30 protein-coding genes are annotated in these 48,201 nt (G+C 62.2%); 16 read left to right on the top strand and 14 right to left on the bottom strand.

The features are described from left to right. The 7 genes from QP802_RS10050 to QP802_RS10020 form a co-directional block, all read left to right on the top strand. The coding region (locus tag QP802_RS10050; protein WP_407933415.1) for a hypothetical protein at window positions 1-2,451 on the top strand (2,451 nt) is incomplete at its 5' end. Window positions 2,452-2,890: 439 nt separating this feature from the next. Next, a complete protein-coding gene (locus QP802_RS10045) occupies window positions 2,891-8,005 on the top strand; it encodes a Rib/alpha-like domain-containing protein (RefSeq protein WP_284818654.1) in 5,115 nt (1,704 codons plus the stop codon). Window positions 8,006-8,440: 435 nt separating this feature from the next. Then, complete coding sequence (locus tag QP802_RS10040) at window positions 8,441-9,892, top strand: Abi family protein (protein WP_070478228.1); 1,452 nt, start codon at window positions 8,441-8,443, stop codon at window positions 9,890-9,892. 601 nt (window positions 9,893-10,493) lie between these two features. Beyond that, complete coding sequence (gene pta / locus QP802_RS10035) at window positions 10,494-11,837, top strand: phosphate acetyltransferase (RefSeq protein ID WP_284818651.1); 1,344 nt, start codon at window positions 10,494-10,496, stop codon at window positions 11,835-11,837. After that, the gene (locus QP802_RS10030; protein WP_284818649.1) at window positions 11,838-13,040 is read left to right on the top strand and encodes an acetate kinase; all 1,203 of its coding nucleotides are present in this window, start codon (window positions 11,838-11,840) and stop codon (window positions 13,038-13,040) included. It begins immediately after the preceding gene. A gap of 182 nt (window positions 13,041-13,222) precedes the next feature. Continuing rightward, complete coding sequence (locus QP802_RS10025) at window positions 13,223-16,513, top strand: YPDG domain-containing protein (protein ID WP_284818647.1); 3,291 nt, start codon at window positions 13,223-13,225, stop codon at window positions 16,511-16,513. Between the two features lie 13 nt (window positions 16,514-16,526). Then, entirely contained in the window at window positions 16,527-18,965 is a 2,439-nt protein-coding gene (locus QP802_RS10020) for a hypothetical protein (RefSeq protein WP_284818645.1), read from the top strand. A 548-nt stretch (window positions 18,966-19,513) separates the two neighbouring features. Here QP802_RS10020 and QP802_RS10015 read toward each other — a convergent pair. Genes QP802_RS10015 through QP802_RS10005 form a run of 3 tightly spaced genes read right to left on the bottom strand, consistent with a single transcriptional unit; the run spans window position 19,514 to window position 24,127 of the window. Then, window positions 19,514-21,778, bottom strand: a complete 2,265-nt coding sequence (locus QP802_RS10015; protein WP_284818643.1) for a serine/threonine protein kinase — start codon at window positions 21,776-21,778, stop codon at window positions 19,514-19,516. Next, on the bottom strand, window positions 21,765-22,769 hold the full coding sequence (locus QP802_RS10010) for a glutamate ABC transporter substrate-binding protein (protein WP_284818641.1): 1,005 nt from the start codon (window positions 22,767-22,769) through the stop codon (window positions 21,765-21,767). Before QP802_RS10010 ends, QP802_RS10015 begins: the two co-directional genes overlap by 14 nt. Further along, the gene (locus tag QP802_RS10005) at window positions 22,766-24,127 is read right to left on the bottom strand and encodes a hypothetical protein (protein ID WP_284818639.1); all 1,362 of its coding nucleotides are present in this window, start codon (window positions 24,125-24,127) and stop codon (window positions 22,766-22,768) included. The genes QP802_RS10010 and QP802_RS10005 overlap by 4 nt, the downstream gene beginning before the upstream one ends. A gap of 59 nt (window positions 24,128-24,186) precedes the next feature. Between QP802_RS10005 and QP802_RS10000 the strand changes: the two genes are divergently transcribed. From QP802_RS10000 to QP802_RS09990, 3 genes are read left to right on the top strand one after another with little or no spacing between them, the layout of a single operon-like run. Further along, window positions 24,187-24,666, top strand: a complete 480-nt coding sequence (locus QP802_RS10000; RefSeq protein ID WP_284818638.1) for an NUDIX domain-containing protein — start codon at window positions 24,187-24,189, stop codon at window positions 24,664-24,666. Beyond that, the gene (locus QP802_RS09995; protein WP_284818637.1) at window positions 24,659-25,603 is read left to right on the top strand and encodes an ABC transporter ATP-binding protein; all 945 of its coding nucleotides are present in this window, start codon (window positions 24,659-24,661) and stop codon (window positions 25,601-25,603) included. Before QP802_RS10000 ends, QP802_RS09995 begins: the two co-directional genes overlap by 8 nt. 2 nt (window positions 25,604-25,605) lie before the next feature. Further along, window positions 25,606-26,334, top strand: coding sequence for an ABC transporter permease (locus QP802_RS09990; protein WP_070361845.1), 729 nt, complete (start codon window positions 25,606-25,608; stop codon window positions 26,332-26,334). A 101-nt stretch (window positions 26,335-26,435) separates the two neighbouring features. Here the strand turns inward: QP802_RS09990 and QP802_RS09985 are convergent, their stop codons facing one another. Continuing rightward, window positions 26,436-27,242: an endonuclease domain-containing protein gene (locus tag QP802_RS09985; protein ID WP_284818635.1), complete on the bottom strand. Its 807-nt coding sequence runs from the start codon at window positions 27,240-27,242 to the stop codon at window positions 26,436-26,438. A gap of 298 nt (window positions 27,243-27,540) precedes the next feature. Between QP802_RS09985 and QP802_RS09980 the strand changes: the two genes are divergently transcribed. Continuing rightward, complete coding sequence (locus tag QP802_RS09980) at window positions 27,541-30,939, top strand: Rib/alpha-like domain-containing protein (protein ID WP_284818634.1); 3,399 nt, start codon at window positions 27,541-27,543, stop codon at window positions 30,937-30,939. 4 nt (window positions 30,940-30,943) lie between these two features. After that, window positions 30,944-33,403 (top strand): zinc metalloprotease, encoded by a 2,460-nt coding sequence (locus tag QP802_RS09975; RefSeq protein ID WP_284818632.1) that lies wholly within the window; start codon window positions 30,944-30,946, stop codon window positions 33,401-33,403. Between the two features lie 197 nt (window positions 33,404-33,600). Here QP802_RS09975 and cls read toward each other — a convergent pair whose 3' ends face one another. Genes cls through QP802_RS09955 form a run of 4 tightly spaced genes read right to left on the bottom strand, consistent with a single transcriptional unit; the run spans window position 33,601 to window position 37,004 of the window. Then, window positions 33,601-35,085, bottom strand: a complete 1,485-nt coding sequence (gene cls / locus QP802_RS09970; RefSeq protein WP_284818630.1) for a cardiolipin synthase — start codon at window positions 35,083-35,085, stop codon at window positions 33,601-33,603. 2 nt (window positions 35,086-35,087) lie between these two features. Further along, window positions 35,088-35,879 carry an exodeoxyribonuclease III gene (locus QP802_RS09965; RefSeq protein ID WP_284818628.1) on the bottom strand — a complete coding sequence of 264 codons (792 nt, stop codon included), beginning with the start codon at window positions 35,877-35,879 and terminating at the stop codon, window positions 35,088-35,090. A gap of 9 nt (window positions 35,880-35,888) precedes the next feature. Then, a complete protein-coding gene (locus QP802_RS09960; protein WP_284818626.1) occupies window positions 35,889-36,416 on the bottom strand; it encodes a GNAT family N-acetyltransferase, cg3035/Rv0428c family in 528 nt (175 codons plus the stop codon). A gap of 15 nt (window positions 36,417-36,431) precedes the next feature. Next, window positions 36,432-37,004, bottom strand: a complete 573-nt coding sequence (locus QP802_RS09955) for a peptide deformylase (protein ID WP_071567098.1) — start codon at window positions 37,002-37,004, stop codon at window positions 36,432-36,434. Window positions 37,005-37,020: 16 nt separating this feature from the next. Here QP802_RS09955 and QP802_RS09950 point away from each other — a divergent pair, with 16 nt between their 5' ends. From QP802_RS09950 to QP802_RS09935, 4 genes are all read left to right on the top strand, one after another. After that, window positions 37,021-37,236, top strand: coding sequence for a DUF3263 domain-containing protein (locus tag QP802_RS09950; RefSeq protein WP_070361851.1), 216 nt, complete (start codon window positions 37,021-37,023; stop codon window positions 37,234-37,236). Between the two features lie 279 nt (window positions 37,237-37,515). Beyond that, window positions 37,516-38,262, top strand: coding sequence for a LytR C-terminal domain-containing protein (locus tag QP802_RS09945; RefSeq protein WP_284818623.1), 747 nt, complete (start codon window positions 37,516-37,518; stop codon window positions 38,260-38,262). Between the two features lie 42 nt (window positions 38,263-38,304). After that, window positions 38,305-39,438: a glutamate--cysteine ligase gene (locus tag QP802_RS09940; protein ID WP_284818622.1), complete on the top strand. Its 1,134-nt coding sequence runs from the start codon at window positions 38,305-38,307 to the stop codon at window positions 39,436-39,438. 442 nt (window positions 39,439-39,880) lie between these two features. After that, window positions 39,881-40,333 (top strand): Panacea domain-containing protein, encoded by a 453-nt coding sequence (locus QP802_RS09935; protein WP_284818620.1) that lies wholly within the window; start codon window positions 39,881-39,883, stop codon window positions 40,331-40,333. Between the two features lie 646 nt (window positions 40,334-40,979). Here QP802_RS09935 and QP802_RS09930 read toward each other — a convergent pair. From QP802_RS09930 to QP802_RS09905, 6 genes are read right to left on the bottom strand one after another with little or no spacing between them, the layout of a single operon-like run. Further along, window positions 40,980-41,402, bottom strand: coding sequence for a monovalent cation/H(+) antiporter subunit G (locus tag QP802_RS09930; protein WP_284818618.1), 423 nt, complete (start codon window positions 41,400-41,402; stop codon window positions 40,980-40,982). 13 nt (window positions 41,403-41,415) lie between these two features. Next, the gene (locus tag QP802_RS09925) at window positions 41,416-41,691 is read right to left on the bottom strand and encodes a monovalent cation/H+ antiporter complex subunit F (RefSeq protein ID WP_070361856.1); all 276 of its coding nucleotides are present in this window, start codon (window positions 41,689-41,691) and stop codon (window positions 41,416-41,418) included. A gap of 3 nt (window positions 41,692-41,694) precedes the next feature. Then, a complete protein-coding gene (locus QP802_RS09920) occupies window positions 41,695-42,216 on the bottom strand; it encodes a Na+/H+ antiporter subunit E (protein WP_070361857.1) in 522 nt (173 codons plus the stop codon). Next, window positions 42,213-43,997, bottom strand: coding sequence for a Na+/H+ antiporter subunit D (locus QP802_RS09915; RefSeq protein WP_284818616.1), 1,785 nt, complete (start codon window positions 43,995-43,997; stop codon window positions 42,213-42,215). The genes QP802_RS09920 and QP802_RS09915 overlap by 4 nt, the downstream gene beginning before the upstream one ends. Further along, the gene (locus QP802_RS09910; RefSeq protein ID WP_256001346.1) at window positions 43,987-44,481 is read right to left on the bottom strand and encodes a Na(+)/H(+) antiporter subunit C; all 495 of its coding nucleotides are present in this window, start codon (window positions 44,479-44,481) and stop codon (window positions 43,987-43,989) included. Before QP802_RS09910 ends, QP802_RS09915 begins: the two co-directional genes overlap by 11 nt. Next, complete coding sequence (locus QP802_RS09905) at window positions 44,481-47,510, bottom strand: Na+/H+ antiporter subunit A (RefSeq protein WP_284818655.1); 3,030 nt, start codon at window positions 47,508-47,510, stop codon at window positions 44,481-44,483. Before QP802_RS09905 ends, QP802_RS09910 begins: the two co-directional genes overlap by 1 nt. Between the last annotated feature and the right edge of the window lie 691 nt (window positions 47,511-48,201).

Here is a 48,201-nt window from a genome sequence, read left to right as displayed (position 1 = left end):
GACGGTGGCAAGAAGGACATTGAGGTTGAGGTCAACGGCCACAAGAAGGGTGTTGACGACAACGGCTCCGACAAGACCACGGTTGATGAGTCTGGTAAGAAGCCTGTTGATCCGACTAATGACAAGCAGGACACTGGTGTAAAGGTCAACAATCCGGATGATGACACCAAGATCTCTGCTAAGGATGAGGACGGCAAGGACGTCCCGGTCGAGATTGATGAGAACGGTAACGTTCACGTCACCCCGGGTGAGGATGTCGATGGTCCGATTACGGTGACTGTTGAGGATCCGGATCTCGACGGTGGCAAGAAGGACATTGAGGTTGAGGTCAACGGCCACAAGAAGGGTGTTGACGACAACGGCTCCGACAAGACTCCAGGCACGCCTTCAGTGAACAAGACGCCTGAGACTGTCATCGAGGGCAAGCCGATCAAGCCATTCGAAACCGCGGAGGATGTTCCGGAGGGCGGCAAGGTTGAGGTTGAAAACCTGCCTGGTGGTCTGAAGGTCAAGCCAGAGACTGGTGAGGTCACTGGTACCCCGGATAAGATCAATGACTGGGGCAAGGATGAGGAAGAGCGTAACGTAACTGTTACGGTCACCATCACCGATAAGGACGGCAACAAGGTTGCTGAGGACACCAAGGACATCAAGGTCCAGCGTGACACCGATGGTGACGGTATCCCGGATGTCAACGATGATGACGATGACAACGATGGTGTCTCTGATGAGGATGAGAAGAAGGCGGGTACGGATCCGAAGGATCCGAACTCGAAGCCTGAAACTCCGTCTGTAGTTCCGAACAGCAACTCGACTGTGCCGGCTGATGGTAAGTCCCACGAGGTTGGCAAGGTTAAGAACCCGAAGGGCGACGAAGAAAGCAAGCTCGTTGACAAGGGCGGCAACGAGATTCCAGGCTCGAAGGTTGTCATCGACGAGGACGGCAACGTTAAGGTGACGGTGCCGAAGGGTACTGATCCGCAGGATGCCAAGGTCATCGTTACCGGCAAGGATGGCAACAAGGTTGGCGAGATCGATGTCAAGATCGTTGACCCGGAGTCGGATGCTGCGAAGTTCATCCCGAATTATGGTGACCGTAAGAACGTCGAGGCCGGCAAGGTTGAAGAGTCGAACCCATTTGAGGGCAAGACTGATGTTCCTGTGAAGGAAGCGAAGGACAAGCCGTCTGCGGGTTCTGAGGACTGGACGTTCGAGACTGATGGATCGAATGGTGTTGTTACTGCGACGGCGCCGAGCTACGGCAAGGTCGGCGAGAAGATTGAGTCCGAGTTGCCGCAGATCAAGAACAACTGGGACAACTTCAAGGAGATCTTTACTCCGTACGTTCGTCCGTCTGTGACGGTGGACTTCATCTACAAGGATGGTTCTGAGAACTCCGGCGTCGCCAAGTTCGAGTTGGTTGGTAAGGACGGTAAGTCCTTGCTGGATCCGAATGGTGACTTCGACGGTGACGGTATCTCGAACAAGGACGAGATCGAAAAGGGATCGGATCCGGCCAACGGTGACGATGTTCCTGACACCACTGCGCCGACGGTCGACCCCGTGAAGCCTGGCGATAAGAAGATCACTGGCAAGGATGACCGTAAGAACTCGGAGATCACTGTGACCTTCCCGGATGGCACCGAGAAGAAGGTGACCACCGACAAGGACGGCAACTGGTCTGTTGATGTTCCGGAGGGTACGGACCTGAACCACGGTGACAAGATTAAGGTCACCGATGAGGCTGGAAACGAGACTGACGTCACGGTGGAGGATAAGACTCCGCCAACCGTGAACCCGATCAAGCCTGGTGACAAGACCATCTCCGGTAAGGGCGATCGCCCGAACGAGACGATTAAGGTTACGCTGCCAAACGGCAAGGTCATCGAGACTACGACCGATAAGGATGGTAACTGGAAGGTTAACGTTCCGTCTGACGTCGAGTTGAAGCCTGGTGAAACAATCACTGTTGAGGATGGTACTGGCAACAAGGTGACCGCAAAGGTTGGTATCGACACCGGTAAGTGTGTTGCCTCTGCTGTGGGCTTCGGTCTGCCGCTGATCGCGTTGCTGCCGCTGGGTCTGGCTTCCCAGATTCAGATTCCGGTTCTCAGTGATGTCGCTGCTCAGGTTGATGCTCAGCTGAAGACGGTCAACACCCGTATTCAGCAGCAGGCTGGCGTCTTCAATCCGGAGATGGCGCGTCAGGCTGAGCAGATCAACGCACAGCTGCGTACCGTTGGTGCTGACCTGGGCATGGTCGCTGCAGGTATCGTGCTGATCGCTGCTGGCATCTTGGCTGGCACGGTTATCTACGACAACTGCAACCCGAATGGTCCAAAGTCCTCTGTGAAGGATCTGGAGTTGAAGGGTTCTTCCGGTAAGACGACGAAGTTGTCCTCCAAGACGGACAACAAGACTCCGGCAAAGCAAGAGAAGAAGCAGCAGTAAGAAATACACTCTGAACAGTCACCCCCTTGCGGGGGAGGCTGGGGGCTAAGCGCTTACTGATCGCTTCCTAAGAAGAGAAAAGCTGCCACCCGTCATATATGGCGGGTGGCAGCTTTTTGTATTGGCACTGACAACGGTCGCTGTTAGTTCTGGGAATCTTCGTCTTCGCAGGTGACGTACATATGTCTGCTAATTATCTATACAAACAATTACATGTGCACTATAGGACAACCGTCATAGCGCTGTATACCTGATGGATTCTTAGATTTTAAAACATATTAGTGTCGTAAAGTCCCGCAATGGAATAGCCCTAAAGGTCTATTAGAAGCGCAGACCATTCATTGTTATTCTTTGATACCTGTAAATCACGTAGCGCCTGTGTTTGAGCCTAAAGATCGGTGAAAACGCGGCGGTGCGACTACATGTTTCAAATCAACGAATGAAAGGAATTGTTGTGCGAAGCTCCTACAAAGTTCGTCGTGGTACCTCGATCGCTGCGGCAGCACTTTCGTTTGCGCTCGTTGCGCCGCTGGCGCAGCCGGTTGCGTTTGCCCAGGAGACCGCTGCGGCAGTTGCCGGCGCGGACGCTACTGTTGACGACGCCGTCAAGGATAAGAAGGTTCCGAACGCCATTTACACCAAGGGTGGCTGGCGCGATTATGGTGGCTACCACGGCTACGCGTACATCAATAAGGACGGCCGACATGACGATCTTTCGGCGAACAATGAGCCGCTGAAGGGCAATGTTATCTACCTGCAGTACGTCACCGGCAAAAACGAAGTTTCCCCGGTGTTCTACACCCTGACCGACTCCGAGGGTCGTTTCTCTTTCGACTTGACTCGTAAAGTGACTGATCGGGTTGGTGCCCCTGCGTTCAATCTGGCTGGCGCCAGCAAGTTCAAAGTCCGTGTGTGGGGCGAAAACCCAGACGAGAATAAGTACTCTGTCGTCGCCGCTGGCGATATGAACTCCGGCCGATACACCACACGTTTGAACCGAGTCCAGGAATCGTGGAACTTCACCGCCGGCCCGGCTGGCTCCCGCATTACCAACGGGCGCTTCGTGCTTGAGGAGAAGCCGGCACAGGTTGATTGGCTGGCGAAGCCGGACTCCGAGTGGACCCGCGCACTTGATGGCCAGACCGGTGAGCCGACCGTTGATGGTCAGTTCCCAGACTACGGAAAGTACGGCGCTTTCAGGAGCGCTGGTGCTGCACCAAACTGGTCGATGGTGTGGTGGGAGAACGGCGAGGACGCCGGTTCGCTGCCGGGATACTACAAGTACCAGCCGAAACAGGGTGACCGCGCTGCTGGTGGCGTAGAAGTTGTTGCCTCGTACCTCAATGATGAGGTCGCGCGTGAGATTGACGCGTGGAAAGAAGCGAACAAGGGTTACACCGCTGAGCAGGAGCGTGCAAACCAGGAGCGCATCATCAAGGCGTACCAGGAGGAGCACGGTGTAGGTTCCCATATTGCTGAGACTGTCGTTACGGAGACTAAGGCCGACGGTACGATTTACCTGCCGTTTAAGGGCACGTATGGTCAGTCGCGTACGCAGGAGAATCAGACGTGGCAGATTTCCAACAAGCTTGAAGAAGGCGACTTCGGTACCGTTGCAAAGGACTTCATGCCAGATAACGGTGCATCGCGCCGCGCTGCGTTCGGTGATGGTTTAATTAACCAGACGAAAAAGCGTCACATCAACACGGACTACATGTACGTGTACCCGAAGATCGAAGGCCGTGACGTCAAGAATTCGGCGTTCCCGATGAACATGTTCCAGGATTTCAGCAAATTTGGTTCTGTGTGGGCTGGACAAGCCATGGATGGTCTGCAGTTCCCGCTGATGTCCGCACAGCCGATCTTTGATATTCCGGAGTACAATTCGTACGACAATAAGGGTCGAGCTGGCTCCAAGGTGACCACGAAAGCTGCGGGTCTGATGCCGAATGCAGATTACGCAATTCGTTGGTACGCAACTGATCCCGCTGGTAACCAGACAGAGTTGGAAGGCAAAGAGTGCATCGTCAAGAGTGACGAGAAGGGCGTACTGCCTTCCTGTGACTTCCAGGCACCTGAGGACCTGAAGGAAACCACCGTCTACACAGCGGCTGTGGTAACTGCTGATCCTGCTTCGAAGAAGATGTCTGACCGCTGGGAGATCGCGGACTCGTTCACTGCTGTTGTCCCTGAGCAACTGCCGCTTGGCTCCGCGGGCGAAGAGTACCCAGACAACAACGTCGCGGACCTGTTCGAGAAGCTCCCTGACAACCTTGCTGAGAACTCGAAACCAAAGTACTCCGCCGATAAGCTGCCAGAGGGCCTTGAGATCGACCCCGAGACCGGCAAGATCACTGGCACCCCAACCAAGCCTGGCACCACCGAAGTGACCGTGACCCGCGAGGTCGAGGTCATGGTGGACAAGTACGTTGGTGTGACCGATGAAAACGGTGATCCAGTTTGGGAAAACCCTGATGAGGAAGATCCCGCGCAGCGCATCCAGAAGACGGAGAAGTCCACTGTTGCAGAGAAGCAGTACGAAGAGGTCGTCACAAAGATTACGGTGACGGACACTCCGCTCCAGGACGGCATCGTCGGCGAGCCATACGAGCAGGAAGTGAAGCCTGAGGGCTTCGACAAGCTGCCACAGGGCTTCGAGATCGAGGAAGGCTCCCTCAAGGTTGAGGGACTGCCAGATGGCCTGACGTTTGAAAACGGAAAGATCACCGGCACCCCAACGACCCCGGTTGAGGCTTCTGAGGAGAAGCCGAACGTGACTGTGACGTACACGTTGGTGGATCAGAACGGTGAAAAGCACGAGCAGACCGATATCGTCCCGCTGGCTGTGAAGTCCCAGGCTGACGCCTACGATCCGAAGGGGCAGGATCAAACGGTTGAGCCGGGAGAGAAGCCGAAGCCTGAAGACTCGATCGCTAACAAGGAAGACCTTCCTGACGGCACCGAGTACGAGTGGAAGGAAGAGCCAAACACCGACGAGCCTGGTGACAAGCAGGGCACGGTCGTCGTGACCTACCCGGATGGCTCGAAGGATGAAGTCGACGTCACCGTCCATGTGGCTCAGGATCCGACGTCTGTCGACGACTCCGGCAAGAAGGCTGTCGACCCGACCGACGACAAGCAGGACACCGGCGTCAAGATCGTCAACCCTGACGAGGAAACCAAGGTTTCTGCGAAGGACGAAGATAGCAAGGACATCCCTGCCGAGATCGACGAGAACGGTAACGTCCATGTCACCCCAGGTGAGGACGTTGATGGTCCGATCACGGTAGTCATCGAGGACCCGGATCTGCCTGGCGGCAAGGTCGAGGTCGAGGTTCCGGTCAACGGCCACGAGAAGGGCAAGGACGACAACGGTTCGGACACGAAGCCGGAAGCGCCGAAGACCACGGTTGACGAGTCTGGTAAGCAGCCTGTCGATCCTTCCGATGAGAAGCAGGACACTGGCGTCAAGGTCAACAACAAGGACGGCGACACCAAGGTCATTGCTAAGGATGAGGACGGCAAGGACATTCCGGCCGAGATTGATGAGAACGGCAATGTTCACGTCACCCCTGGCACCGACGTTGATGGACCGATCACGCTGACCATCGAGGACCCGGATCTGCCTGGCGGCAAGGTCGAGGTTGAGGTTGAGGTTAAGGGCCACGAGAAGGACTGTGATGACAACGGTTCGGACACGAAGCCGGAAGCCCCGAAGACCACAGTCGACGAAACTGGCGCAAAGCCTGTCGATCCGACCGATGAGAAGCAGGACACTGGCGTCAAGGTCAACAACAAGGACAAGGACACCAATGTCACTGCTAAGGATGAGGACGGCAAGGACATCCCGGTCGAGATCGATGAGAACGGTAACGTTCACGTCACCCCTGGCACCGACGTTGATGGTCCGATCACGGTGACGGTCACCGACCCTGACCTGCCTGGTGGCGAGACTGAGATCGAGGTCAAGGTCAACGGTCATGAGAAGGGTCGCGATGACAACAACTCTGACTTCAAGGTTGATGATTCCGGCAAGAAGCCGGTCGACCCGACCAACGAGAAGCAGGACACTGGTGTCAAGGTTCAGAATCCTGACAAGGACACCAAGATCTCCGCGAAGGACGAGGATGGCAAGGACGTCCCGGTCGAAATCGACAAGGACGGTAACGTTGTCGTCACGCCTGGTGAGGACGTTGATGGCCCGATTACGGTGACAATCGAGGACCCACGTCTTCCTGAAGGCAAGTCTCAGGTTGAGATTGACGTCAATGGCCACGAGAAGGGTCGCGACGACAACGGCAAGGCAGAGACCAACGTCAACGCTGACGGCAAGAAGCCCGTCGTGCCGAACGGAAAGGAGCAGGACACCGGCGTCATCATTAACAACAAGGATGGCGACACCAAGGAGTCTGCAACCGACAAGAACGGCAAGGACGTGCCGGTCCGCGTCGGCGACGACGGCAAGGTCTACGTCACACCTGGTAAGGATGTCGAAGGACCGATTAAGCTGGTCGTCGAGGATCCGGACCTGCCTGGTGGCAAGGCTGAGATCGAGATCGAGGTCGACAAGGCCCAGAACCCAGGTGGCGAGGAAAACAAGCCGGGAACCGGTGACCAAACCGACCCATCCGAGGGTGACAAGCTCGGTGACAACGTTGTGGCGTCCTACCCGAAGACCGACGTCAGGCCGGGTGCCACGGGTACTGCCAAGGTTCAGCTGAACAAGAAGGACGGCGAGAAGGTCGGAGAGGCCGTCGATACGCCGAAGGGCACGACGGCGACGATCACCAAGCGCAACGGCGGTGAGCTGCACGGTGCGAAGTGGGACATCAACACTGAAGCTTCCGCGAATGTCACTGGTCAGGCACCGTCGACGGAGGACCTCATGAAGGCCTTCAAGACGGCTGACGCTAAGGGCTGGGACGACTTCACGAAGAAGTTTGCACCGCTTGCAAACCCATCGGTGGATGTCACCGTGAAGAACAGCACCGGCGAGCACACTGGTGTGAAGGCGTCCTTCACCCTGGTTGGCCAGGACGGCAAGTCCATCCTGGATGCGGACGGTGACTTCGATGGCGACGGCGTGAACAACGGCGATGAGCTGAAGAAGGGCCTCAACCCATTCGACGGCAACGATGGCAAGATCAACGCTGGTCGCTGTGCCGCATCCGCTGTGGGCTTCGGTCTGCCGCTGATCGCGCTGCTGCCACTGGGTCTGGCTTCCCAGATTCAGATCCCTGGCCTGAGCGATTTCGCCGCACAGGCAAGCGCTCAGCTGCAGGCTGCGAACACCCGCATCCAGCAGCAGGCTGGCATCTTCAACCCGGAGATGGCCAAGCAGGTTGAGCAGATCAATGCGCAGCTGCGTACCGTTGGTGCGGATCTGGGCATGGTCGTCGGCGGTATCGCACTGATCGCGGCTGGTATCCTGGCCGGCACGATCATTTACGACAACTGCAAGCCTGGCGGTCCTTCCTCCTCGGTCAAGGACCTGGAGCTGAAGGGTTCTTCCGGCAAGACCGTGCAGTTGTCCTCCAAGGAAGAGCAGAAGTAAGGGGCACGTTTAGCTCACAGTGACCCCTCGTGGGTGACCCGAGCTAAACGATTACTGACCGGTCTCTGAGAAGCGAAAAGCTGCTGTCCGCCGTTTGTGGCGGGCGGCAGCTTTCTGCATTTTTACGGGCGGGGTAGCGGCTCGTCGCGCGCCCGCGCCTCAAATTGCTCGAAGCGTGGGATTAGAAGCGTGCGATGCAGGTCGCGCATTCTCACCGCCCCGGGGCGATTTTCGGCGACCAGCATCGCACTCCTTTAACACCTCGACACGAATGAAAGCAGCACGAAAGCCACGCACAAACAGTGCATGTACTTCGCCTACCCCGCTGGGGTGACAGCACGCAAGATCAATGCTACAATGGCCAGCATCACGACTAGCCGTCATTTCCGATAAGGAAAGGCGGCTGGTTCTCTTTCTGGCCCTTATAATGCGACTATGCCAAAAAGCAAGTACAATAAACCGTTTCTCGAAATCGAGGATCAAATTTCGTTACTCGAAGAGCGTGGTATGTCGTTTAAGGACAAACAGGACGCCTTTGGGCGACTGCAATCGATTGGGTACTACCGATTGTCGGGATATTGGTATCCGTTTCGGTTACCTCCAAAGAAAGAGGGTGATCCTAGGTCGTCGAATTTTAAACCTGGCACCTCATTTGAAAAAGTTTTAGAAATTTACGAGTTCGATAGCTATCTACGCATGGCAATTCTTTCCGCTATCTCCATCATAGAAGTAGCCATTCGTGCGAGAATCGGATACGCGCTAGGGCAGCTCGGCGCATTTTCGCATTTGGATTCGTCAAAGCTTGAGCCGGAATGGTTTAAAGAGGAATGCCAGACGACTCAGCATCATGGTTGGCAGAACACGTGTATGTGGGAGGAAAGCCGTCATCATAAATGGGTGAGGAAGCTGGAGAAAATCGAAGAAATCTCCAATGAAGCATTCATTGCGCATTTCCACAAGAAATACGGAAAGCCCCTTCCCATTTGGGTTGTAACGGAAATAATGACTTTTGAACAGCTGAACCTATTATTTTCCGGGATGAGGCAAAATGAGCGTCAGCAGATAGCGGTAGAATTTGATCTGCTTCAACATGATGGATCCGGTGATGCGCATGCATTCTCAAGCTGGATAGAGCATATACGACAGACTCGGAACTACTGTGCGCATCATGCTCGGTTATGGAATAGAAACCATACTGCACCCTTCTCCGTCCCAAGTAACATCAAAGAACTGCAGCATCTAACCGCAAGTACTGACACTGGCTATGCAAAGGGTGATCTCACTCGACCTCTAACAAGGATTTACGGGTCGTTGTCCCTCATCATTTTCCTGCTAGCTCGCGTACATCCGGAAAACACCTTCTGTGACTCGATTGTTCCTAAGATTGAGGGGTTCTTTCGAAAAGACCCAGATCGAATTTATGATATGGGGTTTCCCGAGGGGTGGGAGAACCAAGCCATCTGGCAGCCTGACTACCAGCGTGATGCTGACCTTGTTGAACAAGCGAATCTTCTTAGGGGTACTCCGCTTCTCTATGCAGCTGATGCTGGGCCGCTCCTGCCTGCAAGGTCAGAAGACAAATTTACGGGAGGAAGAAGCTCGTTGAACTACTACAGAAAGAACGGAGCCCTTTTATCAGTTCCAGGGGTAAAAGCCCACCGTTACCCCGCTTTTCAATTTAACCGAGTCGCTGGGGACCTTTTCCCTGCAGTGATTGAAGCTAACAGGATTCTGTTGAATGGAAGTCAGGGTACGGAAGAGGAAAGGTGGAGCGCTTTGAAATGGTGGAACACAGCTGTCGAGAATGAGCTTAAAGGCAAAAGCCCTCAACAGGCTCTCATACAGGGGGAGCTCACTCCCGAGATTGTAAGAAGTATTCTTCGGTAGCCTTGCCATTTCGCTCAAAAGTCTTTTTGCATGGTTAAGGAGTGACCTCTGAGGCGGTTAGCTTCGAATTGAAAATGCTTCCTGGCGACTGTGCGATAGTTTCACTAGTCAGCGTAGTAGCTTCCGGACGCGTGGCCGACCCCTAAAACCCCTAAAACTGCTCAAAGCGTGCGATTAGAAGCGTGCGATGCAGGTCGCACATTCTCACCGGCCAGGGGCGATTTTCGGCGACCAGCGTCGCACTCCTTGAACACCTCGACACGAATGAAAGCCATGGAGCGCCACCCTGCCAACCCGAAAAGTTCCCTTGCTCAGCTGTGAACGGGGAACAATCTTCGTAGACAGGCGTCCCGACCTGGGGAAACATAAGCGTTGGTCGACCGAACCCGGCCCAAAACCGAAAATGGTTCCCGGGCGCGGGAACTTTTTTGAAAGGCGAGCCAGCGACCCGGCGAGCCGGCGACCCGGCCACCGCCACAACTGAGACCCAGCGCCAGAAATCAAAGAAATGTGAACTAGGCCCCATTTGTCTGCCCGCGTGTCGTGATGGGTCTGTAGAATGATACGCATTTATGTCCGCCACGATTCTAAAGGCTGGGTTATGGCTCAACATCTACTGCTTACCTGCACTAACACGAACCTCGGCAGTGCTGATGCTGACGCGCTCGCGGCACAGCACGGCCTCCAAACCATCCACGTCACGGGGGAGACGCTCGCCGAGGCGTACGCCACCTGCGCCGACCAAGAACAGGGCACCTTGTTCGTGGGCCAGGGGGAGTGCTCCTTTGATGCGGAGCTCGCCGCAGCGCTCGGGGCTGCGGTCATCGTGCTTATCGACGCCCCGCAGCGCGCACCCCTCGCGCAACGGATAGTGGAACGCCACGGTGCGACGCTGCTCGCAACGGTCACGGACGTGCAGGACGCGGCCGACCTCACCATCCCGGAGGTCGCGCCGGTGATGTCGCCGCTGGTCTTCGGATCGCACCTGTTGGGCCAGGCCCGCGAGGTCGGCGCGCACATTGTCCTGCCGGAGGGCGAGGAGCCCCGTGTGCTGGAGGCGGCGCATCGGTTGTTGGAGAGGGGCGTCGCGAAGCTGACGTTGCTGGGGGATGTGGACGTGATTGCCGCGAAGGCGCAGGAGCTTGAGCTGGACGTGTCGGCGGCGACGCTGCTGGATCACCGCACCTCCGACCTGGCTGAAGAGTTCGCGCAGACCTTCGCCGAGCTGCGCAAATCCAAGGGCGTGACCCTGGAGCAGGCCCGCGAGACTATGCAGGACGTCTCCTACTTCGCCACGATGCTGGTGCACACCGGGCGCGCGGACGGGATGGTCTCCGGCGCGGTGCACACCACGGCGGAGACGATTAAGCCGGCGTTCCAGATCATCAAGACGCGCCCGGAGGCTTCGGTGGTGTCCTCGATCTTCCTGATGGTGATGCAGGGCCGCCTCTGGGCGTTTGGCGACTGCGCCGTGAATCCGAATCCGTCCGCGCAGCAGCTCGGCGAGATTGCAGTGAGCTCCGCGTTGACCGCCGCTCAATTCGGTATCGACCCGAAGGTTGCGGTGCTTTCGTACGCCACGGGCACCTCCGGTGCGGGCCCCGACGTGGAGCGCGCGGTCGAGTCCGTTGCCGCCGCCCGCGCTATTAATTCCGACTTAATTATTGACGGCCCCCTCCAGTTTGACGCTGCGTGCGATGGGGGCGTCGCGAAGCAGAAAGCACCCGATTCGCCCGTGGCGGGGCAGGCGAACGTGTTCATCTTCCCCGACCTTGAGGCGGGCAACGCCGGGTACAAGATCGCGCAGCGCACTGGCGGCGCGCTGGCGGTTGGCCCGATTCTGCAGGGGCTGAACAAGCCGGTCAACGACCTTTCGCGCGGCGCGACGGTCGATGACATTGTGAACACTGTGGCCGTGACCGCGATTCAGGCAGGGGTGAAGTAAATGAGCTACGTACTGGTGATCAACTCTGGTTCCTCCTCGGTGAAGTTCCAGATTGTGGACCCGAATTCGGATGCCTCGGACGCACCGTTCGTCTCCGGGCTTGTCGAGCAAATCGGGGAACCCCAAGGCCGCATTACCATTAAGCACGGCGAGGACCGCTGGGTGTTGCAAAAATCCATCCCCACGCACAAGGACGGGCTGGAGGAGGCGTTCCACCGCCTAGCGCTGCGTGGCGTGAGCCCGAAGGACCTAGACGTGGTGGCGGTGGGGCACCGCGTGGTGCACGGCGGCATGGTGTTCAGCCAGCCTGAAATCATCGTGGACCAGGTCGTCGACATGATCCGGGACCTGGTGCCGCTGGCGCCGCTGCACAACCCGGCGAACATTGACGGCATCGAGGTTGCCCGCGAACTGTTGCCGGACATCCCGCACGTAGCGGTCTTCGACACCGGCTTCTTCCACTCGCTGCCGCCGGCCGCGGCGCTCTACGCCATCAACGCGGACGTTGCCAGCCAGAACCAGATCCGCCGCTACGGCTTCCACGGCACCTCCCACGAATTCGTCTCGGGCCAGGTGCCGGGGCTGATCGGGTCCGACCCGAACCACACCCGTCAGATCGTGCTGCACCTGGGTAACGGTGCGTCGTGCTCGGCGGTGGCGAACGGGCACGCGATCGATACGTCGATGGGGCTCACCCCGCTCGCGGGCCTGGTCATGGGTACGCGCTCCGGGGACATCGACCCGGGCATCATCTTCCACCTGGCGCGCCACGGCGGCATGAGCATCGACGAAATCGACGAGCTGCTGAACAAGCGCTCCGGCGTCAAGGGCCTGGCCGGCGTGAACGATTTCCGCGAGCTGCGCGCCATGATCGAAAACGAGGACGGCGACGCCTGGCTGGCCTACAACGTCTACATCAACCGGCTGCGCAGCTTCATCGGCAGCTACATGGTGGCGCTGGGCAGGGTGGACGCGATCACGTTCACCGCGGGCGTGGGCGAGAATGATAAGTTCGTGCGCGCGGACGCCCTGGACAATATGGAGGCCTTCGGCGTGAAGATCGACCCCGAGCGCAACTCGCTGCCCAACGATGGCCCGCGCATCATCTCCGCCGACGATTCTCGCGTGAAAGTGCTTGTCGTGCCGACGAATGAGGAGCTCGCCATCGCGCAGAAAGCGGCGGCGCTCGCGCGTCGGGCCTAGCCTATTGGCGGCGCCACGAGCTGCGTCTCGTCATTGTTCAACACCTTTGTTGTGCAGCGTCTATTCGTTAGACTTTAGAACGGCATGTCAACAGCCGTAAAAGCAAATGTCTGCACAGTGAGTACACTGAGTAGCGTTTAGCAATGTACGGACAGTTTTGAGAAGGAACGATGATGGGAAACATGAGCGGTCGCAAAGGGGCGAATCGGCGTAGTGGGGTGTCGGTAGCAGCCTGCGCGCTTGGGGCATCGTTGATAATCACGGGTGCGCCGGCGGTGGCAGGTACAGCCACGGCGCAGGAGCCCACTGCTGAGTCCACGTCATGGAAAACGCCACGCACCGAGGCGGCCCGTACGGACGTCACGTTCCCGGACCTCGTCGTCGCGCCCGGTGAGACCGCCAAGTCGAAGCCTGAGCTGAAGCGCAACTTCTGGACCGCCGCCTGGAACAAGATCGGCACCCCCGTCAAGTGGGAGCTCAAGGAGGGCTTTTCGACGCCCACCGGCTGGCACCTCAAGTTTTCCGACGACGGCACCCTCAATGCCACCGCCGGCGAAGGCATCGAAACCACCACGTTCAAGGTGCCGGTGACCATCACCTTTGCTGATGGCTCTACCAAGGACGTCGAGGCCAACGTCACCCTCGCCGACGGCCCAACCATCGAGCCCATCAAGGATCAGAAGTACTGGGAGGGTCGCCTGATCCAGCCGCGCCGCGTCATGGCGTGGAACGTCCCGGCTGACGCCGTCATCGAGCTGGAGGGCCTGCCCGCGGGCCTGAGCACCTCCGCCCAGACCCGCCTTGGCTCCGGCTCCTACCTCTTTATCAACGGCCGTCCAACTGAGACCGGCACGTTCAACGTGACTGCACGCGTCACCGGCGCAGGCGACCCGCTCGAGGAAACGTTCACCATCACAGTCGCCGACTCGGCTGAGCTCGGCGAGCCGGAGGACGCCGACATCGCACCTTCCGAAGTCCCGCCAGTGCGCCCCGGCACCGACGTGCACATCCCGCTCGACGTCGAGGACGCTTCCTCCGTGGAGGTCGAGGGCCTGCCCGATGGCCTGAAGTACGACGGTGAGCAGAACGCGATCGTCGGCACGCCGACGAAGGAGGGCACCTCCAAGGTCGTCGTGGACAAGGTCACGGAGGATGGCACGCACAAGCGTGATTCCTTCGAGTTGACGGTGGACGAGAACGCACCGGAGCCAAGTGAGCCAAGTGAGCCGTCCGAGCCCGCAGATCCGTCGGACCCAGCCGAGCCCGCCGACCCATCGGACCCAGAGGGCCCCGTTGCCCCGGACCAGTTCGAGTGGAACCCCATCAAGGTCCGCGCAGGCGAGGAAACCGGCGTGACCCCTGTCCGCTCCACGCAGGGCGTGCGCGTGCTCGCGGAGCCCGGGAACCCGGATTGGTTCACCGTCTTCGCCAACGGCGCCGTGTACGCCGCCCCGTCGCGTGACGCGAAGCCGGGCACCTACACCATGAAGGTTCGCACCGAGAAGGGCGAACAGGACACCATCACCGTCGAGGTCACCGCAGCCGTCAAGGACTCCGTACGTTACGAGTCCTCCTACGCGGACACCTACGTCCGCGCCGGCGGCACCGCCACCTCACCTGCGCCGTACGCCCGCCTGGGCTACAACGGCATGGTTTTTGAGCGCCAGCCGTTGCCGAAGGAGGCGTCGTTTAGCACGGAGGCCGAAGGCGTGAAGCTGAACCAGCATACGGGCCAGATCACCCTTTCCGCGGACCTGGATGCCGAGGTTGGAAAGCCCATCGATGTGCCCGTCACCGTCACCTACCCGGACGGCAGCACGAAGGAGATCATCGCGCACTTCCAGGTGCTGGCGCCGCAGTTCGCGCAAACACAGAAGTTTGAGTACGAGCGCCGCGAGGCCTTCGAAGGCGAAACCATCAAGGTCAACCTCACCGAACCTTTCGACCCCGCCTCCGACCCCGAGTTTGCCATCCAGACGAATGCCTCCAAGTACCAGGGCTGGGACCTCTTTATCGACGCCACCACAGGCACCATCACCGCCACAGCCCCAGCGCAGGACGCGAAACCGCTGAACGTGGAAGTCGTTGCGCGCTACTCGGATGGGTCCAGTAAGACGGTCGTGGCCGTGATCGGCGTACGGGACGCGAAGCCGCAGGCCTACACCTCCAACCTGGACTTTGAGGACGCCGTCGTCGGCGACGACGGCACCGTCACCATCACGCCGAAGGGCGACATCCCGACCGGCGTCACCTTCGAACCGGAAGGCGCGGCTGCGCTCGGCGGCGTGGCTGGCCTGCGCGTGGACGTTGACGAAAAGACCGGCCAGATCAAGGTCACCCTGCCGAAGGACGCCAAGCCCGGCCAGGGCTACGACCTCGGCGTGCGCATCAACTTCCCCGACGGTGGCTCGAAGGTAGTGCAGCTCAACGTCGCCCGCGACTCGCAGGCCCACCGCGAGCAGCCGTCCTGGACCCCGATCGGCGTGGCCATCGGCGCCAACGCCGTAACCCATGAGCCGAAGGTCGCACCGAAGGGAGCCACCTACGCCATCTCCGCCGACTTCGCCGCGGAGGGCTGGAAGGCCGCCGTCGACGCGACCACCGGCGCACTCACCGTCGCCGCCCCCGCATCGGCGCACGTCGGGGACCGCACCATGATCCCGATCGTGGTCACCTTCGAGGACGGCTCCCAGAAGCTCGTCGAGGCGCAAGCCACCGCCGTCAAGGCGATGGGCGGGGCAGTCTCCAACGCGTACGACCCAACCCAGGTCCGCGCAGGCGAAACCGTCACGCTCACCCCGACGCTTAAGGGTGCGCACTACTCGCTGCTCAACCCAGTCGGCGGCCTCGACACCCGTATCGACGCCACCACCGGCGCCCTCACCGTCGGCGCCCGCCCGAACGCGGTCCCCGGCGTACGCGAAGTCCCGGTGCGCATCAACTTCCCGGACGGTTCCACGACCATCGCGAACGCACGCATCTCCGTGCTGACCAGCGACGGCAAACCGTCCCTGGCCGAGGCAACCCCGGAGTTCAACGACACCATCAAGGCATACCCGGGCAAGGCGACCACCTATGTGGTGCCGAAGCCGGCCGGGGCCGCCAAGGAGGCGTTTGCCCTCGGCCAGCTACCGAAGGCGCTCGCCGACTGGAAGATCGGCATTGACGCCACCACCGGTGAACTCACCATCACGCCACCTGCTGGCACGGCGCCTGGCATCGTGCCAGTCCCAGTCGTGGTCAGCTTCGCGGACGGCTCCCAGGCCACCAAGCTCCTCCGAGTGCAGGTGGTGAAGGGGCCGCAGGAGGTGGAGAAGGGGTCGTCGACAAGCAGTGAGATTCCGCCAGGCGCGAAGATCGCGGGCTTCGTGCTCGGCCTGCTCGCCTTCCTGGGCGGGCTGGGCTACTCCCTGTACGAGCACCGCGACTTCTTCCGCACATTCCTAGCATTCCCAATCAACCAGCAGCGCTGAGAGGACAACGACAGTGACCGGCAAAACCAACAAACAACGCATCGCAGCGATACTCGCAGGCGTTAGCGTCGCCGCAGGCATCGTCGTGGCCCCACACGCGGATGCGGCCATTACCCCAGGCAGCTTCGCCATCGGCGTCAACCGCGACTCCGACAGCGGCAACTTCCGCGTCGACGTGAACAAAGCGCGCGTGTCCTGGATGTACTTCAACCATCCCGAAGGCACCACGCGCCTGCTGCAGAACGCCTTCTACATCGACGGCGCCGTCAACGGCTCACCCATGAGCTACGTCGGCAACGCCACCGAAGTCGTCGAAGCGAAGCCCGTCGGGAACACCGACCGCGTCGTGCTGCGCCACACCGACCCCAACTCGGGCGTCGAAATGACCCGCACCTTCATCGTCGGCGACGACTCCATCCAAGCCACCGTCGAACTCCGCAACACCACCGGCCAGGCCGCCAACATGCGCGTCGAAATGGCCAGCGGCATCATCGACCGCGACTTCCAAGTCACCGGCGTCCCCCGCGGCGACGGCTACCACGTCGACGTCAGCAACGCCTACAAAATCAACGTCGACTTCATGGGCGCCACCAGCAAGGGCAAAGGCGAACAGCGCCACGACGCCATCAACGGCGGCACAGGTGATGACGCCCACTTCGTCGCCGGCGTCTGGGAACAAGACGTACCCGCCAACGGCACGCTGCGCGCCACCACCGCTATGACCCTCGACGTCGCCCAAGGCACCATCGACACCGACGGCGACGGCTTCCCCGACGAATGGGAAGAAAACGGCTTCACCGACGAAAACGGCAACGTCTTCCCGCTCCAGAAGTGGGGCGCCGACCCCAAGAAGGTCGACCTCTTCCTCCAACTCAACTGGATGAAGTCCGAATGGGAAACCAAGAAGTGCTCCGAGCAGCGCAAATACGCCCCAACCGAGGAGGACTTCCGCAAGTTCCTCGATTGCTCCGAAGCCAACACCAACGTGTACCGTCCGTCGCGCCAAACCCTCAACGACCTCGTTGACGCCTTCGCGCAGCAGAACATCAACCTGCACATCGACGCCGGCGACTACTACAACCCAATGCGCCTCGAGCACCCACAAGGCGGCCCGACCGAAGACTTCACCCCGTACTACTTCGAAGGCAAAGTCCCCGGTATCAAGATGCTCGAGGACCGCGACCGCCTCCTCAACGGACGCCAAACCGTGTTCCGCGTCGGCGTCATCGGCGACCAACAAACCCGTACCAACTTCTCCTCAGGCAACGCACTGATCGGGGACGGCGCTTTCTACGTCGCAAAGAACCGCATGATGACCTCGCAGGACCAGCTGCGCAACACCATCCTGCACGAGTTCGGTCACAACCTTGGCCTGACCCACTCCGGGCCACTCGCCGACACCAGCCGCCCAATCTCTGACTACGTGCCCGGCTACCTCTCAGTCATGAACTACCTCTACCAGTTCACTGACTTCCGCTACTCCAACGAGCGCTCTCGTCCGACGGGCAAGCTGCCGAAGGCATGCCAGACCGTCCAGTGCTACACCGGCGACTACGACATCGACCCCGACTGGCCAAACCTCGCCTTCATCGGCGGCCAAATCGGCCGCGCCAACGGTACCACCGGCACCCCCGGCCACGACGACCACGAACACGCCGACGACGAACCAACCGTCCGCGAACTCGAGGTCTACTCCGCCGAATTCAACAACGGCAAGGCCGGCCTGCGCGTGCGCAACGAGGAAGGCGCTGGCAACATCATTATCGCCAACCGCACTGACTCCAAGATCGCCTTGGAGCTGTCCAACCTGGGCATTGACATCCACAAGTTCCGCCTCCAGGCCACCTACCCCGGCGGCCGATACGAGCAGGAATACACCATCGAAGGCGCCCTCAGCGACGAGTCCAAACTGCCCATCAGCGTCCCAATCACCAACACCGCCGGCTACACCGGCTCCACCATGCCGATCACCTTCCGGGTGTTTAACCAGGACAACGACATCGTCGCCGACGAAACCATCGAGTTCTCCGCCCTCAACTACAACGGCGAAGACACCGCGAAGCTCATACGGGAACTTCGCAAGAAGAAGTCCGACCTGCTCAAGCGGGCAGAGCAGACCGTGGGCAAGGCGGAAGGTGGCGCCGGACCACGGCCAACCAAGCCACTCGCGACCCAGGCCAACGCCGCCATCCCGACCCGCGCCGGCCAAGCACCAGTGACCTCACTGAACGCCGCGCCGAGCGGAACCTACGACGCCCCGGCTCCCGCGCGCCCTGCCAAGCCGACCACTCGCCCAACCGCCCACCCAGCGCCTTCGACTGCGCAACAGCAGAACCCAGGCAAGGGTGGGGAAACGGGTGGCCTGTCCGGCGGTGCCATCGCCGGCATCGTCGTTGGCCTGCTGGCGCTGCTCGGTATTGTGGCCGCAGCCGTTGGCCTAGGCGGCTTCTAAGCCCGCTGATTGGGTTTGCACCAAATTCCCCCAGGTCCAGATTGTGACCTGGGGGGAATTTCTTTGGGGTAGGGGAAATTGAGGAATTTGGTGCCGGGCTGGGTGGGATGCGCACCAAATTCCCTCCCGGGAAACCAGCGACCTGGGGAAACGTAAAACCTGCCTGCCGAAATCCCGGAATGTGGTGCGCCTAGCTGGGAGGCAGTGCCAAGGGACGCAACCATAATTGGACCGCACATTCAAATGTGCTGGTAATAAAAGGGCTAGCCAAAAGAGAGTGCGTCCTTTGGCACTAGCGCCTCAAATATGCGCACCAAATTCCCTCCCGGGGAAACCGGCGACCTGGGGAAACGCAAAAACCTGCCAGCTAGGGGAAATCCCGGAATGTGGTGCGCCTTGCTAGGAGGCAGTGCCAAAAGACGCAACTCGAATTGGACCAGATGTTCAACCGCGCTGGTAGTAAAAGGGCTAGGCAAACTCGAATGCGTCCTTTGGCACTGGCGCCTCAAACAGAGGCACCAAATTCCCCTCCAAAACCCAAGCAGACCCTAGAACCACGTCACGGGACGGATCTTGTTGGCCATGTCCACGAGGTCGAAGCGGTGTTGGAGGTAGGGCGCCACTCTGGCCAGGGCGCGCAGGGTCCTGGCGAGTTCGTTTTGTAGCTCGTGGGCGGTGAACCTCGTGTCCAGGATGGGGGAGGGGTCGGGGTGGTGGCCGTCAAGGGTGTAGGTGAGGGCGGCTCGGAGGATGAAGACTTTGATTTGGAGGTAGCGGGGTTCGGTGTTGGGGATGCGTTGGAGGCGAAGGGCGGCCTCGCGGATGCGATCCTCGGTGGGGTCGGTGACGAGGCTGAGGATGGACGTAAGTTGGGCGAGCCGGTTGTGTCGGGAGGCGACGGGGACGCGGTCGAGCGCTGCGGCGGCAAGCTCGGGTTGGTTTTCGTGCATGAGTTGGCGGGCCAGGCCGAAGGCGGAGGAGACGGTGGTGGGGTTGGTGCTCCAGACCAGGGCGTAGAGGCGGATGGCGTGGAAGCGCAGCATGGCGGGGTTGGTAGTGACCATGGACCAGTCGGGGGCGAGCAGTCCGCGGTGAAGGAGGTGTTCGAAGACGGAGTTGGGGAGTTCGTCGAGGTGGCGGTTCATGCCGGCGGCGCCTCGGGCTACGCGGGGTTCCAATAAGGCGGTGTCGTGGAGGTCGGCGGTTTGGAGGAGGAGTTCGGCGACGGCGGCGAGTGCGAGTTTGGAGGCGGATTCGCCGGGCAGGATTTCGAGGACGCGGGAGAAGGCGACTTGGGCGTCGGTGAAGTTGCTGGTCAGGAGGTTGGTGATGCCGGTGTACCAGTGGTAGCGCCAGTTCTTCCGCAGCGGTTCGTCAAGCGAGTCAAGCCAGGTGCGTGCCTGGGTGGTGAAGCCGAGGTCGAGGAGGGTGCGGGCAACGGCGAAGGGGATTTCGATGGAGTCGGGGTGGCGGTCCTCGGCAAGCGCTTGGCGCAGGGCGGCAAGCGTTTCGGAGGGTTCGGAGTAGGTGGTGCTCTGCAAGGTGGCGGCGCCGGGGTCGGTGGCGTCGACAAGTGGGACGGGCAGGGCGATGTTGACTTCCTGGGGCGTGATGGTGACGGTGCGGGTGATGCCGTCGATGAGTTGGTCGGTGCGGAAGACGACGTGCTTGGTGCCGAACGTGCGGCGCTGCGGGGAGAAAAGTGAGTGCTGGGCAGGGAAGGTGCGGCCGTCGCGGATGGCGAGCACTTCGCGCAGGACGCCGAGCAGTTGGGCTTCGAGTTGGGTGACGGAGTCGAAGCGGTCGTCACGGTTGGGGGCGCAGCAGCGGGCGATGAGTCGGTAGAGGGAGATGTAGCGGCGGAAGAGGGGTTCGGTGGTGGGGGTGGGGATGTCGGCGTCGTGTGGGAGGTCGATGATGAGGGCGGCGAGGGTGCGGCCGATGGTGTAGATGTCGGATTGGACGGAGGGGCCGTCGGTAGCTACTTCGGGCGCTTGGTAGCCCTTGGTGCCGTAGATGAAGCCATAGGAGCCGATGCCGGAGACCGCGCCGAGGTCGATGAGTTTGACCTGGTCTTCGGTGACGATGATGTTGTCGGGCTTCAGGTCGTTGTACACGACGCCGCGCGAGTGCAGGTAGTCCAGCGCGGGCAGCACTTCGAGGATGTAGGCGATCGCGATGTCCACCTCGCACCTGCTTATCGACGGCCCACCTACGTACTCCATCACGATGAACCCGCCGGGCACGCGCGGGTCGTCGATGAAGTTGAAAATCTTCACGATGCCGGGGTGGGTGATGTCGGCGAGGAACTCGCGCTCGGCGACGGCGGCGGCCTCCTCGTCCTTGTTGCGGGCCGAGTGCAGCCCCTTGAGCACGACGTTTCGCCCGGAGACGAAGTGGTCGGTGGCTAGATAGATCCAGCCCATGCCGCCGTGTGCGATGGTGCCGAGCACCTCGTACTGTTCGGCGACCAGGTCGCCGGGCTTCAGCGCCGGGGCGGGGACGCCTTCAAAGGTGGATGGGTCCCGAAGGGCGTCGGTGGGGTTGATGGGGTGGACCCAGGGCAGCTCGACCATGCCGTCGGCGACGGTGCGGGTCTCGCGCTGTGTGCCGCGCAGTTCGCGGAACCGGTCGAGTGCGCGGCGCCGCGAGCGTTGCGAGGTATCCTCCTGCCGCTTCTCCTGACGCAGCGCCTCAAGGTCGTCGAGGAGGGCGGACATGGAGTCGTCGTACTCGAAGAGGTCGTCGTCATCGTCGTCGTCGGCGAAGGGGTCGAAGGCGACGGCTTCGGTGCCTGGGTCATTCGTGCTCATTGGGTTCCTCCCGGTACATCAGCGGTGGGGGGTAGGGGTCTGTGGTGGAATCCGCCAGCCACTCCTGGAACATGCGGTGCCAGGTGCCGTCGGTGCGGATGCGCTCGATGGTCGCGTTGACCTGGCGCACCACCGAATCGTTGCCGAGCGGGATGCCGACGGCGTAGTACTGGGTGGCCAGCGCGTCGGGCAGGATGTCGGTGTGCGGGTCCTGGGCGAGCATGCCGGCGAGGATGGCGTCGTCGGCGATGATGGCGTCGGCCTGGAACTGCTGGGTGGCCATGAGGCAGTCGGACCAGGAGCGGGTGCGCAGCACCGGGGAGTGCGGAGCGAGGGTGCGCACGATGTTGAGCAGCGTCGTGCGGTCGACGACGCACACGGTGCGCTCGGGCAGGTCGTCCATGCTCGCGATACCGCGATCAATCGGGGCCAGCACCCTGACCTGGGACTTCAGGTAGGGGGTGGAGAACGCCACCTTGGAGGCGCGCTCCGGGGTAATGGACATCGTCCTGATCACAATGTCCACGCGCCCCTCCCGGAGCAGCTCCGCGCGCGAGGCCGAGTCCACGAAGCGGAAGTCCACCGCCTCGGGGTCGTCGAAAAGGTCGCGGGCGATCTCCCGGGCCAGCTCCACCTCGAACCCGCGAAGCTGCCCGCGCACCATATCGCGGTAGGACAGCAGGTACTGGGACTGCTCCACGCCCACGATGAGCCGGCCGCGCTCCCGGATCTGCTCCAGGGCGGGGTCATCTTCCGGGGCGGATGGGCGCGGGCGCAGCGAGCCCTCCCAGTCCAGGCCGTGCGGCACAAACTCCATCGACGGCTGCTTGCCCGCCCCGTCCAGCAGTGCGCCGGGCGGCAACGGGATTGCCTCGTGCGCCGTGGACGCCGCCCCCGTCGGCAAGTCTTCCAGTGCGGACCGCGGCGCACACCCCACTGCGCCCGCCGCCACCGCGAGCGCCACCAACAACGAGCCAGCCCTGCGCATCATACGTACTCCCTGAATCGCCGCTGCACCCCGAACCACATGCTGATGACCGCCAGCAGCGACAGCAGCGCGACCACCGTCGACACCAGCCTTGTCGCGTCCAGGGAGGTGTGGATGTAATTGCGCATCTCGGCGCGCGCCGACTCAATCAACGTCACCATGTTCGCGTCCAGCTCCGTGTACGCGGTGGACGCGCTCGGGTGGTCCGCACTATCGACCATCAGCACGTCGACGGCGCGCTCAAACCGGCCGGCATCGAGCGTCGAGACGAGTTCGCCATGCGCCTGCGACCACTGCTCCAGCGCCCTTCTTGCCGACGCCACCTCCGGCGCATCCGACGCCGTATCCAACGCCGCGCTCACCCCCTGGTACGTGGACTCGAAGGACTCCACCGACTCCGCAACGGACTGTCGGCGAAGCAGCGCCATCGTCTCGTCGGTGCGGGTCTCCTGGGCGCGGAGGCGGGCGTCGGTAAGCTGGCGCAGCGGCGCCGCGGCCTGCTCGAACCCGATGACGCCCGAGCGCCACGAAATGAAGTTCGAGCCCGCGACCCACGCCAGCGCCACCACCATCGCCGCCGTCGCCGCCACGAAGCCTTTATTCCAGCGGCGGCGGAATGTGCGCCACAGCCACCACTGCGCCCCCGCCAGCAGCAACAGCGCCGCCACCAGACCCGAAAGCGGCACCCACTGCGGTGCGTTGAGGCGCACCATCTCCACCGCCACCTGGCGCTGCGTCAGCGCAAACAGCGTGTTCGCCGAGGTGATCATCCGCTCACGCATCATGCTGGACGCCTCCGACATATACGACACGCCCACCGGGTTGCCTAGGCGCTGGTTCACCTTCGCGCGCTCCATGAACGCCACGTACAACGGCAGGTCGCGTTGGATGGAGCGCACCAGGTTCTGGATTCGCTCCTGGTCCTCCGGCCGCGTCAGCTCCGAGGCACCCTCGTAGATGTCGCTCGCCGCGATCACCGCCTGATCTATCGACGCCAAGTACGCCTTCACCTCATCCGGCGTCATCAACCCTGCCTGCACGAAGCCCGTCGTGGCCACCGTGTCCGCCTGCGACAGTGAGGTGAGCAGCACGTGCGCGGAGTGGTTCATCGGCTCCGTGGTCTGCACCAACACGTCGAGCGCGTGCTGACGCTTACTCATCGACTGGCTCTGCGCGAACCCAATCGCGCCCACGGCCACCGTGAGCACCAGCATCATCGCCAGCATCTTGCCCGGCGTGGTGATCACGAAGTCCGCCAGGCGCCGCGCCGCGCGAATCGGCCCACTCGACGCGCGCTGCTGCGGATGCAGCGCAAGATCATCCAACCAGGCGTCGCTGGGAGGTGGCGTCGTGACAGTCATTCCTCAACCATAACCACCGGGCCCGACCTATTTCTAGGAAACGACCTACAGTGGAACACATGCAAGGAGACGGCAACGGATGGGTCGAAGGGCCCAACGGACAGAAAATGTGGGGCAAACACGGCGCCGCGGGGCTCTTCCTGCAGGCCACGCACGGCGGCGAGCCCGTCGTGCTCATGCAACACCGCGCCCCTTGGACCGCCCAGGGAGACACGTGGGGCATCCCCGGCGGCGCCCGCGACTCACACGAAACGGCCTCCCAAGCAGCGCTCAGGGAAACAGCAGAAGAATGCGGCATCGATGGGGGCGAAGTGGACGTCGAAAAGGAATTAGTGACGTCCGGCCCCGCACCCAGTGGCTGGACCTACACCACCGTGCTCGCGCGCGTGCGCTCCGGCGAGCCACTCGAGACCACCGCCAACGAAGAAAGCGTTGAGCTGCGTTGGGTTCCCCTGAAAAAACTCGAAGAACTCGCCCTACACCCGGGGCTGCGTGCCGCGCTGCCAGACATTCTCAGGCATACTGTTTCGCATGATTGAAGTCCAAAACCTGTCAAAGGTCTACGGCCCCGTCCGCGCCGTCGACGACGTGAGCTTCCGCGTCAAACCCGGCATCGTCACCGGGTTCCTCGGCCCCAACGGCGCAGGCAAATCCACCACCATGCGTATGATCGTCGGCCTGGATAAACCCACGTCAGGCAGCTGTCTTATCGACGGCACCAGCTACCGCAACCTCAAGCGCCCCGCCCAAAAAGTCGGCGCGCTCCTCGACGCCAAAGGTGTGCACCCCAACCGCTCCGCCCGCGCGACGCTCCTGTGGCAGGCGCAGGCCTCCGGCATCCCCGCCTCCCGCGTCGACGAAGTCCTCTCCCTCGTCGGGCTGACCGACGTGGCCGGCAAGAAGGTCGGCGGGTTCTCCCTCGGCATGGGGCAGCGCCTCGGCATCGCCGCGGCCCTGCTCGGCGACCCCGAATACCTCATCCTCGACGAACCCGTCAACGGCCTCGACCCCGAAGGCATCCGCTGGGTCCGCTCCCTGCTGCGCGCGCTCGCCCAGGAAGGCCGCACCATCCTGGTGTCCTCCCACCTCCTCGCCGAGATGGCACAGACCGCCGACCACCTCATCGTGATCGGCAAGGGCAAACTCGTCGCCGACACCTCCGTCCACGACTTCATCAAGGCCCACTCCGGCTCCCGCGTTGTGGTGCGTGCCGCTGATGCTGGGCTTTCTCGTTTGCAGGGGGCCGTGGAGGCAGGCGCGCCGGGCGCCACCATCAGCCCAGGCACCGACGCCGACGGCCGACCCAACCTCACCATCAACGACGCCACCCCCGAAACCATCGGGCGCATCGCCTTCGAAGCCGGCGTCATCCTCACCGAACTCAGCGAACACCACGCCTCCCTCGAGGACGCCTACATCCAATCCACCGAAGGCACCGAACAGTTCGCATCCCGCACAGTCCAGGAGGGCAAGTAACCATGAACCTCATACTTTCCGAGTGGACCAAACTCCGCAGCACCCGCTCCTTCTGGTGGACCAGCGCCGCCATGATCATCGTCGCCGGCATCTACGGCGCACTCTTCGGCTGGCTGGCCAACACCTCCGGCATGCCCTACACACCCCTGACCGTCGTCTCGACCGTCTCCATGACCATCGGGATCGTCGTCATCGTGCAAGCCGCCATGACCGTCACCACCGAATACCGATTCGGCATCCCCGCCACCAACTTCCGCCTCACACCGCAGCGTTGGCGAGTCGCCCTGGCCAAAGTCGTAGTGGGCGTCGTCGGCGTTGTGGTTGCGACGCTGCTGGCCGTGGTCGTGGCGTTCATCCTCGCCGACCTCACCACCGCCGTCCCCGCAGGCTGGACCACAAATAGCGCCACCCAGCGCGCCCTGTGGGCAGTACCGCTCGGCATGGCGCTGCTCACCCTGTTCACCCAGGGCGTCGGCTGGATCGTCCGCAACACGTCCGCCGCCATCGTCATCGGCCTGTCCATGATGCTCCTCCTGGAGACCATCGTCGGGTTCATCCCTAAATACGGCCAAGACGTTGCCAAGTTCCTCCCCTTCAACAACCTCATCGCCTTCATGATGAACCAACCCACCCAACACTGGGAGCTCGGCGCCTCCCTCGGCATCTTCGCCGTCTGGGCCGTGGCGTTGTGGGTGATCGGCGTGCTGTTGACGGAGGCGCGGGACGCGTAGCTTGATAGCAGTGCCAGAAGACGCAATCTCCTAAGAGTACCCCATTAAAACCGCTGGTTATAAAAGGGCTATATTTATAGGCTTGCGTCTTTTGGCACTGTTCACATTCGGTCAAGTAATTCTTCCATCCGGGGGACCACCTCATGGAACGTGGCGGCGGCGAACCTGACCACGGTCCAGCCCTCCAACGCCAGATCTAAGTTGATCCGGGCATCCTTCTGGCGCTGGTCATACTCCCAATGGTGCTGGCCGTCATACATGATCCCGATTTTGAGCGGTTCGATGGCGAAGTCGAACGTCGTTATGAGGCGGCGGCCTCTATATACCGGGACTTGCTCACTCAGCTTCAGTCGGCGTTGCTTTGTTACGGCGTGAAGTAGCAGGCGCAGCTCGGTTTCGCGCGGCGAGTCGGCGAGCTTGCTGGAAAGCTTGAGTACCTTGTTGAGCCATCGCTTCTCCACGCGCCAGTCCGCTGCTTGGCGCAGCGAAGATGTTGAAACGTTGAGGTGCCTGCGAACGCAATCCACCAGCTGCACTGCCCGTACTTGGAGGGGGTCGAGCCCCTCGGGTGTGATGACGGCAGGAGAGTGCTCTCCGCTTTTTAGCATCTGGATCGCCTGAATCGTGGCGTACGCGGGGGCCGCTGCGTAGATCGTGTGTCCGAAGTGGTGCACTGTTGTGAGTGCGATACCGTCGGCTCCGCGGCGTTTGAGTCCGGGCGTTGTTGGGGTAGGGGAGCGGGTCTTACTGGTCGGGCCGATGAATGTGACGGGGGCTGTGTCTGTAAGGTAGGGCAACCTGTAAAGGGTGAGAGCAGAGTAGCCGCTGGCGATGTGGGTCGGCCACTGTTGTGCGTAGTCGAGGATCATCTGTAGTGCCTCCGGTTGCGGTGTTTGTCTGTAATTCATATTTGTTTAGACGCATTGGATGGGCGCCTGGTTTCCTTGTTCTTCCACAATTTCTGTTTACAGTGCCAAAGGACGCAACCAATAAGCTCTAGCACTTTTGTGACCAGGTGTTATGGCGGTGTCTGTTTTGGGAATTGCGTCTCTTGGCACTGGGCAGATTTGGTGGGGAACTTTCTTGACCCACAAACCACACCCGCCACATGAGAAAACATTTAGAAAGTTGCGGAGGTTTAGGCAAAACGAATAATGGGGACTACCCTGGGAGTGTCATTGGCTTTTGCTGCAGAAAGGATTCGTTGTGGCGAAAAATCGCGGCCGGGCAGCAGATGAAGCTCGCCGGGCGGGTTCGCGTGTGCGGACCCGGTTTCGGAGGGGTGTGGTTGTTGCGGCGGCGGCGTTGATCGTGACGCCGTTGGTGCAGGTTGCAGGGCCAACAGAGCTGCAGGTGCAGGCAAATGCGCAGGCGCAGGGCCCGGCGCTGGCCGAGACGAATCCAATCAAATACAAGCTGTTGGAGGTCAGGCCCGGGAAGCTGGGCCGCAGTGAGCTGGAGTCGGGAGACCTGGCGACGATATCCAGGGTGGAGAAGCTTTATAAAAAGATTGATTTTTCAGGAGTGGCGTGGAGGCCTTCGCCCACCAGCGGCGCTGATGCTCCGCGTCGCTACCAGGTGAGCGTGTGGGCCCCGGAGACTGGGGTAATCGCCGGGGTTTATGACAGAGAGGTGCTGTCGGGGAAGGACTCCATTTATAAGTGGAATCCTCAGAAGTTTTTGGATGACCAGTCGAAGATCAACGAACTGGACTTCGACATTAAGTTCACGGATGGCTCGGTGCAGGAGCGCGCGGTGTTGCCGCTGCGTCTCTTGGGTCTCGACGGCCGCCTCGCCAACGATCCGGATGGGGATTTTGATGGCGATGGTGTGTCGAATGGCGAGGAGGCCAAGAAAGGCGCGAACCCGTTCGACGCCAGGGATAGGGGTGTCGCGAAGAATCCGTTGCCGAAGCTGCCGGAGACGACAACGCCGACGCCTACTTCAACTACGACGAGCGCAAAACCGCAGCCGCAGCCAAAGCCGTCGCCGTCGAGCATCACCTCGCAGCCGCAGCCGCAGCCGCAGCCGCAGCCGAGCAGCGCGCAGCAGACGAAGCCTTCGAGTGCGAAGCCGACGTCGACAAGTGTGAAGCCGACTACGACGACGCGGAAGCCATACATGGCTGAGCAGTACGACCCGTACCCGGGCGAGCTGTTGGTGCGGCTGAAGCCGGGCCAGGAGTTCCGAAGCGGGACGCCGTTCGGCAATGCTGAGGTGAAGGTGCGCTCGATTCGGTATAAGGGCGAGCAGAACGGCAGGAAGTCGCCGGCGCTGGACCACGCGCTTGTCGACGCCTCCGACGGCAACCGTTTCGTTGTGAAGGCGAAAGGCCTGGAGGCGTTCGCGGAGGCCTACGAGCAGGAGTTTGGGAACTCGAAGCCGGAGTTTGAGCGGGTTTCGAAGTGGTTCATGAACACGTTCATCACGCATGCGCGCGTGGAGGTGGACTACCCGGATAACTCGTCTGATGCGAAGGATTTCTTGATCGGGTTTGTTGGCGAGGACGAGCGTGTGTTCTCCATCCCAGCCGCGGACTTCGACGGCGATGGCGTGAGCAACGAGGACGAAGTGAGCTTGGGGACGAACCCCTTCTCACCGGACAGCACTCCTCATGAGAAGCCGAAGTTCGCGATTACCTCGAAGAGCGTAAAGCCTGGCGAGGTGTACGAGTTCGTGCCGTCGGCGAAGTTGGACCCGAATACCAAGTTCCTGGGTGCGGAGGGCTACCAGGTGTCGCTGACGCCGGATGGCAACGTGCGTGTTGTCGGCAGTAGTGACAAGTGGAATCACAAGTTCTCCTTCAAGGTGTGGGACCCGCTGTACGAAGAGCTGGCGACGCTTCACGTCGAGTCTGATTTCTCGGAGGATTGGACGCCGATCAACGTGAAGGCGGGGACGACGCTTGAGACGAACGTGATGAGCCCGGATGAAATCGCGAGCGGCATGGAGATCGTCTCGACGAAGGATGAACTGAAAGCCGGTGGGGTGCCGGATTGGGTCTCCATCGGTAGGGACGGCGAGGTGTTCTTGAAGCCGCCGCGCTCCGAGGGCGGATCGAAGGGTGAGCGCAGGTACTGGGTACGGCTCTCCACCGGCGAGCAGCGTGTAATTAAAGTCAACGTGCTCGACCCAACCCCGTACGCCGAAGAGTACAAGCTGCAGTACCCGGACGTGTTCGTCCGCCTGGGCGAAGAGACCCGCAGCCACGCGCCGCTGGCGACCCTGACGCAGGGCGCCGAGGTGTTCTTCAACCAGCCGATCCCGGAAGAGGCACAGGTCTCCTACTCGATCGAGGGCGAAACTGACGCGAGCGTCGTTGAGCGGGAGGGCACCGCCGAGGACGGCGAGCAGCCAGGCATGGTCACGTTCAAGGCCACAGGCGACGACCTGGAGGCCGGTGACGTCGTGCAAGTGATGGTAAAGGCCAGCTTTAGCGACGGCTCCACCCAGCACGTCCCCGTCTACTTCAACATCCTGCCGCGCCAGATCGCGGGCAGCTACAACCACGCCTATGAAACTGGCCGCGAGGTGCTGCCGGGGACGCCGATCGTCCTGCATAGGACGGATGTTCGCAACGTGCCGGAGGGCACCGACTTCGTGTTCTTCGAGGACGCCGAGGGCAACAAGAACCTCAATGGGTGGAAGGTGTCCGTGAATCGTGACACCGGCAACCTGGTCGTGCGTGCGCCGGAAAATGGTGCCCGGCCGCTGGACGCGGTGGTGACGGTGTCCTACCCGGACGGCAGTTCCACCGATGTGCCATTCCACGTCGGGGTGAAGCACAGCAAACCGGACGCGGAGGCATTTACGCCGAGGTACGCGCCGGAAACGCTGACCGGCGGCACCCGCACGTCCTACGAGATGTTGACCCCGGTGCCGGAAAACACCACGTTCTCGATTGAGGAGAACGCTGGGTTGGATGTGAGCGTCGATACGAAGACGGGCCGCATCACCGCCGTGCTACCGAAAGACGCGCCGGGCGGCGCCAAGTACAACGTGCGCGTGCGTGTGAAGTACCCCGATGGCTCCGAGGAGTTTATCGACGCCGAGCTGCGCAAGAAGGCTATCGCCGACGAAGAGCGCCCGCGCTGGAGCGACATCTACGTCAACGCCGGCGACTTGGCTTCCACGCCGCAGGGCCAGCGCGTCCCGCCTGAGACCACCTTTGGTATCGACGCCAGCTTCGCCGCCAAGGGGTGGCAGGTGCACGTCGATAAGTATTCGGGCAGGTTGCAGGTGCTGCCGGACGCGTCGGTGAAGCCGAAGTCGAAGGTTGAGGTGCCGGTTGTGGTGACCTACCAGGACGGCTCGCAGCGCACCGTGAAGGTGTCGGCGTACGTGCGTGAGCCGCGCCAGACCGCTGCGCCGACACCATCGATAAAGGCGCCCACGTCCACGTCGACCCCAACCCCGAGTACCCCGGCGCCAACGCCGGAGCCGGACCCAGCCCCCGAGACTGGGAGTTCGGCAGCGGGGTGGATTACTGTAATTCTCGGTGCACTTGGGTTCCTGGTAGGCGCCGGTTTGCTCGCGCTGCAGGAAGTCCCAGTTGTTCAGTCGAATCTCAGACACCTTATGCGTGACCTGGGCTTGAGGAGGTAAAAGGATGCGTTTTCACAAGACAGTGATTGCAGGTGCAGTGACGCTCGCGCTCGGCATGGGCGCAGTGTCGGCCGTGCCTGCGACGGCGTCCCCCGTCAATTCAGATGATGACGCCATCCAGACCCAGCTCCACATCCGGAAGAGCTACCACGAGGCAACCCTGACCTACGTGAACCCGAAGTCCGTTGCGGGCAAGTTGGAGAACCAGGTCGGTGTGATCGGCTGGGCCGATGGGCGCGTGGTGGCGCCGATCGCGAAGAGTACGACTGAGAGCTCCCCCGAGGACGGCGTCACGGTGCTGGAGCACACCGACCCGCGACGCGAAGTCACCATGAAGCGCACCTTTACCGTCAAAGGCGACGAGATCAACGTGGTCACCGAGCTGACCAACAACGCCGGAACCGCCCGTGAGCTGGCGATCCGCATGTACAACCACGCCAAGCCAATGAAGGGCACCATGACTGCCGCGCAGTTTGGGGACAGCCTGCGCGGGGAGGACAAGTCCGCCTACCGAGTCGACGCGAACTTCCCGGGTGCGACGGCACTTGCCACCGCTCAGGATCCGGCGACTCTCCCAGAGTGGAACGCGGGCTCTGACAACAAAAACATGGAACGTGGTGAAGTCCTCAGCGGCACCTGGGTCCAGACCGTCGAGCCTGGCGCGACGATGAAGGCCGAGATGACGGTCAAGATCGAAACGCAGCTGGGGGCGCTGGACTCGGATGGTGACGGCCTGCTAGACATCTGGGAAATGCAGGGTGCGAATGTAAATGGCGTCGATATGCCGTTGCACCGCTGGGGCGCCAACCCGTATGAGAAAGACATCTTCCTCCAGATGAACTGGATGAAGTCCGAATGGGAAACCGAGGGCTGCCAGGAAGCGGCGCGCTTCGCCGTCAACCCCGAAGGCTTCGCCCGCTACGACGCCTGCTCAAAGATGAACACGAACGTCTACCGCCCGTCCGGGCTCATCCTGGACCAGCTGGTGAAGAAGTTCGCCGCACACGGCTACAACCTGCACATCGACGCAGGTAAGGGTTACTCCAAGAACTTCGAAGCCCGCGACGACGAATACCGCGGCGGGCCGATCCTTGACTACAAGGACCACTACTTCAACTCGCCCGAAACGTCCGGCTCGGAGCTGATCACCACGTCGGTGGACCTGCTCAAAGAGCGCGAAGGCATCTTCCGCTCCGGTGTCATCGGCGACCTTATGGACGCCCCCTCCGCCAACGGCTCCATCAACTACGCCACCGGCCGCGCACTGATCGGCGGCACGAGCTTCTACGTGTCCAAGAACGCCCGCATGGGCGCCGAGGACAAAGTACGCAACACCATCATGCACGAGCTCGGTCACAACCTGGGCCTGAACCACAACGGCATGCTGTGGGTCGACGGCAAGCGCCAATCCGTCTACGAATGGACCAAGTACGGAGACTGGCTCAGCGATCGCCCATCCGCCATGAACTACGCCTACCAGTTCGTCACCTTCGACTACCAGGAGGAAGACAAGAGCGGCAACCAGGAGGCCCCGCACCCAGGCTGCGCCGGCGCCCCCGACTGCTACGTCGGCGAATGGTCAGTCCCGTCCGAGTGGAAGAACCTCAACGTCAAGGCCGGCGGCATCGGTGACGTCTCCGTCAAGCCCGCCGAGTCCGACTCCGAGTCGGACAAGGACGCCGAGAAGCGCCGCGGCATCGAACGCGACGCCCGCGAACTCGACGCCGCCGCTGCCCTCAAGAACGACGGCAAGGCCGACTTCTACATGGCCGACGAGAACAGCATCGCCACCGTGCGCACCGACAACAAGGTTGTGGGCACCATTGGCAACCGCGGCTACCACGACCATGAGTTCACCGTGCGCGCCTTCTACGGCAAGGAACTTTCCCGCATCGCCCCAGTCCAGACCATCAAGGTCAAGGGCATCGGCGACGCCAAGGAAGCCGGGCCGCAGTCCCGCAAGGAAATCCAGATCCCAATCCCGGACACGCAGCGCCTGTACGGCTCCTACGTGCCGGTCTACATCCAGATCGAAAACGAATCCGGCGAAATCGTCTTCAGCGAGCTTTTCGACATCAGCCTCCTCGACTACACCGAGGACGAGCTGCGCCAAGTCAGCACCCAGCTCGGTGACTCCGTGCTGGGCCAGCGGGCATCCGCACTGCTCTCCCAAGGCAAGCTCGGCGACTTCCAGAACACTAACCGCCGCAACCTCGCGGACACCAAGGAACTGAAGCAACCCAAGCGACCATCGACGCCGCCAACCACGTCGGCGAAGCCGTCGCCTTCAGCGGCCCCGAGCACCGCGGCGCCAGCTGACCCAACCACGCAGGACGCCAAGGCCACCGACGACAAGGGCGGCGTCGACGAGAAGACGCGCAACACGATCCTGATCGTTGTCGGCGTGCTGCTCGGCGTCCTGGGCCTGGGCGGCGCGGCCGCCGCCGTGATGGCGAACAAGTAGGTCGCTTATTCGCCCGGCGCACCAAATTCCTTGGTTTTGGCTAGGGTTCCGGCGTTTTCCCAGGTCGCTGGTCGGTCGTGAGGGAATTTGGTGCGCCTGGCTGTGGGGCAGTGCCAAAGGACGCAACCAGTTTTCCGTGACCTGGGCTTTTGCCGGGTTTTTCGGATGTGGTTGCGCCCTTTGGCACTGCCAGTGAACTACTGCAGCGCTGAGGTCAGCTTCATCACGTTGTCGATGTAGCGGCGGTACCACGGCCGCGTGTTCCAGCGCTCCAGCGTCAGCTCGCGGGTCACCGACAAGTACGTGTCGGCGAGTTGATTGAGGTTGCGGAGGAGGGGGCCGTCGCAAATTAAGAGTGAGCTTTCGTAGTTGAGTGAGAAACTACGAATGTCCATGTTGGAGGAGCCAAGCACGCCGACGGCGGCGCCGGGCTCCTTCGAGGCGGGGTCGACGAGCAGGAACTTGGTGTGCAGGACGTAGGGGGCGGGGAACTCCCAGATGCGCACCCCGGCCTCGAGGAGCTGTTGGTAGTAGGAGGACTGGGCGTGCTGCACCATGAACTGGTCCGCCTTCTGACCAACGAGCAGGTCCACGCGCACGCCGCGGTAGCAGGCGGTGGTGATGGCCTCCAGCAGTGAGTCCTCGGGCACGAAATAGGGGGAGCAGAGCACGAGGTGTTCTTTGGCGTGGTGGATGAGGGTGTTAAACATCCGCAGGTTTGGTTCGGCCTGGTAGCCGGGCCCTGAGGGGATGAGCTGGACCAGGTGCGCGTCTGCGGGGGCGCCGAGGTCCAAGGGGGCGGTGAGCTCGATGGGTTCGCCGGATTCGGAGTACCAGTCCACGGCGAACAGCGCCTCGATGGAAGTGACGATTGGCCCTTGGAGTTCCACGAAGGCGTCGACCCATTGGCGTCCGGCAGCGCGGTGTTGGCGGGTGAGGTAGGTGCGGTCGATGAGGTTCATGGAGCCCATCATGGCGGTGTGGCCGTCGATAATGATGAGTTTGCGGTGGTTGCGCAGGTCGGGGCGGCGGAAGCGGCCCTTGAGCAGGCTCAGCGGCAACATGAGGTGCCAGTGGATGCCGGCCTTCGTCAGGCGGCGTTTGAGCGCGCGGAAGCCGGGGTATTTCATGGAGCCGATGTGGTCGAACAGGAGGCGGACGTGGACGCCGCGGTCCACAGCACGCTCGAGAGCCTCGAAGACGACGGCGGTGGTGTTGTCCCAGGCCACCGCGTAAATCTCGATGTCGACGTACTCTTCTGCCTTATCGACGAGCTCCGCAATCCGCACCAGCGTTTTCTCGTAGTCCGCCCACATCGCCACCGCGTCCCCATGCACTGCCGGGAACCCGGTGAGTGTGCGGTTCAGCGTAATCATCGAGGTCACTTCCGGGTTCGCCTGCTCCCCGGCGGGGATGTCGGGGATGTCGGAGTAGACGTCGTTGAGGACGGCGTTCGCTTCCTTCTGGATGCGGTGGCGCCGCTGCGAGACGTACTTGGACCCCATCAGCAGGTACAGCGGCAGGCCCACGAACGGGAGCAGCAGAATGAGCAGCAGCCAGGCGTTCGCGCTTGACGGCTTGCGGTTCGACGGCACCACGCCAATCATGACGAACTTGATGGCGTAGTCGATGCCCATGGCGATGAGCTGCCACAGGGAGAGGCCACTGAACAGGGACAACATGGCTACCGCACCTGGTCGAGTGCGATGTCGGCGGTGTCGTAATCAGCGATGACGGGCGCGTGATCCGATGCGCCCTTGCCGTCGCGCTCCGCCACGTCCACCCAAGCCTGTTGCAGGCGGCGGGCGAGAGGGGGCGTCGCTAAGTGGAAGTCGATGAGCATGCCTTCGTTCTTGGGGAAGCGCATGGACTTGTAGTCCCAGAACGAGTACGGGTCCGCGTGGCGGATCTCCTCCAAGCCGGACTCCAGCAGCATCTGGAACGCGGCGCGCTCCGGCTCCGTGACGTGCGTCTTGCCCTCGAACCAGGCGATGTCCCACACGTTCTCGTCGCGCGGCGCAATGTTGAAATCGCCCGTGAACAGCTGCAACGCCTGCGGGTCCACGGTCTCGCGCAGGGAGTAGAGGAACTCGAGTTTGTAGTCGTAGTGCGGGTCGCCGATCTCGCGCCCGTTCGGCACGTACAAACTCCAGATATCGACGCCCCCACAGCTCGCCCCAACCGCCCGGGCCTCCACAACCGGATCGCCCTTCTTCGCAAACGCTGGCTGGCGCTCAAAGTGCGTCCGCACGTTCTCCAGCCCCACCCGCGACGCGATGGCCACGCCATTCCACTGGTTGTAGCCCACGTGCGCGACCTCGTAACCCGCCGCCTCGAACGTGGAGTAGGGGAACGTGGCGTCCTTCGTCTTCGTTTCCTGCATGGCCAACACGTCGACGTCGTTGCGGTCGAGAAAAGCGGCGATCCTCTCCGCCCGCGTACGTACAGAGTTCACGTTCCAAGTGGCGATGCGCATGCCAATACCCTAGCGCAGACGCAGGACACGCCGCCGATGGTGGTCATCGCCCACGATCTCCTCCGGGCCGACCTCCCACAGCTCCGGGTGCCGCGCCGCGTGCTTCTCCGCCGCCTTGCCGATGCGCTCCGGCACCAACAGGCGCACGGGGAGAAAGTGGGCGTCGTAAAACTCCTTGAGCTCGGTGAGTGGCAGCGGAGCGAGTGCCGCCGACGGGCCCAACGGCACCGCCGTATTATCCTGCGGGTTCGCGGCGCCCGCGCGGGCCAGCCACCCCTCGACCCACTCCTGCACCGGCGCCGGGTTCGCCTCCGCGAGCTCCACCTCTTTTCGACGAATCTCCGAATTCCGAACCGTCCTCGGCGCCAGCGAACGCACCGCCACCGGCTCCGCGATGGTCACCTCGCGCCCATCGCGGCGGCACACCCGCAGCGGGTCCAACCCCACGACCTCCCCGAGCGCCTCATTGACCCCGGCCTCCGTGCGGTAGCGGACCGTCACCCGGCCCCCGACAGTGGGTGCTTCCTGGCGGAACATCTTGCTTTTAGTGCCTTAGTGCCCGAACGGGTCTTCATCCGTGCCCGGCAGCCACGTATTGCCCGGCTCCGTCCACCCGTTCGCCTTAATCGCGCGCTTCGCTTCCCGCTTGTAGCGGCCGGTCAGCACGTCCGTGTACACGAAGCCGTCCAAGTGGCCGACCTCATGCTGCAAGCAACGTGCGAAGAACCCAGTGCCCTCGATCTCGATCTCGTTGCCGTGCTCATCCAGGCCCGTCACCTTCGCCCAATCCGCGCGGCCGGTAGGGAAGCCCTCGCCGGGAACGGACAGGCAACCTTCGTCGTCCTCGCCGTCGTCGCGAGGCATGGTCTTCGGGATCTCGCTGGTCTCCAGCACCGGATTGATCACGGTGCCGCGGCGCATCGTGTCGCCGTCAGGGCAGTGGTACACGAACAGGCGCAGCGGCACACCAATCTGGTTCGCGGCCAGGCCCACGCCGTTCGCGGCATCCATGGTTTCGTGCATGTCTGCAATGAGTTCCTGCAGCTCCTCGACCGGCTGTTCCACCGGCTTCGTCGGGTTGTGCAGGACAGGGTCGCCATAAATAACGATCGGTCGAATGGTCATGGCTACCATAATAGGCATGCCTGAGCAGCTTTCAGATTCGGACCGCGCCATCCTCACCTTCGAGGCCCACGCCCCGCGCGCCATCGGCGCCAAAGAGGAAGCCATCACCACGCAGCTCGGGCTTACACCGGTTCGCTACTATCAAAAACTCAACCTCCTTCTCGACGACCCCTCCGCCCTCTCCGAATTCCCCCAACTCGTACGCCGCCTACAACGCCTCCGCGACCGGTGAGCGGTTCAGGGATCCATTTCGCGTTTCCCCAGCTCGCGTCGTCTGTCCCTACAGGAACTTGGTGCACACCTGGCCGCTCCTCGCCCCAAACTGCTCGTAGCGTGCGCTTAGAAGCGTGCGATGCAGGTCGCGCATTTTCACCCAGCCCGGCCGATTTCCGACGACCAGCATCGCACTCCTTGAACACCTCGACCGGAATGTACTGGCGGTTGGCGAAACCAAGCACGTGGTGCGCGTGGGAAGATGTAAACGTCTGCAAAAACGTTTAGAGTGGCGCATGTGACTAATGTGAATCCTGAGAACGAGTACCAGGGCGCCCACCGCCGCGCCGAAGACCCCGCAGAGGATGACTACGGCCAAGAGTACGAAGCGGCGCCGGCGGCGGCGTTCCCGAAGCGGGGCGTCGCGATGATCTTGCTGGCCGTCGCCGCCCTTCTGCTGCTGTGGGGCATTTACGCCATGAACAAGGGCGACGGTCAGGATGCGGCCGCGCCGGGCACCACCGAAGCCACGACCGCCCAAGCTACCCAAGCCACCCAGGCAACGACCGCGATCTCGGCGCCGGCGAACCCGTCGGAGCAGGCGCAACCAAGCGAGAAGGCCACCGAGCAGGAAAAACCAGCCGAAGAAACCAAGCCCACCGAAAAGCCAGCCGAGCAGGAACAACCAGCTCCTGCCCCCGCCGGTCTGGCTCGCGAGCAGGCGCAGGTGTACGTCTACAACAACTCCGGCATCCCGGATCTGGCGAACCGCACCGCCGGTGACCTCGCCGCCCAGTACAACGTGGCGAACCGCTCCAACGATGCCGCCGCGATGAACATGCCGGAGCAGACCTACGGCGCGTTCCCGCAGACGTTCGTGTTCTTCAACCCGAACACCCCGGGCGCGGACGCCATCGCCGCAGAGTTGGCGCAGCGCATCGGAGGTACGCCTCGGGCGACGACGGATGTGCCGGCGAATACGAGTTTGCCGCGAGAGGCCGTCGAGAAGCCGGAGGCGATCACTGTCGTCCTCGCGGGAGAATAAAACCCCCGCGCGGCCCGCGCGCGACGTTTAGACTGGCTACTTATGGATCCATACCGCGAGTTCGCCCGTTCCCCCGAGCCGACACTGGGAGTGGAGTGGGAGATCTGCGTCGTTGATAGGGAGACGCGGGACCTGGTACCCCGCGCCCCCGAAATTATCGACGCCATCTCCGCCACCAACCCCAACGTCCACCTCGAGCGGGAGTTCCTCCAAAACACGGTCGAGCTGGTGACGCCGGTATGTAAGAACACGAAAGAGGCCGTCGACAAGCTGGCGGAGAGCTTGGCCGTCGTGCGCGCTGAAGCTGACGCCCGCGACCTCGACCTGTGGGCCAGCGGCGGCCACCCATTTTCCGACTTCCGCGAGCAAACCCTCAGCCCCAAAATTTCCTACAAGGAAATGATCAACCGTACTCAGTACTGGGGTCAGCAAATGCTGCTGTGGGGAATTCACTGCCACGTCGGCATCAGTCACGAAGACCGCGTCTGGCCAATCATCAACGCGGTGATGACGCACTACCCGCACCTGCTCGCCATCTCCGCATCCAGCCCAGGCTGGGACGGGCTGGACACCGGGTACGCCTCCAACCGCACCATGCTCTACCAGCAGCTTCCCACCGCCGGCATGCCGTATCAGTTCCAAAGCTGGGCCGAATGGGTCCAATTCATGGACGACCAGCGCACCTCTGGCGTGATCAACCACACCGGCTCCATGCACTTCGACGTCCGCCCCGCCGCCAAGTGGGGCACCATCGAAGTCCGCATCAGCGACGCCACCTCCAACCTGCGCGAACTCGCCGCGGTCGTCGCGCTCACGCACTGCTTGGTCGTCTACTACGACCAGCTTCTCGACGCCGGCGAAGCCCTCCCAACGCTCCAGCCCTGGCACGTCGCCGAAAACAAGTGGCGCGGGGCCCGCTACGGCCTCGACGCCCTAGTAATCACCAGCCGCGACACCGACGAACGCTGGCTCCGCGACGAACTCGTTACGTTGGTGGACACCCTGCAGCCTGTGGCTGCGCAGCTTGGGTGCACGCGCGAGCTGAACCTGGTGCTGGAGATCATGCAACGCGGCGCCGGCTACCAGCGGCAACGCCGCATCTACGAGATGACCGGCTCCTGGCACGACGTCGTCGCCGCGACCTGCGCGGAGATGCAGGAGATGACCTGGGAGTAGGCCCTTCCTAGCTGCCGCGCACCAAATTCCCACGTGGGGGTGCGCGCGACCTGGGCTTTTGTGTGCGCGCCCAGCCCGAATACAGGAATTTGGTGTGCGTGCCAGCTGGGGTGACACCAAAATCCTGGATTTCTGCAGAGCAGGCTGGAATAAGCCCAGGTGGTTGGAAGCTCGTGAGGGAATGTGGTGCACTACCCATCGCCCGAGTGCCAAAGGACGCAAGCCCTTTTCGCGACCTGGGCTTTTACCCCTTCCCCCAACAAGAACTGCGTCTTTTGTCACTCGAGCCGGTTGGGGTGACACCACATTCCCACCCACGCACTCAGCGACCTGGGGAAACGTCGAGGCGGCCTAGGGAAATCCAGGAATGTGGTGCGCGTAGGGGCTGGTTGATGCTTGATGGGGTAGGGTTGGCGTCGATAAGTGTTGAGAGGGGAACAGCATGGCAAACGTGAATGATGTGGCGAGATACATTTTGGAGCGTCAGGGGGAAAGCCTGAGTACCATGAAGCTGCAAAAACTCGTTTACTACGCACAGGCTTGGAGCTTGGTCTGGGACGAGAAGCCGCTGTTTAACTCCCGTTTCGAGGCCTGGGCGAACGGCCCAGTGTGCCGTGAACTATACAACCAACACCGTGGGCACTTCACCGCAACTCGCGAAATGTTTCCCGGCGATGCTCACCGGCTCACAAACGATGAGCGGGAGACGATCGACACTGTGCTCGACGCATACGGACATCTCACTGGCCAACAGTTGAGCGACCTCGCGCATGGCGAGCGGCCGTGGCGGGAAGCCCGTGAAGGCGTTGCAGTGGGGGCACCTTCCACACATGAGGTGAGTCAGGAAGTCATGCAGGATTTCTACAGTTCGATGCAGTCGGCGTCTGCGGTCTAGTTCGCGTGGGTGGGGGGAAAGCGTAGTCGGAAGAAGCTTGCGCGTCAGCAAAACAACTTCGGGGGTAAGCGTGTTCCGCACTTGTCGCCGGTGGCAAGCGATAAAAGTGTGCCCGGTGAGGCGACACAAAGTGCCTGGCGGGAAATGCCTGTTCGGTGGACAGTCGCTGAATTGGACATCCCTCCCAGTGAAATCTGGTGCCGATGGTCGCTGGAGGCCAAAGAGACGAAAGAGCTCTTGACATTTTTGGAGAGCGTTTCACGGAAGACATGGAAAGAGTGCCTTGCTGAGACCGTCATGTCCGGCCGGAAGAAACGACCCCGAAACCATGACCAACACGTTTCGACCCTAAGTGTCGACGCCCAAAAGCGCATCCAAGCGCTGCCCTCTGCGGAGGAGCGCGTGTTTCGATTCCGCCTATCTGGCGAGACCCGATTATGGGGCTTCCGATCCGGTGACCTATTCCGGGTATTGTGGTACGACCCTCACCATGCCGTTTGCCCTGTAGAGAAGCAAAGTACCTAGTGGGTCTGGACCTTGAGCACCACATTCCCACGAGGGGTGCGCGCGACCAGGGGAAACACCTTGGGGCGTTCGCGGAATCCAGGAATGTGGTGCGCGCGACTCGCGCGGGAGCGCCAAAAACCTACTTCTTGGTGGGGTCGACGCGCTTGGGGTGGTAGGCGGCGGGGCGGTCGTTGCGGCTGAGGGAGTCGGGGTTGCCGTAGAGGCCTTCGCGGCGGGCGACGCGGCCGAGGCGCTGCGCGGTGACGGGGTTGGTCATCAGGGCGAAGATGAGCAGGATGAGGATGACACCGATGTCGTGAAGTTCGTGGGTGCCGACAGCCTCGCCGGTGCCGGTGGCCCCTCCGGCCTGCCCATTCGAGAGTCGAATAATCGTGCCGATGATCATGAGGACCAGCCCCGTGGTTTGGGGCTTCGTGATGGCGTGGATGCGCGTCATAGTGGACTGGAAGCGCGCGGTGCCGATGGCGGCGGAGAACACCATGAATGCGCCGGGGAGGATGAAGACGAGGGAGGCGGCGTCGAGGAAGAATGCGAGTGTCATTGGTGGGTCCTTCCTAGGAGTTGTCGCGTTTGCGGAAGCGGGCGACGGACAGGGAGGCGATGAAGCCGAGGAGCGCGATCACCATCATGACGTTGACGACGGTGGTGTCGAGCGTCCAGCAGATGTAGAGGGCGAGGACGCATTGCAGTGATGCGGTGATGGCGTCGTTGCCGAGGACGCGGTCCATGGAGTCGGGGCCGACGATGACTCGCCAGGCCAGCACGAGGAAGCCGATGGCGAGGAAGATGCCGGCGACGATGAGGAATGCGTTGTATACCTGGGGGTTCATGGGCTATCGCCTGCTTTCGAAGATGTCGATCATTTGGCGCTCGAGTTTGGCTACGTTGGCGATTTCGCGGTCGATGTCGGTTTGGTTGTCGGCGTGGAGGACGTGGATGGTCCATTCGCGGTTGGCGATGTCGATGTCGGTGACACTGCCGCCGGGTTGCAGGTTGTAGGCGCAGGTGGCGAGGTAGAGGACCAGGTCGTCGGAGACGCGCATGGGCACGCGGAGGATGGCATTTTTGGGCGGGGCGGCGGGCCGCAGCGCGAGCCAGGAGACCTTGGCGGAGGCGACGATGAGGTCGGCGAACCACTGCAGCACGAACAGCAGCAGTTTGCCCCAGTGGATTTTGTTGCCGCTACGGGGGATGTTCGGCAGCGGCAGCACGAGCACGATCAGGACGCCGAGCGCCAGCCCGGCGGCGACGTTGCCCCAGGTGAGGTCGCCTTGCATGAGGACCCACATGAATGCGAGCCAGAGGACGAAGGCGCCGCGGAAGCGGTTTCGGATGCCGGTGAGGAGGTGGTTCATCGGTGTGCTCCTGTCGGTTCGGCGGTTGCGCTGGCGGGGAGGGGGACTCGTTCTGTCGTGACGACGTCCTCTCCGTCAGCGGAGCGCGCTGATTTGCGGGCGAGCGCGTCTTTGCCGCCGCCGGAGTCGGTGGGTTGGCGGAAGGCGTCGAGGTCCCGGGTTGGGTTGGTGGGGTCGCCGGAGAGGACGGCGTGTTGGTAGATGCGTTGGTCGCTGGAGGATTCGGCGGCGCGGTCGGTGATGGCGGAGATCGGGCCGGCGAGGAACGTGATGGACACGGAGGTCGCTACGAGGAGCGCGGTGGACAGCAGCATGCCGACGGGGATGCGGCCGACGTCGGCGCGGTCGTCGACGGCGATGGTGTCGTGGCGCTCGGTAAGCGATGAGGGTCGCGCCATGGCGACGGATTCGGGGGCGTCGGCGCGGTCGCGGAGGAAGCCCTTGGACCAGACGAGGATCATGGCGTAGAGCGTCAATAAGGAGGTGACGACGGCCCCTGCGATGAGCACCCAGGCGAGCCAGGAGCCCTCGGCGGCGCCGGCCTGGATGAGCATGATCTTGCCGAGGAACCCGGAGAACGGCGGGATGCCGCCCAGGTTGAGCGCCGGGATGAAGTAGAGCAGAGCGATGAGCGGCGCGGTGTAGAGCAGGGAGCCGAGGCGGCGCAGCTGCGCGGACCCGGCCTGGCGCTCGATCAGGCCGACGACCAGGAAGAGCGAGGTCTGCACCAGGATGTGGTGGACGGCGTAGAAGATCGCGCCCGACAGGCCGGCGACGGTGCCGAGTGCGATGCCGAAGATCATGTAGCCGATGTGGCTGACCAGAGTGAAGGAGAGGAGACGCTTGATGTCGTTCTGCGCGAGTGCTCCCATCACTCCGATGACCATGGTCAGTAGTGCGACCCACATCAGGAGGGTGTCGAGGGAGCCGTCGATAAATATGGTGGTGCGGACGCGAATGATGGCGTAGACGCCCACCTTGGTGAGCAACCCGGCGAACACCGCGGTGACCAGTGAGGCGGCGGTGGGGTAGGAGTCGGGGAGCCAGGCGTCGAGCGGGAAGACGGCGGCTTTGATGCCGAATGCGACGAGCAGCGTGGCGAAGATCGCGGCGCGCGTGCCGTCCGGGACCTCGGCCATGCGCTGGCCGACCTGCGCCATGCTCACCGTGCCGGTGGAGGAGTAGATCAGCGCGAGCGCGAACAGGAACACCATCGAGGACGCCATGGAGACCATCACGTAGCCGATGCCGGCGCGCACACGCCCCGGCGAGGCGCCGAGAGTGAGCAGCACGTACGAGGCCACGAGGAAGACCTCGAAGCCGACGTACAGGTTGAACAGGTCGCCGGCGAGGAAGGACAGGTTCACGCCCATGCACAGCAGCATGTAGACGGGGAGGAAGACGGCGACTGGGTCGTCCTCGTCGCCGTCGCGAAGCCCTTGGGAGATGCCGTACCACATCACGGCGAACAGCACGATGGAGGAGACGAACACCATGATGGTGGACAGCCTGTCCGCCACCAGCGTGATACCGATGGGTGCTTCCCAGCCACCCATCTGGACGGTCTGGATGCCGTGGACGTCCGCGATGATGATCATCGCACCCGAGATGACGGCCAGCGCGAACAGAGTCGTCAGCGCGATGGTGCGCTGCAGGGTGACGGCGCGTCCGGTGACCAGGATCAGCGCCGCCGCCAGCGCTGGCAGCAGCAGCGGCATGACGGTGAGGATCGGCATGGCGGGCAGTGCCCAATTGGCGAACTCGAAGAGATTATTCGTCATCGTCGGCCTCCTTGACAGGGTCTTCGAAGGAGCGGGGGCCGAAGGCGTCGCCCTCGGAGCTCATGCGTCCGGTCTCTGGGTCGTCGGAGGCGTCGTGGTCGGGGGCCGCCGCCGCGGTCTTGGGGCGGGCGGCGATTGCGCGGTCTTCCTCGTCGCGTTCGATGATGTCGTCGGTGCGGTAGCGGTACTGGCGGTAGGCCAGGGCCAGCATGAACGCGACCATCGCCATCGAAATGACGATCGCGGTGAGGATCATCGCCTGCGCGAGCGGGTCGGCGGTGCGTTCGCCGAACAGGGTGGACATGCGCCCAATGATCGGCGGGGAGCCTGCCTGCCCGCCAGACTGCAGCAGCAGCAGGTTCGCGCCGTTACCGAGCAGCAGCACGCCCATGATCATGCGTGTCAGCGCCCTATCGAGCATCAGGTACACACCGGTGGCCACGAGCACACCCGACCCGATGAGCAGGAACAGGTTCGCTTCCATTACTCGCTCCTTTCGCGGCCACGCGCGGTGGTGTGCACCGGCGCCCCAATTGTCGACGCCCTGCCGCGCCCCGCCGTCGCGTCACCGTCACCAGTGACCACTTCTCGACGGCTCTCTCGCTCCAACCGTTTCGCCGCCTGCTCAGCGCGGCGTCGTTTATTCTTCTCCTGCAGCTCGCGAGCGCGCTGGCGAGCGTACTGCTTGCGGTTGTCTTCCTCTTGGTCGAGGTAGCCGCCCATGGACGTCAGGATGTGCAGCGTCAGGCCGACCACGATGAAGTACACGCCGGCGTCGAACACGAGCGCCGAGGTGACGTCAAACGCGCCGATCAGCGGCAGCGTGACCGTGGTGTAGCCCGAGGTGAGCGGCGGGTTGCCGAAGAACATCGGGGTCACCGCCGCGGCGAAGGAGAACAACATGCCGATACCCAGCACCTTCGCCGGGTCGACGGGCAGCGCCTCCTCGATTTCCTGGCGCCCGCCTGCGAGGTAGCGCAGCGTGAACGCCAACGCCGCCACCAGGCCGCCGGCGAAGCCGCCGCCGGGCGCGTTGTGGCCGCCGAAGAAGAAGTACAAGGACAGCAGGATCATCGACGGGAACAGAATTCGCGTCGCGACGTCCACCATCAGCGAACGGTTCTGCGCCGTCTCCGAGTCCACGCCGCTGGCCAACCAGCGCGCCTTCGTGGTGGACAGCGTCGGGCGCCTTGAGGAGCGCCCGAACTTGCCGGTGCCGAAGATCAGGCTGGCCACGCCCGTTGCCGCGATCACCAGCACGATGATCTCGCCGAACGTATCGGCCGCGCGCAGGTCCACGAGCAGCACGTTCACCGTGTTGCGTCCGTGGCCGATGTCGTGCGCCAGCTCCGGCATGAACACCGAGATCGGGTCGGCGGTGCGCGCGCTCATCGCGAACATGGCCACCACCACAACCGAGACGCCCGTCAGAATCGAAAGCCAGGCGCGGGCCCGGTTGTCCTCGTTGCGTGGCTCGACCTCCGTCGGCATCTTGCGGAGGATCAGCATGAACACCACCATCACGATGGTCTCCACGAGCGCCTGCGTCAGCGCCAGATCCGGCGCGCCGTGCAGGGCGAAGATCGTCGCCATGGCGTAGCCGGTCAGCCCCACCATCACCACGGCGGACAGGCGGTTGCGTTGGACCGTCGCAAAGACTGCCATGCAGACCATGATGAACACCACCAGTCCCTGCCATGGCGAATCCCACAACAGCATCCGAATATCGTTCGAGCGACCCAGCACCAGCGCAGCCAGCGGCACCACGGCCAGCACCGCGAAAATCACGCCGAGGTTGATCACCAGGGAACCGCGCTGCGTCGACGCCGTCAAGCGCAGCGACGCCGTGCGCAGCTGTGCGAGCAGCGCGTCCCACAGGTCGTCGCCATCGCCGAGCGCCGGCTTGCCCGTCTGCAGCGGCTTCAGCAACGCACGCTGCCAGAACATGACGACGCCACCCAGCACAATCACGGCCGTCAGCACCAGCGGGATCGTGATCCCGTGCCACAGCGCCAACTCCTCTTGCTCACCGCCGGGGAAGCGCACGTCCAGGTACTCGTTGAACGCCGTCGACAGCAGCACCGGGAAGATACCGCACACCACCGTCAACGTGGTCAGCACCGTCGGCGAAATCCACAGGGTCGGGCCAATCGGGTGCATGTCGCGCACCGCCTCCGACTCGCCGTTGTTGTGTGCTGGCTTCGTCGCAAAGGCGGACCACCAGAAGTACAGCGAGTAGGCCATCGTCAGGATGGAACCCGCGACGATCGCCACCAACGTCATGTAGCCCGGCATGCCGTGCAGCATCTTCTCGTTGAGAACCGCTTCCAGCGCCGATTCCTTCGCCACAAAGCCGAAGAACGGCGGAATACCCGCCATCGACGCTGCCGACACCGCCGCCAGAAACGCCACGAACGGCTCCCGCTTCGCCAACCCCGACAGCTCGTGGATGTCGCGGGTGCCCGTCGTGTGGTCAATCGCGCCGACAATCATGAACAGCGTCGCCTTAAACATCGAGTGCCCGAACGTAATCGCCAGGCCAGCCATCGTCGCCTCACGCGACCCAATGCCGATCACCGTCGTGATAAAGCCCAGCTGAGACACCGTGCCGTACGCCAAAATCAGCTTCAGGTCACGCTGCTTCAGCGCCAACCAGCCACCCAGAATCATGGTGAACACGCCCGTCGACAGCACCACCAGGTGCCACGTGCTCACCACCGCCATATCCGGAGCCAGGCGCGCCACCAGGTAAATGCCGGCCTTCACCATCGCCGCCGAGTGCAAATACGCCGACACCGGCGTCGGCGCCGCCATCGCCCCCGGCAACCAAATATGCCACGGGGCCTGCGCCGACTTCGTCATCGCTCCCAACATAATCAGCACAATCGCCGTCGAGATCGCAGGCGTGTTCTCAATATTCGCGAACTGCGACACCTCGCTGAGCCGCCAAATCCCCGTCTTGTAGCCCAGCAAGTTAATACCGACGAGCATCGCCAGCCCGCCGAACGTCGTAATCATCAGCGCCTGGATCGCCGCCCTGCGCGACGACGCCCGCTCACCGTAGTAGCTGACCAGCATGTACGAGAGTATCGACGTCAACTCCCAAAACACGTACATCAGCAAGAAACTGTCCGAAATCACCAACCCGTACATCACGGAGGCGAACATGGTCAGCTCCCCACCAAACTTCGCCAACCTGCGCGGATTCGAATCGAAATAGCCCCAGCAGTACAACAACACCAAGGAGCCGACGCCCAAAATAATCAAACTGAACAAGCCCGCCAGGGCGTCCAACCTGAAATCCAGGTTCAACTCCGCCGACGGCATCCACGGAATCCGCGAAACGATCTCCCCACCATCCACAAAGACACCCTTTGCGAACAGGTACACCATCCACGCGAACCCGCCCAGCGGCACCAACGCAACCAGCGCAAACGCCGACCTACCGATCGTACGGATCAACAACGGCGCCGCCGCCGTCGCGACGAACAGCGCGACAAGTAGCGTCAACACAACCCGGGCCTCCTTGTTCAGCTTCCTTAGCTTCTTCAGCTTCGGCGCGCCACAGCAACGCAGCTGCCCACCATGCACCGTCGAAACTAGAAACAAGGCGCGTCATGATCAGTGGCGCGACCAACAAAAATTCACTGTACTCACAGCCCCGACATTTTGCGAACGGTTTTCGCCCTGGTTGGCCTGCCTGTCTGGCCCCCTCGTGCGCCTGCGCCTCGCGCCCGCGCCCCCTTCGAAAAAGTTCCCACGATTGGGAACCATTTTGCGTTTCGGGCCGATTCCCGTCGACCATCGGTTGCGTTTCTGCAGGTCGCGACGCCTGTCCACAAAGAAAGTTCCCGGGTTCACGTGATCGCGGGAACTTTTCCGAGGTGACGGGTTCGCGCGCCGTGGCTTTCACGTGATCTTGTTCGTGTCGAGGTGTTAAAGGAGTGCGACGCTGGTCGCCGAAAACCGTCTCTGGCCGGTGGAAATGCGCGAGCTGCATCGCACGCTTCTAAGCGCACGCTTTTAACCTTGGAGGCGGCAAACGGGGAGGGTCGACCGGCAAATAGAAGTTCGAAAACCCCCAAATCTGCAAAGTGTAGTAGGTGGATTGTAGTAATCCTCGAAAAGGGGAGCGCGGACATTTCGTTGGAGTGTTGAGGGCTGGAAGGTATTCCGATGCCCGCAAAGTTCCCCGACACCGTCC

The sequence above is a fragment of the Corynebacterium sp. UMB10119B genome (assembly GCF_030228125.1).
Classification (GTDB): Bacteria; Actinomycetota; Actinomycetes; order Mycobacteriales; family Mycobacteriaceae; genus Corynebacterium; species Corynebacterium pseudogenitalium.
This window is presented reverse-complemented; position numbering and strand designations above follow the sequence as displayed.

Bases quoted from the DNA above. Each gene is read 5' to 3' on its own strand.
- QP802_RS10045 (WP_284818654.1), top strand. From the start codon at position 2,891: ATGAAAGGAATTGTTGTGCGAAGCTCCTACAAAGTTCGTCGTGGTACC.
- QP802_RS10040 (WP_070478228.1), top strand. From the start codon at position 8,441: ATGCCAAAAAGCAAGTACAATAAACCGTTTCTCGAAATCGAGGATCAA.
- pta (WP_284818651.1), top strand. From the start codon at position 10,494: ATGGCTCAACATCTACTGCTTACCTGCACTAACACGAACCTCGGCAGT.
- QP802_RS10030 (WP_284818649.1), top strand. From the start codon at position 11,838: ATGAGCTACGTACTGGTGATCAACTCTGGTTCCTCCTCGGTGAAGTTC.
- QP802_RS10025 (WP_284818647.1), top strand. From the start codon at position 13,223: ATGAGCGGTCGCAAAGGGGCGAATCGGCGTAGTGGGGTGTCGGTAGCA.
- QP802_RS10015 (WP_284818643.1), bottom strand. From the start codon at position 21,778: ATGAGCACGAATGACCCAGGCACCGAAGCCGTCGCCTTCGACCCCTTC.
- QP802_RS10010 (WP_284818641.1), bottom strand. From the start codon at position 22,769: ATGATGCGCAGGGCTGGCTCGTTGTTGGTGGCGCTCGCGGTGGCGGCG.
- QP802_RS10005 (WP_284818639.1), bottom strand. From the start codon at position 24,127: ATGACTGTCACGACGCCACCTCCCAGCGACGCCTGGTTGGATGATCTT.
- QP802_RS10000 (WP_284818638.1), top strand. From the start codon at position 24,187: ATGCAAGGAGACGGCAACGGATGGGTCGAAGGGCCCAACGGACAGAAA.
- QP802_RS09995 (WP_284818637.1), top strand. From the start codon at position 24,659: ATGATTGAAGTCCAAAACCTGTCAAAGGTCTACGGCCCCGTCCGCGCC.
- QP802_RS09990 (WP_070361845.1), top strand. From the start codon at position 25,606: ATGAACCTCATACTTTCCGAGTGGACCAAACTCCGCAGCACCCGCTCC.
- QP802_RS09985 (WP_284818635.1), bottom strand. From the start codon at position 27,242: ATGAATTACAGACAAACACCGCAACCGGAGGCACTACAGATGATCCTC.
- QP802_RS09975 (WP_284818632.1), top strand. From the start codon at position 30,944: ATGCGTTTTCACAAGACAGTGATTGCAGGTGCAGTGACGCTCGCGCTC.
- cls (WP_284818630.1), bottom strand. From the start codon at position 35,085: ATGTTGTCCCTGTTCAGTGGCCTCTCCCTGTGGCAGCTCATCGCCATG.
- QP802_RS09965 (WP_284818628.1), bottom strand. From the start codon at position 35,879: ATGCGCATCGCCACTTGGAACGTGAACTCTGTACGTACGCGGGCGGAG.
- QP802_RS09960 (WP_284818626.1), bottom strand. From the start codon at position 36,416: ATGTTCCGCCAGGAAGCACCCACTGTCGGGGGCCGGGTGACGGTCCGC.
- QP802_RS09955 (WP_071567098.1), bottom strand. From the start codon at position 37,004: ATGACCATTCGACCGATCGTTATTTATGGCGACCCTGTCCTGCACAAC.
- QP802_RS09950 (WP_070361851.1), top strand. From the start codon at position 37,021: ATGCCTGAGCAGCTTTCAGATTCGGACCGCGCCATCCTCACCTTCGAG.
- QP802_RS09940 (WP_284818622.1), top strand. From the start codon at position 38,305: ATGGATCCATACCGCGAGTTCGCCCGTTCCCCCGAGCCGACACTGGGA.
- QP802_RS09935 (WP_284818620.1), top strand. From the start codon at position 39,881: ATGGCAAACGTGAATGATGTGGCGAGATACATTTTGGAGCGTCAGGGG.
- QP802_RS09930 (WP_284818618.1), bottom strand. From the start codon at position 41,402: ATGACACTCGCATTCTTCCTCGACGCCGCCTCCCTCGTCTTCATCCTC.
- QP802_RS09925 (WP_070361856.1), bottom strand. From the start codon at position 41,691: ATGAACCCCCAGGTATACAACGCATTCCTCATCGTCGCCGGCATCTTC.
- QP802_RS09920 (WP_070361857.1), bottom strand. From the start codon at position 42,216: ATGAACCACCTCCTCACCGGCATCCGAAACCGCTTCCGCGGCGCCTTC.
- QP802_RS09915 (WP_284818616.1), bottom strand. From the start codon at position 43,997: ATGACGAATAATCTCTTCGAGTTCGCCAATTGGGCACTGCCCGCCATG.
- QP802_RS09910 (WP_256001346.1), bottom strand. From the start codon at position 44,481: ATGGAAGCGAACCTGTTCCTGCTCATCGGGTCGGGTGTGCTCGTGGCC.